Below are 56,520 nucleotides of genomic sequence, written 5' to 3' on the forward strand. Positions count from 1 at the left end.
GTCCGACCTCGTCAACCGGGGGGTATGAGAGGCCGGAACCAATATAATAATTGGCACTGACATTCATCGACACACTATTGAGTTCTCAAAGAACAGGCGCACACACATCCACTCCAGATTCTTACCGGGGCTTCTGTGAGGCAACTTTTCTAGCCTAGCCGGTCAGTGACTCAGAGTCAAACTCCGAGTGGACCGGCTTGTCAGGCGCTCCTCGTCCTACCTCGTTTCCCAGGCCCTGTGGGCTCCGGGTCGGTGTCCGTGTCGCTCTGACATGGAATAAGTTACGCGGCGGAGAACATCACGTCAAATCGCCACGTCAGCGAGATGTTTGCGCAGGTCAGAGGTTCGCCGTCGGCCTTGGAAACGGCCTGAATCACACGAATGTGACTCAGGCCACCAAGATCATTTTCCGCCGGCCCGCAGTACACCCGCGAAGTTGCGCTTTCCGCGGCGCAGCACCAGCCATCGTTCATGCAGGTAGTCCCCTGCTTTCGGGGTCCATTCGATATCGGTGACGCGCTCGTTGTTCACCGATGCACCGCCTTCATTCACCGCCCGACGGGCCGCACCACGGCTGTCGCACAGTCCGGTGGCCACCAGCAGATCGACAATCGTGTCCGGCTGACCGGGCTCTATCTCGGCGACTGTTCCGTCCACCGCGGTCTCGCGCAGCGCTGAACCGAGGGTCGACTCGTCGAGGTCACGCAAATCGGCGCGGCCGAAGAGGGCTTGGCTGGCGAGTTGGACGGCGCGGGTGTGCTCGGCGCCGTGCACCAGGTCGGTCATCTCCGCGGCGAGCCTGCGCTGGGCCTCCCTGGCGTGCGGACGTTCCGCGGTGGCCTGCTCCAGCTCGGCCAGCTCCTCGCGATCGAGGAAGGTGAACCAACGCAGGTAGCGGACGACGTCGGCGTCGGCGGTGTTCACGAAGTACTGGTACCAGGCGTAAGGGCTGGTCATCTCGGGGTCGAGCCACAAACTGCCGCCGCCGGTGGACTTGCCGAACTTCTTGCCGTCGGCCGAGGTCACCAGTGGAACGGTCATGGCGTGCACGTGTGCGCCGTCGACGCGCCGGTTCAGCTCGACGCCGGCGATGATGTTGCCCCACTGGTCGGAGCCACCGACCTGGAGCACGCATCCGTGGTTTCGGCGCAACTGCAGGTAGTCGTTGGCCTGCAACAGCATGTAGCTGAACTCGGTGTAGGAGATGCCGTCGCCGTCGAGGCGACGCTTGACGGTGTCGCGGGCGAGCATGACGTTGACCGAGAAGTGCTTGCCGATATCGCGCAGAAAGTCCACGGACGAGAGCTGACCGGTCCAGTCCATGTTGTTCACGATCATCGCGCCGGTCGGTGAATCGTCGATGTCGACGAAGCGCTCGAGCTGCGAACGGATCCGGCCGGCCCAGTCGGCGACGGTGTCGGCGGAGTTCATGGTGCGCTCGCCGACATCGCGCGGGTCTCCGATGAGTCCGGTGGCACCACCGGCCAGCACGATCGGGCGATGCCCCGCGCGCTGGAACCGCTTCAAAGCCAGCAGCGGCACCAGGTGACCGGCGTGCAGGCTCGCCGCGGTGGGGTCGAACCCGGCATAGAGGCTCTGCGGGCCCTCGGCCAGCGCGGCGCGCAGGGCGTCGAGGTCGGTGGACTGCGCGATCAAGCCGCGCCAGGTCAGTTCGTCGATGATGTGGCCGCTCACGCCGTCCCATCTTTCCGTACGCCGGTCCTGCGCCGATGCGCAGGTCCCGGCACGAATTGTGGGGACAGGCCGGAACCGCAAGACCGGTGATTTGCCCAGAGACGGCGACGGCCACCTGGTGCGACGCCCGGGGCTTCGCCCACCAGATGGCCGTCGGACCGATCACCGCCAACCCGACAGGTGATCGATCGCGAAACGCACGACGCGGCGATCGGTGGTTACCGATCGCCGGTCGTGCTCAGGGCTTGGTCATCGCGAGAGTGCGTTGCGCAGGTCCGCGATGGTGGAGCGGCGCTCGTAGGCGATCCAGACGAAGATCGCGGCCAGCACCAGCGGGAAGATCGCCATCTTGGGCGCATCGGCGATGAACGCCTGGGTGGCGGCGGCCAGCACCGTGAGGACGGCCAGGCCTGCGGCGGCAAGGGCGCTCACCTTCGACACCATCAGCCCGACACCGCCCGCGACCTCGACGAGACCGATGAAGATCAGCAGCCCGATCGGGATGGTGAGGTTCTCCGGTGCGTTGTCCATCAGCGATTGCGGGATCACCAGTTTCGGCCCACCGGAGGCGATGATGAAGAACAGCCCGAGCACGATCTGCACGGTCCACAGGACGCGGTTGCGGATGGAGCCGGGGCGGTAGGCGACGGTGGTGGCGGTGGCGGTGTTGGCGGTCATGTCGATTCCTTCGGGTCGTGCGCGCCGGGTTGGTAGCGCGTTCACCAGACAAGACGGAGCCGCCCCGGGGAATTCATCGCACCTGCCGAGAAATTCTTCGCCGCGACCGGCCCCGGCAATATGCGGACGCCACCGACGAGCCGAAAACCACAGGTGAGGACGGCTTCCCGAAGGTCGAACCACGTCGGCGGCGGTTCTTCATCGCAGCGCGTAGAAGGTGCAGTCGGTACGGCGGGCGTGAACTCAGGCGCTGCGCTCTACGCGTGGAGCTCGCGGACTACGCCGATAGGCCGAGACCGCCGGGGAATCCGGCAGCCACAACCGCCATGGACGATCGGCTGCCAGGCTGACACCGACCCGCGGGCCGACGGCGATCGCCGAGGGGTCCAGGACCGGGCCGAGCTCGAGCCGGATCGGCGATTCGGGGTCGAACAACCGAGTCCCGTAGTCGTCCAAGGTGATTCCGAGTGTGCTGCCGAGATTGCCCGGCCCACGCGCCAGGTCATGCCCGTTGCGGGCGGCGACGCGGCGGGCGCGGGCAACATCGTCGCCGGCGACGACCTCACCGGAGCGGATCAGCACGGCACTGGCCACACCGTCGGGGCCGCTGGTGACATTGACGCAGGTGTGCATGCCGTAGCTGAGGTAGACGTACAGCACGCCGGGCGGGCCGAACATCACGGCGTTACGCGGGGTCCGTCCACGCCCGGAGTGCGCGGCCGGATCGTGCCAGGGGCCGGCTGGATCTCCCCCGTAGGCCTCCACCTCGACGATCCGCACTCCCACCGGACCCGACCACAATGTCGCGCCGAGCACTCGGCGCGCGGCCGCCAGCGGTTCGACGGCAAGTTCCTCGGCACTCACGCCAGGCATTCTCCCAGCCGGGTGGAAGCGCAGGGCGGACGCCTCGGCACGATGTGCCGTTCGCTCGGCCGGGTGCGAAGGACCGGTTACCTTTGCGTGCCGGGCCCGTGCCGGTTCACGAGTTCGGCCAGACCGGACAGCTTGTCGGGATTGACCTGGAAGCGCACGTTCTGGATCCGGCCGTCGACCAGGTCGAAGGTGATGGCGCCGACGAGGAGATCGCCGAGCACACCGACGAGGCCGAGTTCGCCGTTGATGGTGGCCGCGTCGAGTTCGATGCCGGTGAGGATGGGTTTGGCGAGGACTCCGAGCAGCCACCGGGCGACGTGGTCGGGGCCGTGCAGCGGGCGACGTGCCGCGGTGATCTTGCCACCGCCGTCGTTCCACAACGTGACGTCGGGGGCGAGCAATTCCATCAGCACGTTCAGGTCGCCGCCTCGGCATGCGGCGAGAAATCGGTCGGTCACCGCTTCGCGTGCGGCCGCATCGGTGTCGAAGCGGGGCCGCCGGGACTGGACGTGGGAGCGGGCGCGATGCGCGATCTGGCGCACGCTCGTCTCGGGGCGGTCGAGGAACTCGCCGATCTCGGCGTGGGTGTAGCCGAACACTTCGCGCAGCACGAATACCGCACGTTCGACCGGGCCCAGCGTTTCTAGGACGACCAGCATGGCGGTCGAGACGGTGTCGGCCAATTCGGTCTCCTCCGCAGCGGCGGGCGTGGTCAGCAGGGGTTCGGGTAGCCACGGGCCGATATAGGTTTCGCGGGTGGCACGCGCCGAGGTGAGCCGGTTCAGCGCCAGATTGGTGACGATGCGTACCAGGTACGCCTTGGGGTGCGTGACGGTGTGCTGGTCGGTCGAATGCCATTTCAGCCAGGTGTCCTGGAGGACGTCTTCGGCATCGGTGACGCTGCCGAGCATCTGATAGGCGGTGCTGAACAGCAGTCGTCGATGTTCGGCGAACGGGTCGGCCTGCGTCGAAGGCGGCCTCTGCTCGGAGGCGGCAGAAGCGGATTCGAAGTGGTCGCGGGCCATGGTGTCATCCTTCCCAGCGGGGCCGGGATCGGTGACCGGATCACAGCATTCCGGTCACCGATCATGGAACCTCATGCGTGGACGCGGGTCGCGCGGCCGCCCTTGGACAGTGCCACCGACACCGTCATCCGCCTGCTCATCCGGAAGACCGGGACCGGGCTGCTGCTGACGGCGTCCTTGTACCAGACCGCGGCCCGTCCCTTCAGGTACCAGCGCCGCGGTGAATCGTCGGCGTGGGTGAACTGGATGACGGCATCACGGCGGCCGAGGCTGACCGGCTGGTGGAAGTAGCCGAACCGGAAGGGCTTCACCTGCTTGCCGCGCAGTCTGCGAGCGAGGGCGTCGGCCACGTAGGCAGCGGTGGGCATACCGCTCTGGCAGGTGCCGTGGACGCGGCCCCAGGCCTGTTCGACCGCGGCGGCATCGCCGACGGCGTGGATCTCTGGATGCGACAGCGAACGCAGGGTCGGGTCGACCAGGACCAGACCGCGGTCGTCGGTGGCGATGCCCGCCTCGGTCGCCAGCGGCGCGACCTGCACGCCTGCGGTCCACAGCGTCAGGTCCGCGGGAACCAGTTCGCCGTCGGCCAGTTCAACGGCATCGGGCAACACCTTGGACACGGGGGTACCGATGCGACGGGCGATCCCGAGCCGGTCCAGCGCACGGTTGAGGTAGGCGCGAGCACGCTCGCCCATCATCGCGCCGGGCTCGCCGTTGCTGATCAACGTCACGTGAACACCGGGGTGGCTTTCCGCGATCTCGGTGGCGGCCTCGATTCCGGTCAGGCCGCCGCCACAGACCGCGACGGTGCCGCCGCCCGCGGCGATGGTGGCGAGCTGTTCGGAGAACTCATGCGCGCGGCGCGGATCGTCGAGCGTCCACGCGTGCTCGACGACCCCGGGCACCCGGTGGGTGTCGGCTCGACTGCCGAGCGCGTAGATCAGTTCGTCGTAGGGCAGCGTGGTCGCACTGTCGACGGTGACTCGACGGGCCCGCGGGTCGATGGCGGTTGCTCGGCCCTGGACGAATTCGATGCCGGTGCCGTCGAGCAGGTCGGGGATCCGATGGTCGGCCAGCTCCTGGCCGGCGGCGATCTGATGCGAACGCAGCCGTTCGGTGAAGCGAACCGATGGGTTGATCAGGGTGATGCGGACGTCGCGGCCGCTGGTGCGGCGGGCCAGCCGGACAGCGGCGAGCATGCCGGTGTAGCCGGCGCCGACGATGACGACGCGGTGTGTGGTGGTCGCGGTGGTGGTCATGGCATTCGCTCCTCGGTCGAGTCACCCGGGGTTTCCTCGGCTGGTGACGACCATGGGACAAATGAGCTCGCCCAGACGTGACACTCGGCGATGTGAACTGGATCACAGGTTGTAGGTGGTCGCTTCAGGGTCGAACCAGGGCCCGATCAGGGCGAGTCCCCGATGTGTAAACGCCCTGGTAATCCCTAGCGTCGGAATATGTTTCGCAGGATTAGAGGTGCCACCGCGCGCAGGCTGATCGTCGTTGCCGCATCGACGACGCTGGTGGGCGCGCTCGCTGTGCTGGTCGGCGTGGTGGTCGTGTACCAGCGCGCCGACGTCACGACCGTCGGCGCGGTCGAATTCACCGACGAGCTACCGATCCCTCCGCTGGCCGATTCGCGGGTCGACGCCGACGGGACCCGCGTCTTCGACCTGCAGATGCGGGCAGGGCGCACAGAATTCCGGCCGGGGCAGTTCACCGAGACCTGGGGATTCAACGGCGACTATCTCGGCCCCACGCTGCGGGCATCGCGTGGGGAGAAGGTGCGGGTGCAGGTTCACAACGCGCTGCCGGAGGCGTCGACGGTGCACTGGCACGGTATGCATGTGCCTGCGGCGATGGACGGCGGACCGCATCAGATGGTCGAGCCGGGCTCCGACTGGGCGCCGCAGTGGACGATTGATCAGCCTGCGGCCACCCTCTGGTACCACCCGCATCCGCATGGTGCGACCGAATCTCATGTGCGGCGCGGGCTGGCCGGGGTGTTCCTGCTCGACGATCCGGCAGCCGACGCGCTCGCGTTGCCGCGAACCTACGGGGTGGACGATTTGCCGATCATCGTCCAGGACGTGAAATTCCGCGGCGATCAGCTCGACGGAGCCCACGCCATGTTCCGTGACGTGGGCTTTCTCGGTGATCAGACCATGGTCAACGGCGCACTCGCCCCCTTCCGCCCAGTGGACGACGAATTGGTGCGGCTGCGGCTGCTCAACGCTTCTACCGCGCGCACCTACACCTTCGGCTTCTCCGACGACCGCGCGTTCGCGCTCATCGGCACCGACGGCGGCCTGCTGGAACGGCCCGCCGAGCTGAATCGGATCCGGCTCTCGCCGGGCGAGCGCGCCGAGGTCGTCGTGCGATTCGAGCCGGGCGCAGCGACTACCCTGCGCAGCTATCCGCTCGACGCCGGACTCGATTTCTGGACCCAACGCTTCAGTGGCGGCGACGACACCTTCGACATCATGCAGTTCCGGCCCGCCGAAGTGTTGCGGCCGTCTCCAGCGCTGCCCGCCACCCTGGTGCGACCCGAGATCCCCGATGGGTCCGCAGCGACGGCCGAGCGCGAGTTCGACCTGAGCTTCGGCTCGATCAACGGTCAGCAGATGGCGATGGACCGGGTTGATTTCGCCGTCACGCGGGGCAGCACCGAGATCTGGACGGTCCGCAATGTCGACGGGATGCCGCACAACTTCCACGTCCACGACGTGCAGTTCCGGGTGCTCGAACGTGACGGATCGCCGCCGCCGCCGGAACTATCGGGGCCCAAGGACACCGTCTTCCTGCCGCGGGGCGGTTCGGTCCGGCTCGCCCTTCGGTTCGACGGGCCCGCCGACCCGCAGACGCCGTACATGTATCACTGCCATCTGCTCTGGCATGAGGACATGGGAATGATGGGCCAGTTCGTGGTCGTGGAACCCGGCGGCGCGGCGGGCAAGCCACCAGCCCATGGGCATTGACCAACTCTCTTCGCGCAGACCATTGCGCTCCCCTGACCTGCGGCGCTAAATTCATCACACAGTGAATTCACCACTCGATGAATTGAGGCGGCCATGTCACACACCCCGTCATCGCCGGCCGTGGAAGTGGACGGCCTCACCGTGCGCCGCGGTGGACGCGAAGTCCTGCACGGCGTATCACTGACCATTCCCCGAGGGTCGATCACCGGGCTGCTCGGCCCGTCCGGGTGCGGTAAAACCACGTTGATGCGCAGCATCGTCGGCACGCAGATCGTGGCGTCGGGCGAGATCAAGGCGCTGGGGATGCCTGCGGGGTCGGCGGCGCTGCGCCGGCGCATCGGCTATGTGACCCAGTCCCCCAGCATCTATGCCGATATCAGCGTGCGCGACAACGTCGCCTATTTCGCCGCGCTCTACGGCGCCGATCGCGGCGATATCGACGAAGCGCTCGGCGCCGTCGGCCTGCTGGACTATCAGCACCAGCGCGGCGACGAATTGTCGGGTGGACAGCTCACTCGCGCCTCACTGGCCTGCGCACTGGTGGCCGCGCCGGAACTGCTGATCCTCGACGAACCGACCGTCGGGCTCGATCCGGTGCTGCGGGTCGATCTGTGGAAACAGTTCCGAGAACTCGCCGCCACCGGCACCACGCTGCTGGTGTCCAGCCACGTCATGGACGAGGCCGACCACTGCGATCGGCTGCTGCTCATGCGCGATGGCAACCTCCTCGCCCAGCTCAGCCCGGACGAACTGCGAACCGAGACCGGCGAACAGAACCTCGAACAGGCCTTCTTGAGCCTCATCACGATGGGAAAGACGGCATGAGCACCCTCGTCGACCGCGCCCCCGCCCGCCAGGTATCGATGCGTCCGTACCTGGCGACCACCACGCGAATCCTGCGTCAGCTGCGCAACGACCACCGCACGGTGGCGATGATCCTGGTCGTACCCGCACTGCTGATGACATTGCTGTACTTCATCTACAAGGACACACCGAAAGCGCCGAACCAGACCACGACCCTGTTCGACCGGGTCGGCATCAGCATGCTCGGCATACTGCCGTTCATCGTGATGTTCCTGATCACCGCGATCGCCATGCAGCGCGAACGCACCTCGGGCACGCTGGAGCGGCTGCTCACCACGCCGCTGTCGAAGCTCGATCTGCTCGGCGGCTACGGCACCGCGTTCTCCTCGGCGGCCGCGGCGCAGGCGGTGACGGCGTGTCTGGTGTCGTTCGGACTGCTCGGGCTCAATGCCGCGGGCAACCCGGGGTGGGTTGTGCTCATTGCGGTGGTCGATGCGGTGCTCGGTGTCTCGCTCGGCCTGCTGGCCAGTGCGTTCGCCCGAACCGAGTTCCAGGCGGTGCAGTTCATGCCGGTGGTGGTGGCCCCGCAGATCTTCCTGTGCGGGCTGCTGGTGCCGCGCAATCAGCTGCCGGGCTGGTTGGAGGCGATCAGCAATGTGATGCCGTTGAGTTACGCCGTCGATGCGTTGCAGCAGGTGTCGGTGTATGCCGAGCCGACCGCGGTGATGTGGCGGGATCTTGCGGTGGTCGCCGGATTCGCGGTGGTGGCGTTGTGCCTCGGCGCGGCGACATTGCGGCGGCGGACCGCATGAGTGGAGCCGCCCCGGACAGCGGCGCCGAGAGGGGTCAGGGGGAGCGCGCGGCCGATGCGCGGGCGATCGCATCGAGCGCGGGCCCGATCAGGACCGGACGCAGGCCGGGCCGATCCGGCGCCAAGGAAGCGATCCTCGAGGCCGCCCGGGCTCGGTTCGCCGACGCCGGGTTCGACAAGACCTCGATCCGGGCGATCGCCGGCGACGCCGGCGTCGATCCCGCGCTGGTGCACCACTACTTCGGGACCAAACAGCAACTGTTCGCCGCAGTGGTCGAATTCCCGGTCGACCCGGAGATCATCTTGCGCGCGATGGACAGCGCACCGCTGGATCAGCTGGGCGAGATCCTTGTGCGAACCGCGGTGTCGATCTGGGATTCGCCCGAAGGGGCAGGCGTGATCGCGGTAGTGCGCAGCTTCCTCGGTGGCAGCGGGCCGGAGCTCACCCGGACATTTCTGATGGAGGTAGTCCTCGAGCGGATCCGCTCGCGGATCGCGACTGCCGACGACGATGGCAGGGTGCGCGCGAATCTCGCCGCCTCCCAGATGGTCGGGGTCCTGGTGGCACGCAAGATCGCCATGTTGGAACCGATGGCGTCGCTGCCGCTACCGCAGGTGGTGGCGCTGGTCGGCCCCACGGTGCAGCACTATCTCACCGGCGAACTCGGCACGGACCTCGCCGTACCGCTCGCGGTTCAGGACTCCGAGAACTGAGTGCTGAACTGCTCGTGCTCGGCGTCGTCGACATCGCGGGCCTCATCGATGAGCAGCACCGGGATGCCGTTGTCGATCGGGTAGGCGCGGCGCAGGCGCGGGTTGTAGAGCTCGCTCGCGCCGTCGCCCGTGCGCACCAGATGCAGCGGGCCCTTGTCCTGTGGGCAGGCGAGCAGGCTCAGCAGTGTGGCGTCGACGGTGGTTTCCTCCGGCATGATGGCTAACCTACCCGCCGCCGGAACGAGATATGACGGTGGCCGAAGAAGCTCACCACCGCAACGAATCCCATCACCACGATGGCGGCGGGCGTCCTCGGGAAATCGAGCACCGTCACGGCCAGCTCCAGCAGCACCACGTTCATCAGCAGCCCCCCGGAATTGACCGCGACGAACGCGAGGAAATCGCGCACCAGATGCCCGCGTACGCGGAAGACCAACGTCCGGTGCAGCACGAACGCGACGATCACGCTCAGGCAGTAGGCGGCGACCACGGCAACCGACGGCGGTACATCGTCGCCGAGCACTGCCAGCCAGGCCACGGTGAGCACGATGCCGAGCAGGGTGTTGAAGCCGCCGACGACGGCGAAGGCCAGCTCTTGGCGACGGACAACGCGCAACAGCGGGCCCGGGTCGGGAGCCGAATCGTCGGCCGAGCGGAAGGAGTCGCCATTCGTCACGTCCGAGGCTGCGGAGCCGGCCGCCGACCCGGTGGCCGCGGCCGCGTCGAGTCCCACTGCCCCGGCCTCGCCCATCCCGACGTGGCTCGGCATGTGGGCGCCCGCCCGGCCGTCCGGGTCTGCTGCACCGGTCATGGGCGGGCTTCTACCAGGTCGGGCTTGTCGTCGGGTTCTGGTGCTTCCGGTTCGGGTGACGGCTTCTCACCGGTGGCGTCGGTGGCGTCGGAATCGCGGCGACGCCCACGCAGATACGCCCATTCCATGATCACGAGCCCGAGCAGGCCGGCGACGATAGCCGCGCCCCCGATCTTCCACCCCGGCGGCCGCCAGCTCAGCACCAGTTCCGCCCCCTCGGTGCCGGGTGGGATATCCACGGCAACGAAGGTTTTCGCGACGACGCTGATCGGCACGTCGCGACCGTCGATGCTCGCGCGGTAGCCGGGCCAGCCGAGCCGGGCGAACACCACCTTCCCGCCGGTGCCGGAGTCGACGCGGACGCGGCTGGTCAGATCCGATTCGCCGAGCGAGGTGGCGGTGACGCCGTCGGTGTGGGCGATGCGGCCGTTGCGAGTCGAGAGGAGACCGTCCTCGCGTTCGAGGACCCAGATGTAGTCCTCGTGGCCGGGGTAGTCGACCCACTTCCAGCCGGGCGGGGTGGGCTGGGAACGTGCGTCGGGGAACAGTGCTCGCTGTAGGACGACGCGGTCGATCAGCATCAGGTCGACGATCGGGCGCCCGGTGGCCGGTTCCGTGGCGAAGGCGCGGCGGTAGGCGTCCGGGCAGACGCTGGTGTCCCACCGCATGCACAGGAGTTCACCGAAGTAGAAGTGCCCGTTCGGGGTGTATCCGCCGACGTAGGTCAGCTCCAGGTCCTTGGCGTAGTTGCCGAACACCAGCGAACCGTAGGCATCGTCGAGGTTGTTCTGCCCGGGCTGGATCAGGCCGCGCTCCCCCAGTTGCAGCGTGTTGCCGGGGAAATCCGGGAACGCCGCCTTCGCGTCGGCCCGGTTCGCGGGCAGATTCCAGCTCATCGGTGTCGGCTGCGCGGCCCGCACTTGTAGATAGGCGATGGGCGTCACCGCGGCGATGCTCAATGCGCAGGCCAGTGCCGTACCGCGGGTGCGGCCCAGCCACACCACGCCGGCGCCGAGCGCGGCCACCCCGAGCGCGGACACGATATGCCAGACGGCCTCTTTCGGTGCCGCCGCCAGGGAACGCAGCAGCAGCACACCGATCAGCAGCCCTGCGCCGATGCCGCGCCTACGCCAACCGGAGACAGTGCCGTAGCGGCCCAGCAGCACACACACCAGCAGCAACAGGCCGAGCGCCACCATCGGCAGCACCCGAGCCGGCCAGCGCAGCGGACCCATCGTGCCCGGCCCGGCGGTCCACAGCAGTGCCACGACGGTGAAGAGGCCGACGGCGCTGAGCTCGCGTACCGCACCCACCGCGCGACGCCAATCGATGAACGCCAGTGCTGGAATCAGGAACCAGGCGATATAGACCATCGGCAGCGGCTGAATGAATCCCCACCACGAGTTGAACGCGGGCAGGGTGCTCGGCAGGCTGGCGTTCAGCGATTCCGACCACGGCACCGTCAGGAACGGGTCGTTCTTGATCTCTTCGGCGCCACGCCAGGTGACGTCGGCGGTCAGCAGGCTGGGCAGATAGGTCGCAAGACCCGCCACCGCCGCGCATCCGGCGACGACCGCCAGTCGCAGCGACGGCGCCCAGCGACGCTGGTAGATCACCTCGCCGATGATCACCGCGGCGATCATCACGCCTGCCTCGACCGCCGGGAAGATGTACTGCACCGAGATCGCCAGATACAGGAAGACGAACACCGGGATCGGTCCGCTGCGGCCACGGGCATAACGCACACCCGACGCCCAGGCGTGCACCAGCCAGGCGGTCCCGGTGAACGCAGTCATCCAGCTCGCGGCGTCGAAGAACAGCAGGAACCCGGTGAACGGGAACGACACTCCCGCCACCGCGGACCACGCAGGTTTCGCACCGTAGGCCAGCGCGATCCGGTACACGCCGAGCCCGAGGATCACCGCGAAGATCAGCTTGACGACGGTCGCGTAGAGGGCGATGTTGTCCACCGACGGCGCGATCAGATCGATCAGCAGCTGCGGCGGATTCAGCAGGCCCGCTTCCTCGATCGTGTAATTGCCCGCGAGCCAATGCTCGGGCACCATCGCCGGGAACCGGCCCTCGCGCAGGTAGCGGCCGGTCATCACCCACAGCGGGGCGTACTGGGATTCGGTGTCGTCGGTGTAGAAATGCCGGACGTTGGCGGCGAGCACAGCGAGATATCCCGCGACCACGCCGATCGCGGTGATGATGCCCCACCTGAACACGTCCGACCGGATACCGGCTCGACTTTCCACCACGAGTTCCAGACCATACATGCCACCACATCCGCCGGTCGCGAACCTGATGACGCACCGGGGAATCGGGTCAGCAAACAGGCGCCGACCCCGTGTTATTGTTCACGGCGGCTCGGGCTCACCCATCCGTGACGAGTACCGGCACGCGCACCGTCATCGAAAGTCGATCTCGCCAATGCCGATTCCTCCCAGGCCAGCTTCTCCGGGGCCGACCACCGCACTTCCGGGTTCCGTCGTGTCGGCGCGGGATTCGTCGCATATCGACGGCGACGTGCGCTCGGTATCGGTAGTGGTCCCGGTGTATCGGGGCGAGCACACCATCGCCGCGCTGGTTCGCGAACTCGACCAGCTGTCGGGACCGACGCTCACCCCGGACGGCACCGCCTTCGTCATCGACGACATCGTGCTGGTCCACGATCACGGACCCGACCGCTCCGACGTCGTCCTCGAACAATTGCGCCGCGACTACCCGCAGGTGCGAGTGGTGTGGTTGAGCCGCAACTTCGGTCAGGACGCCGCGACCATCGCCGGTATGGCCGAAGCGCGCGGCGAATGGATCGTCACCATGGACGAGGACGGGCAGCACGATCCGGGCTGCATCGCCGCCTTCCTCGACGCCGCGCTCGCCGGCCGCGCCGACCTCGTCTACTCCAAGCCGACCAACACTCGCCCGCACGGTTTTCTGCGCAATACCACCTCGCGCGGCGCCAAGGTCGTGCTCGCGACCGTGTTCGCGTTTCCCGATTCGACCAGGTTCGAAAGCTTCCGGTTGATCCGCGGCGATATCGGTCGCCAGCTCGCCCAGGTCGCCGCCAACGGTGTGTACCTCGATGTGGCGCTCACCTGGGTGGTCGGCACGACGATATCGGTGCCGGTGGCGTTGCGCGCCGAGGGCCGCGAGGAATCCGGCTACAACTATCGGCGGTTGTTCTCGCTGTTCTGGAAGATGGTGCTGTGCACCGGCACCCGCGGGCTGCGGCTGGTGAGCCTGCTCGGGGTGACGCTGGCGCTTGCCGGCGGAATCCTCGCCGCGATCATCATCTACACGGCGTTGACCAGTGACAACGGCGATCCCGAAGGGTGGGCGTCGATCATCGTTGTGCTGCTGCTGTGTTCGGGCGCGGTGCTGTTCTCGTTGGGCTTGATCGCGGAGTACCTCGGTGTCGCGCTGCATATTCTGGTTGGCAAACCGCTGTACCTGACTGTCGAATCGCCGACCCCGCGACGCGGCGAGACCGCTTCCGCAGACACAGTGAAGGCGGCCGCCCGGTGAGCGAAGACCGGGTCATCTTCAGCAGGCCCTACCGCGCGTCAGCCGAGCTGGAAAATCTGCGTACGGTGCTCGACTCCGACCACAGCCATGGCGACGGCCGGTTCACCAAGTCGGCGACCGCCAAGATCAAAGCCCTCACCGGCAGCCCGCACGCGCTGCTGACCACCTCCTGCACCCACGCGCTCGAACTGGGGGCGCTGCTGCTGGAATTGGGTCCCGACGACGAGGTCATCGTCCCCAGCTTCGCCTTCACCTCCGCCGCCACCGCCGTGGCATTGCGCGGCGCGACCTGTGTGTTCGTCGATATCGATCCTGCGACCGGCAATATCGACCCGGCGTCGGTGGCCGACGCCGTCACCGACCGGACCAAAGCGGTGCTCGTCATGCACTACGGCGGTGTCGCCGCCGAGATGGCGCCACTGCTCGACATAGCCGCCGAGCACGGTCTTGCCCTCATCGAGGACAACGCGCACGGTCTCGGCGGCACCTGGCGCGGACGCGCGCTGGGCACCATCGGCACGGTCGGCACCCAGAGCTTCCACGACACCAAGAACCTGCACTGCGGTGAGGGCGGCGCGCTGCTGCTCTCGGATGAGATCCTGATGGGCCGCGCCGAGATCATCCGCGAGAAGGGCACCGACCGGGCCAGGTTCCTGCGTGGACAAGTCGACAAATACTCCTGGCAGGACATCGGATCCAGCTACCTGCCCAGCGAGCTCAACGCCGCCGTGCTCGATGCGCAACTGGCCGAATTCGATCACATCCAGGCGGGGCGTCACCGGGTGTGGGACGCCTACGTGGCGGCGCTCCCGGAGTGGGCGCGCCGCAATGATGTCCGGCTGATGCAAGTGCCGGGCGATCGGGAGCACACCGCGCACCTGTTCTATCTGCGACTGCCCACCGAAGACGCGCGCGACACCATGATCCGGCACCTGGCCGACCGCGGCATCGTCGCGCCGTTCCATTACGTGCCCCTGGATTCCAGCCCCGCCGGCCTGAAGTACGGCCGCACGCCCGTACCGTGCACGCGCAGCGCCGAATTCTCCGCGACCATCGTGCGGCTACCGCTGTGGCCGATGCTTGGTGATGAACAGATCGAGCGTGTGGTGGACGCGGTTACCGATTTCTCCGCCTGAGAGACTCACGCTGCTCCGGCACGCTGCCCGAGCAGGTCCGCTGCGGCCGTCGGCGGCAACGGTCGGGCGGGCCGGTACGAGGGGGCACGGGCCGGGCGGCGTACCGCCCGGACCGCACAATTCACCCGAGTAGTTCGCTTCCGGCGGATTCCGTCAGGACCTCGTAGGACTCGGTTTCCGCGTTGTAGCACCAGGTATCCGGCCCCGGCTGCGGACGCCCCGCCGCTTGCACGGCGCGAGTCGAGGGCCGGTACGACGCGCTACGCGCAATCTCGTCCACCACGCACACCAGATCGGGTCGCTGCCGCGGGTCGAGTGCGCGCATGGCTTCGCTGACGTCCTTGGGCTCCAGCTTGAAGCCGCCGCGTACACACACCGCCGCCACCGCCAGCGTCCGGTCGCCGACCGGCAGACCGTAGGCGACCTCCATATCGACCGCGGTGACGTCGTTGAGGGTGTCGACGATCGGCTGCGTGTACACCGGGCCGCGCGGCGTGTGGATGACGGTGTCGGTGCGATCGACCAGCCAGTAGTCACCGTCGGAGTCACGCCGGAACAGATTCTCGGTCGGCATCCACGAATCACCCGCGGTGAAGACCCCGCGCAAGCCGCCGCGAGAGAGGTCGACGCCCTCCGAGGCAGACCCGATCAACAGACCGACCTCGTTGTCGGCGCAGCGACGCGCGAATCCGGATTCGTCCACCTCGATCTGCTCGGTCACCGGGTCGTAGGCGACCAATTCGACACGCGCGGTGCCGGGGACCGGCCTGCCCTTGCAGCCGGGCTTGGTGCCCGACACATTGGCCAGCACCACATCGCCCTCGATCGAGGCGTAGAACTCGAGGACCCGGGCCGGCGCGAACTGCTCGGTGGTGCGGCGCCACAGTCCGGCAGGCATACCGGAGCCGATGAACAACCGGATCGGATGCTGATGGCCGACGGGGAAGACCTGGGCGTCGAGGATGTCGCGCAGCATCGTCCACGTGTAGGTCACCACGGTGACGCCGTAGCGGTGCACTTCCTCGGCGAAGCGCGCCGGATCCAGCGACCGGGCCAGAGCGATCCGGCTGCCACCCGCGACGGCACCGCCGAGACTGACCAGCAGTCCCGACGAATGATGCAGTGGCGCCAGGCAGTAGACGGTGTCGCGGCGGTCGAGGTCGGCGGCCGTGGCGGTGCCGAAGGCCGACAGCGCCCAGCGGTGATTGGTGATGTACTTGATCTCCAACCGGTTGCCCGTGCCGGTGACAAGCACGAATGCCAGTTCGCGAGCCCGGCCGGGGTTCGGGCGGTACCAGGCGGGCAGCCGCACCTTCGCTGGATCGATCTGCTCCAGATCGATGACGTCCTCGCCCTGTGGAATGTCGAGGCCGCGGGCGTCGCCACCGCCGAGCACCAGCACCCGCTGACCGGTCGCCGCCGCATGCCGCAGGTTCTCCGGATCCGAGATCAGGATCTTGGTGCCGGTCTGCTCGATTGCACTGCGCAGCTCGCTACCCGGTGCCAGCAGCACCGCGACGGCACCGAGCCGCGACAGCGCGGCCACGGTGACCAGGGCGCTCGGGCGCGTCTCCATGACGACGCCGACGCGGGTCGCGGGCCGGATCCCGACCGAGATCAGACCGCGCACCACATTGTCGATCCGGACGTCGACAGCTTCGTTGGTGTGCACCCGGTCGTCGAACAGGAAGCATTCCCGCAGCGGCGCCCGCTTGCACTGCTCGGCCATGAGCTTGCCGAGCGAGATGCGGGTGTGCGGCTGGATCATGCCGAGGCGGGTCAACCGGGGCAGTGCACGCGCGGCTTCGCCTGCCAGCTCCAGCGATCCGCGCACGGTGTTGCCCGCTATGCCTTCCAGCGCGCGACCCATCCCGGTGCCTGCCTCGGCCAGCGCGGCCGCGGTGTGCACGACACGGGTGGTCGCGGTGCGCGGACGGTTGCTGTCCACGTGCTCGGCCATCGGCGTGATCTGTTCCGGCAGCGCCGAGCTGCCGTCGACCCAGCCGATCCAATCGCGCACCATCGGCCAGGTGTGGTTCGTGGCAACGCTGCCCGCGACCAAACCGAAATGCCCGGCCAGCAGCGTCGCCTCGTACACCTCGGCGTTCGGTGCCGCTCGGACGATGCCGCGGACGGCGGCAGGCTGGCCGATGTCGTCGACCTCGCCGACAAAGGCCAGGATCGGGCATTTCAGCTCGGCGAGGGAGATCGGCTGATCGCGGATCACGAAACCGCCGAGCATCATCCGGTTGTGCGCGACGAACTGCTTGAGCAGATCCGCTGCCGCCGGACCCGCGTAGCCGACCCAGCCGTCATTGTTGAGGAAGCGGCGCTGACGTTCCTTCGGCAGCAGCGCCTCCCGGTCGTGCAGCTGACGCAGGAAGTCGATCCGCGATTTCGCCGTTTTCACCGGATCGAGCATCTGGAAGCCGATGCGCACCATCGAATCGGTGATCGGCAGCCTTGTCACCACATGGTCGGCCAGGAAATCGGCGACATCGGAGGCGATGCCGTAGGGCAGGCCGAACGGCATTCCCGCGACGATGTCGACCGGACTGCCGAAGGTCACGATGCTGGATACGCCCTTGCCGTAGCGGAAGGCGGTGGTCTGGTAGGCGAACATGCCGCCCTGCGAATAGCCCATCAGGTGCACGCCGGCACCGGTCGCCTCACAGACGGTGTCGATGGCGCTGTCGACGGCGAGGACATGGTCGGCCAGATCGCGCTCCCAGCCGCCCTCCTCGATCGCCGGTGAACCGAAATCGACCACCCAGCAGTCGATCCCGGCATTGTGCAGGATGCCGACCGCGCCGCCTTCGGCGTTGACATCCCAGATGTCGGCGTTGACCATGAGCGGCGGCACCAGCACCGCGACCGGGCGGCCAGGGGTGGTGTCGTCGGGGAAGTAATGTCGCAGCCGGTACATGCGGCGGCGCTCGACCACCTCGAACGGCGACGACTCGACGTCATGGCTCAGCCCGCCGAAACGGATCACCTCCAGACCGTTCTGCGCGGTCGCCATCAGCCGCTGCATCGATCCGGCCATCTCTCGCACACTCCACTTCACGATCCGCTCCCAGCCCTACCCTCTGAAACGTGACGCCCATCACACACCCCGATGTGTTCGAACGAGCTTCCCATATCGCGCCTCGATCATGTGTCAGCTGTGATGTGTTACATCATGGACCGCCGTGAGCAGGGACGGCGACAATGCCGCAGATATGGTGGGATTTGTGACCGATACCCTCGCCAACCCACAGATCGACCGCGAGACCCTCGACGTCGAGCTGGTCGACGACGAGGGCCGTGCGGTCGGCTCGTGCCAGGTGGCGCAGGCGCATCGAGCACCGGGGTTGCTCCATCGCGCGTTCTCGGTGCTGCTGTTCGACCGGTCCGGGCGGGTGCTGCTGCAACAGCGGGCCCTGATCAAGACTCGATTCCCGGGCCGCTGGTCCAACACATGCTGCGGTCATCCCGCGCCGGGAGGCTCGGTCATCGAAGCCGCCGGGGTGCGGCTGATCGAGGAAATGGGTGTGCGCGCCGCGCTGACCGAGGCCGGGGTCTTCCGCTATCACGCCGAGGACCCGGCTTCCGGACGGGTGGAGCACGAATGGGATCACGTGCTCATCGGCCGGCTCGACGACATCGACCCGCATCCGCATCCGGCCGAGGTAGCCGACTACGCATGGGTTGATCCCGTGGAGTTGCGCGCTGCGCTGGCGGACGACGCGGACAGCTACAGCCCATGGTTGGGTTCTGCGCTCGATATCGCCACGGCCGCAGTTCAGCCGTCCACCTGACATCGGCGGCGGCGCCGACTCGATCTCGATATAACGGAGGCGACCGTCGAGTGGTGCGATAGTCCACCTCTCGAACGGCCGCCTCACCGACGGCGAGTTCGCTCGGCCCGGCCTACTCCCCGCCGCCGTGGTTCGGGTTGGTGCAGATCGTGCCCTCACAGGGCACCTCACTGCCGTCACCGTTCGGGTTCGGCATCGACTGGCCGCCGTTTTCCTGAGGATCGGGCCCTGCGCCGTGGTTGGGGTTGGTGCAGATCGTGCCCTCGCACGGCACGACGCTGCCGTCACCATTCGGGTTCGGCATGGTCGAGCCGCCGTTTTCGTGCGGATTGGGGCCCGCGCCGTGGTTCGGGTTGGTGCAGATGGTGCCCTCGCACGGCACATACGAGCCGTCACCGTTGGGGTTCGGGATGGCGTTGGGGCCGACATAGCTACCTGCCGGGCAGCCCGGATCCTGGTTGCGTGCACAGTATTCAGGGGTGAGGTTGTTGCCGGTGGAGCCGTCGGCACCGCGCTGACCGGTGGTGGGGGCCGGGGCCGGATGCTGGGTGGGGGCAACGGTTGCACCCGCATTATTCGCTGCCTGGGTCGTCGTGACCGCGTGCGTGGTAGTCGTCGGTGAGTCGGTGGATTCGTCGTCACCGCAGGCGGTGATCAGCAATGGTGCGGCGATGACGGCAAGGGCGGCAGCAAATCGACGGTTCATGCGAACTTCCTATCTCCATCGGGGACAAGACAGTGCGAATCGGAGTCTATCCACATTCGATACCGCGGAAGCCTCGTCGGCTCACTCCCCGAAGTGGCCGCCCCGAATCCGGCGTGCGGTGCGGGCGGCGGCGAGTTGCACGGCGCCTGCGGCCGAGGCGGGGTCGAACCCGGTGAGTTCGTGGATGCGGGCGAGCCGATAGGTCACGGTGTTTCGGTGGACGTAGAGGGCGCGTGCGGTTCCGAGCTGGTTGAAGTCGGTGTCGAGGTAGAGGTCCAGCGTTTGCGCCAACTGTTGCTGATCATCGAGGGGGTTCAGCACCGCGGCCAGATCGGCGCAGGCCGCGCCGCTGCGGGCCAGGGTGTACTCCAAGGGCAACTCCCGGCGCAGGCATACCGGTTCGCTCCGTTCCAAGCAGCGGCCGAGTTCGGCCAGGACCCGGGCCTCCGCGAAAGCCGCGGGTATCTCGGCTCTGGTCGCCGCCCGCGCCACACCGGCCCACCATCCGCAATCGGTGCGGGCGGCGAACTTCGGCACGAGTTCGGCGAGCGAACCGGGCACCTCCTCGTCGACCGGCTCTGCCCACGGCAACAGTGCCGTCCAGCCGCGACGGTCCATCCGGACGAACGAACCGGGTGCCGCATCGATCGCGTTGCGCAGTTCGGTCAGCGCGGCCGGATCACCGTCACCTACCCGGAAGACCACCACATGGAACGCCGTACCGATGGGTGTCGGTGAACCCGGTAGCCACTCGCCCGGGTCGGTACCGCTGAGCAGTGCATCGGCGACCACGCGCAGACGTTCGCGCTGTTCCCAACCGGGCTCCTGGGCCCCTTCCGCGGCTGCTACCGCAATGCGCCCGGTGACCGTCAGCAGGTATTCGATCAGCGGCTCAGCGGTTTCCCGGAGGATCGCGGCGTCCTCGTCGGATCCCGACTCCGCCAGCTGCGAACGCACGACGTGCGCGCCGATCCGGTAGTTGTTCAGCACTTCCGCCAACGGCGCGCCATCGCGCACGCGCCCCGCCGCCAGATCCACGATCTCCCTGGTGTCGGATTCGTCCGGGAGCCGGCCCGTGCGTAGGTACGCGAAGAACAACTCCACGTTCAACCGCGACCCGTGCAGGAAATCGCCTTCGATCAACGACTGCGGCAGGCCCTCGTAGAGCGGCAGCTCGGCCGCGAACCGGTCGACGACCGCGATCGCCCGATCGTGCAGCATGGCCAGAGCCGTATCGGGGATCTGTGCCTGCATCGCGCGTCTCCTTCGCTCCGAATATCCGGGCGCCATGCTACGAGTGAGCCTGCGGATCCGGAGCGCATCGGCTCCTGGTCACTGCGATTTGCGCTCAACCCTGCCACTCCCTGGCGGTTTCGTGAGGTTGGTTGTTGCGGGTTCTGAACTGGAATCACACACACATAGCTTGATGCGCATATCTACGTAGCGCTATTGGTTTAGGCCTGGTAGCGGTCCAGATGGTATGAGTGCGCAGCGGAAGCCAGCAGCGGCAGGTAGGAGCCGCGCACATCGGTATCGCACCCAATAGTCGCCTCACGCGCCCGCGGTGTCATCCACCGAACCCATACGAGGGTCCAATGATCGCGAAAATCAGTGCGCCCCACCCAGTTCCAACGCCACGACGCCGAGAATCACCAACACGATCCCACCCACCTGCACCAAGGTGAGCCGCTCGTCCAGGAACAACGCCCCGATGACGGCCACCGCCGCCACCCCGACAGCCGACCAGATGCCGTAGGCGACCCCTACACCCATCCCCCGCTTCAATGCCTGCGACAGGAACAAGAACGCCGCCGCGTACCCGACGACCACCACGATCGACGGCACCAGCTTGGTGAAGCCCTCGGACAGCTTCAGCGATACCGTCGCCGAGATCTCCGAAACGATGGCCAACGCGAGGAACAGGAACGTCATGGGCGCAGACTAGCGGGCACGCCGCCGGGGGCACCCCGCTCCCCCGGCCACGAAACCGGCTCGCACGCAGCGAATTCAGTCGGCCAGAAAAGCTGTCAGCTGCTGATTCACCCGATCGGGGCAATCCAGCTGGGGTACGTGACCACAGCCGTCGAGGATCTCCACCCGCGCGTCGGGCATCAGATCCCCGAAGCGGTGCGCGCGTTCGACGGGCTGGACGGTGTCCTGCGCACCCCACAGCACCAAGGTCGGTGTGCGGGTCGACGGAAGCGCTCGTTCGGTGACGGACCAGTCGAGCCGGCGTTCCAGCAGGTAGGTGGCGCGGATGTTGTCGTGGAAGGTCATCGGCGCCCACCATTCGTCGATGAGCTGATCTGTCACGCGGTCGGAATTCACCATCATGCCGTCGGCGAGTCTGCGCACCGTCGCCTTGCCCGTGGAAAGTTTGGTCGCTATCTCCCCGATCACAGGGATTTTCAGCGCTTCCCACATCCAGGTGCCGCGCAGATCGAGGCCGGTCGCGTCGAGCAGCGCCAGCTTGCTGACGCGTTCGGGATGGCGTTGCGCGAACGCCAGCGCCCACCCTCCGCTCCAGGAATTACCGGCCAGCGCGGCCTCTTTCACACCGACAGCGTCGAGGAATGTCCCGATCGCGGCGGTCATCGCGTCCAGGTCGAATCGGAAATCGTCGTCCCGGAGTTCGGTATAGCCCTGGCCGGGAAGATCGACGACATAGACCTTGTGGTCGCGCGCCAGCACCTCGACCTGATCCTTCCAGCCGATCACCGAGGTCCCGCCGGGCGAGAGCAGCACGACCGGTGTGCCGGTGCCCGCGGTGAGGTAGTGGAAACGCGCCGTCGCAGTGTCGGCGTAGTGCGAGCCCATCTCGGCCAGATACGGCGAACGGAAGTCGCGACCGGATTCCGCGGGCTGCCAGACGTATGCGCCCAACAGCGCGACCGCTACCAGTACCGCGGTGACGGCCAACAGCCATCGCGGCCACCGACGACGTCTGCGCGCCTGTGCCTGTGGTGTCGAGCTCTCGGCGAGCTCACCGGCACCGGCTTGGTCTGTTTCTTGTGATCGATCCATGGCCGTCCCTACTCGTGAAGGTCCATACCTGCACTTCAAGGACGAGCGGGCAACGCTGTATGTGACGGGTCGAATGAGTTATCCGGGTCACGGCCCACACGCAGAACCGAGCCCGGCCCGAACTGGGCCGCGAGTTCGGAAGCCTCAGCCCAGCCAGGCGCGCGCGCCGGTTGCGGCGGCACGCACCTCGTCCAGCTGTTCGGCGACCCGGACGCCGGCGGTACCGCCCCGCGAGTTACGCGATGCGATCGATCCGGCGACGGTCAACACTTCACGGACCTGCGGGCCGAGCGCCGGATCGACGGCGGCGAACTCCTCGTCGGTCAGTTCGTCGAGCCCAACGCCGCGGGCTTCGGCCGCACGCACGCAACCACCGGCGGCTTCGTGCGCCACCCGGAACGGAACACCTTGGCGCACCAGCCATTCGGCGATGTCGGTGGCGAGGGTGAAACCGGCCGGGGCGAGTTCGGCCATACGGTCGGTGTGGAAGGTCAGGGTGGAGACCAGGCCGGCGATGGCGGGCAGCAGCAGCTCCAATTGGGCCACCGAATCGAACAGTGGCTCCTTGTCTTCCTGCAGATCCCGGTTGTAGGCCAGCGGCTGCGCCTTGAGAGTGGCCAGCAGGCCGGTGAGATTGCCGATCAGTCGGCCCGCTTTGCCGCGGGTGAGTTCGGAGACGTCCGGGTTCTTCTTCTGCGGCATGATCGACGAGCCGGTGGACCACGCGTCGGCGAGGGTGATGTAGCCGAATTCCGGTGTGCTCCAGATGATGACCTCTTCGGCCATCCGGCTCAGGTCCACTCCGATCATGGCCAGTACGAACGCGGCTTCGGCGGCGAAATCGCGTGCGGAGGTGGCGTCGATGCTGTTCGCCGCTGCGGCGTCGAAATCCAGGTCGGCGGCGATCTGCTCCGGATCCAGACCCAGCGAGGAACCCGCGAGCGCGCCCGAACCATAGGGTGAGACGGCTGCCCGCTTGTCGAAGTCACGCAGCCGGTCGATGTCACGCAACAGCGGATGCGCGTGCGCCAGCAGTTGGTGTGCCAGCAGCACGGGCTGTGCGGCCTGCAAGTGGGTCTTACCGGGCATGACGGCGTCCGGATGGGCCGCCGCCTGCGCGACGAGAGCGTCGACAACCTCGAGCAGCCCGGCCGCGACCCGGCGCACCGCATCGCGCAACCACATCCGGAACAACGTCGCCACCTGGTCGTTGCGGGAACGGCCTGCGCGCAGCCTGCCACCGAGCTCGGTGCCCGCGCGTTCGATGAGTCCGCGCTCGAGGGCGCCGTGTACGTCCTCATCGGATTCGGCCGGGCCGAACACGCCGGAGGCCACGTCGGCGGCGAGCTGGTCGAGCGCGGCCAGCATGGCGTCGCGATCACCGTCGGAGAGCAGACCCGCCTTGTGCAGCACCCTGGCGTGCGCCTTCGAGGCGCGGATGTCGTAGGGAGCCAGCGCCCAGTCGAAGTGGGTCGACTTGCTCAGCGCCGCCATCGCCTCGGCAGGCCCGGACGCGAATCGGCCGCCCCAGAGCGCACCTTCGTTGGTTCCGCCGCTCTGCGTCATGGTGTGGGTGTCTCCTCGGGTCTGATTGCTGATGTTCGGCTCGGCCGGGCACGTCGAGAACTACGGTAATCGGCCGGGCCGCGCGCACGCCTATGGCCGACATGGCGATGCCGGGCCGAAACTACAAGAGCCGGCCCGGCATCACAGGTCGAACTGGTTACTTCTGGTTGAGATCGCGGCGCGCGGCGACCTTCGACGACAGGCCGTGGATCTGGACGAAGCCCTTGGCCAGCGACTGGTCGAAGGTGTCGCCTTCGTCGTAGGTGGCGAGGTTGAAGTCGTAGAGCGACTGCTCGCTGCGGCGGCCGTTGACGACGACGTTGCCGCCGTGCAGCACCATCCGGATATCGCCGGAGACGTGCTCCTGGGTCTCGCCGACGAAGGCGTCCAGCGCGCGCTTGAGCGGGGAGAACCACAGGCCGTCGTAGACCAGCTCGCCCCAGCGCTGCTCGACCTGACGCTTGTAGCGGCCGAGCTCGCGCTCGATGGTGACCGCTTCCAGCTCCTGGTGGGCGGCGATCAGGGCGATGGCGCCGGGCGCCTCGTAGATCTCGCGGCTCTTGATGCCGACGAGACGGTCCTCGACCATGTCCAGACGGCCCACACCCTGGCGACCTGCGCGCGTGTTCAGCTCGACGATCGCTTCGAGCACGGAGACCTGGCGGCCGTCGATAGCGACCGGCACACCGCGTTCGAAGGTGACGATCAGTTCGTCGGGCGCCTCGAAGTTGACCGTCGGGTCGGAGGTGTAGTCGTAGACGTCCTTGGTGGGCGCGTTCCACAGATCCTCGAGGAAGCCGGTCTCGACGGCGCGGCCCCACACGTTCTGGTCGATGGAGAACGGCGACTTCTTGGTGACGTTGATCGGCAGCGCGTTCTCCTCGGCGAACGCGATGGCCTTCTCACGGGTCCAGGCGTAGTCGCGGACCGGCGCGATGACGTTCAGGTCGGGCGCGAGCGCGCCGATGCCGACCTCGAAACGCACCTGGTCGTTGCCCTTGCCGGTGCAGCCGTGCGCGACGGTGCTCGCGCCGTGGAACTTGGCCGCCTCGACGAGGTGCTTGACGATGAGCGGGCGGCTGATCGCCGACACCAGCGGGTAGCGGCCCATGTACATGGCGTTGGCCTGGATGGTGGGCAGGCAGTAGTCGTCGGCGAACTCGTCGCGGGCGTCGACCACGATGGCCTCGACGGCGCCGCAATCGAGGGCGCGCTGGCGCACCACGTTCATGTCCTCGCCGCCCTGACCCAGGTCGATGGCAACGGCAACGACCTCGGCGCCGGTCTCCTTGCCGATCCAGCTGATGGCCACGGAGGTGTCCAGCCCACCGGAGTAGGCGAGTACGACGCGATCGGACATGATCTGGTGCTCCTAAGTCTGTATGGGTCTGCGCGGCTGCGGTGAGCAGCTTGCTGGTCGCCGGTTGGGCTCGCGCCTGGAAATGATTATGCATGATGATGCAATCTCATTCACAGCCGGGGTTGCGATGGCCGCTGCCTGCGGCGATTGTGCCTGAAGCCTTGGCAGCGTACCCAGTGTGTGGGACTCTGGCGATACCCATCCGCACCGGATGCCGAAGGACCGACACCATGTTCACCAACATCATCGAACCACTGCGGGACCTGGCCGAACAGAACCGCGACGTCATCGGTTTCGTCGTCATCAACCTCGGCAACGCCGCCCTCGGCATTGCCAAACACGGACTAGACGTGGCGACGCCCCTGCTCCAGCAGTTCTTCTCCGAGTATCCGCCGGGGCGCAACTACTGATATCGCGCGCCTAACGGGTTCACGCCATGAGCGCGAGCCCGGGTGATGCGAGCCCACCCATATAGCGAGTCGACCCGCGTGGCACCGGCCTCGCGCGTCACTCGCCGATCCACCTGGCGATGACGCGACTTCCACGGCCACTGGGCCGGTCCCTCGCGCGGATGATGATCGACACCGGTAGCCGGGCCGATCGCGACAAGGGCAGCGCTGTCATTCGCAGCGGCGATTCGACCCTCACACGTGGGGGCAACGCACGGGACAATCGGCCGCCGCGAGTCCAGGGGCCGCGAGCATCAGCGCCGTGACGAACACCCGGAGCAGTCGTCCGCCCCCGAAGCCATCCCTATACGGCAGGCGGCGTGTAAGTGACCTCTCGCGCGACGGCTTGGTCGACCTGCTCGGGCGTCAGCAGTGCCACGGTGTGCGATATCGCGGCGCCAGACGCTGCGGTCCGGATGGCGAGCGCGGCGGCCGACACTTCGTCGGGAGCATCTCCGATCACGAACAGGTCGTCGTCGCCGAAGGCGAAATAGCAGGCGTCGACATGTCCGCCCACGCTCTCGACCATTTCCGTGATGGCCGCTCGGCGGACGCTGCCGCCCTGCGCGAGCAACCCGGATGCCCCCTCCTGGGTGTAGCTGACCCGCCACAAGTACTTCGGCATAACGCGACGCCTCCTTCTCGCAGGACGTTCTCGGCCAGTCACGACCCTAGGTCTCGACCATCGCCCCTGCAGGTCTGCGGCCACGCCGTCACACCACTGATGCGGCACTGTGACTCCGGTGATACGCGCGCTGGGCTAAGCAGCGAAGAGTGTCGGTGGCCCGGTGTAGCTTCCCCGCCATGGTCGAGTCCGGCTCCAACTCCCACGATGCCTACTTCCGGCACGTCATGGCCCGCCCCGACAACGCCGCGAGTGAGCTGCGAGCGGTTCTACCGAGCGAGATCGGCGCTCGGATCGACTGCCCCTCCCTCGAGCTGCAACCAGGAAGCTTCGTCACATCGCAACTGCGCTGCCGCTACAGCGACCTGCTCTACCGCACCCGGATCGACGACCACCCTGCCTTCATCTACCTACTCATCGAACATCAATCCCGCAGCGACAGACTCATGCCGTTCCGGATGCTCGAATACATCGTCGCCATCTGGCGCCGCCACCTCGAACAGAACCAACACAGCCGCAAACAACAGTCAACGACCTGATCGCGATCATCAAATACATCCTCACGGTCAGCAGACCCCGCCGACGTCCGCAGATGGACGGCACAGATACTGAGCGGCACACCCCCTGAAGAAATCTTCGCCTGATGACTGAGTCCCGGTGCGACGCCGAATCCTCCGGGACCTAGCCGAACAGCTCAGCTGAAGGGGCCGAGGCCGACTCGCCAGCACCGGACATTCTCAGCCTCCGCCGTCGATCCGAAACTTGCCGGGCTACCGGTTGGCAGAGTCAGGCTGCGGCAAACTCGCCGTCACGGGCGCCTGCGATGAAGGCTCCCCATTCGCCAGCGGTGTAGCGCAGGATGACGGCGGAGCCGGTGAGGGTGACCGAGCCGTCGGAGTGGCGAGTGATCGCCGGGGCACCGGCAATGATGTGCGGGGCGTTGACGCAGGCTGCGGCGAGCTCCAGGTATCCGATCCCCTGCGCCGCGTCGAAATCCAGCAGCGTGAATTCGTCATCCAGACCGTCATGGACCGCGACCCGAGTCGGCATGATTCGCAGTTCTACGTTTTTCACGTTGCGTGAGGTCGAGCAGCTGCCGAAGTTGACCCAGCATTACTCTCGGTCCGCCGACAGGTCGGTCGAGCACCGATTCCTCGATGACGGCCCGCATACATAAGGGGTGGTCATCGTCGGCCACACGCCGCCGCGCCATTCGACCTCGAACTACCTGCGGTGCGTCCATCAAGGAAGTTCGGGCCCTTGCCCGCCTCCATCACCGACCGAGTGCGGTCGGCGGACCCTGCCGCAGTCCGCCCGTTGGACTACCAAGGTGCTAACGGCAGCGTCCGCCGACGAGATGTTCGCCGGCTAGCAGCCGCGGTGCTGGGTGGTGATCTGAAAGCATCCGCGCCACCGCACAGCCGGATGAGGCCGAGCAGCACATGAGCCCCTGCGGGCATGCCCCGGTCAGCGAGCACCCGGCACCTGGTCATCGGCCAGGCAGGTGGGTGCCCGCCGCGATCCCGGTCACCGGCCGGGAAGGTGGCCGTACAGGAAGGTGTGCACACCGGTTTCGGCGTTGGCGTCGATCTGCTCGTGCGACGGCTCGGTGGTGCCGCCCGCGCCGCTGGTCCAGCGGTTGGTGATGAGCACGATGTAGTGCTGGGCGGCGATGGCCGGATCATCGATGCGCAGCAGGCGGCGTTCGCCGAGGCTAGCCAGCTGGCCGGCCAGGGCCCGCTGCACACGGGCAGGTCCGGATTCTCGCCATGCCGCGACGAGTTCGGGCGGAAGTTCTTTGCTCTCGGCGGGGATCCGGCCGACGAGTGCGGTGTGTTCGGCGATGGCCGCATCCGATCGCAGCCATTCCTTGGCCAGACCCACCAGCGCTTTTTCCAGGTCCGCGGCGGTGAGGTCATCGCGAAGATGCCGCTCGATGATCTCGATGTGGGTGGCTGCGACGTGCTCGGAACTCTCGCTCACCGTGGTGGCGAAGAGTTTTTCCTTGTTCGCGAAGTGGTTGTAGATCGTGCGGGTGGATACCTCGGCTTCGGCGGCGATCAGATCGATGCTCGCGCCCAGGTATCCCACGCGTCCGAACACGGTGCGCGCGGCGTCCACGATGGCCTGCCGCTTGTCGACAGAACCTTTACGCGGCCGCCCGAGCCGCTGAGACGTGCTGTTCATCAGTGCCTTCCTGATCGAATGACAACGACCACTTTACATTGTGCAATGCACGTTGTACTTTACTTCTTGTCGCGGCGCTGAGGACCAGGTCAGAACCCCCTCGCAGCACCTGCGCCCATCTACCAAGCTCTTGGAGGAATTGTGTTCATCGCATACATCGTGTTGGCGGTGCTGCTGTCGGTCGTGCTGGTGGTCTCCGGGCGCGCCAAGCTCATCAAGGACGACGAGGTCACCTCGACAATGGTCCGGCTCGGCGTGCCACTGAGCTGGTTCCCGGCACTCGCGGCGTTGGAGTTCGCCGGTGCCGCGGGTCTGCTGGCCGGAATCGTCTACCGGCCGCTGGGTATCGCGGCCGCCATCGGGGTGGTGCTGTACTTCCTCGGCGCGGCGGCGTCGCACCTGCGCGCAAAAGATCTCGGGGGAAGCCCGGTCCCGGCGGCCCTGATGCTGGTCGCGATCGCTCCGGCGGTCCTCGGAATCACTACGCTATGAGTCGCCGCAGTCGGTGGTCGAAGGATGGAAAGCATGTCGGCAGTAGAGATTTCGCAGTGGATTCGACAGAATGCGCGTCCGGTGGCCGACGGTGCCGCGATCGCCGACGCGGTCGGCGCTGCGCGGGTCATCGGACTAGGTGAATCCACGCGGTTCTCCAGGCAGACCTTCGGGATCCGAGGTCAGGTTTTCCAGGAGTTGGTGCGCCGGTATGGATTCCGCGCCCTGGCCATCCAGGACACGGCCGCCGCCGGGGAACGTCTCGACCACTTCCTCCGCACCGGCCAAGGCGACGCGCGTGCGCTGCTGGCGGAGGCGTGGCGTCCGTGGCGGACCGAGGAGATGGCCGAAACGCTCTACTGGATCGCCGAATTCAATCGGCACCACCCGGAGGACTCCGTGCGGATATTCGGCGTCGAGCCGACGCTGGCCGAGCCCGCCGACTACGACGCCGTGCTGGCGCATGTTCGCCGGGTTGCGCCGCACGCGGTAGCGCAGCTGCACACCCACTACTCGCCGATTCGCACCGCGCATACGGTCGACGAGCACGTGCAGCGCGCTCTGGGAACGCACCCGGGTCGGCCGTTCCTCGAGCACGCCCGCGATGCGTACACGCTGGTGGCGCAGCTCGCCGCACCGCAGACGGTCCTCGACCATGCCCGCCGGATCGTCGATTTCCACGCCAACAGCATTGCCGGCAAGGGCGGCTTCGCCTACGACGAACAGCCTTCGGCACGCCGGATACTCGACTGGCACGACCGCACCGGCGCGAAGATCGTGTACTGGGATGGCATCGCGCACACCGCCGCATCCGCGCCACGGGTCGGGCTGTCGCCGGACAGCGACTTCATCAGCGCGGGTAGCTATCTAGCGGCCGCACTGGGCGCGGACTACCTCTCGATCGCGATCGGGTTCCACCACGGCGATCTGGGCGTCGCCGTCGCTCCCGAGCCGGCGCCCGGATGGCTCGATGCCACACTCGGCGCGGCAGGGCTCACCGATCATTGGATCGACGTGCGCGGCAAGGCCGCCGGCGCCGTGCGCGATTGGCTGCGCGGACCAACGATCGCCCGCACCATCAGCGGTATGTACTCGCCCGACCGCGACGCGGACGAACATATCGCCGTCGAGTCACTGTCCGGAGCGTTCCACATTCTCGTCCATTTCCGAGAGACCTCGCCGGTGCGCAGGCTGCCGTCGGAGACGGTCGGTCCGCTGGAGCCCTGACCCCGCCGCATCGCATGGAACGGCGGCCATTCACGCCGGACGTGCGTTACGCCAACCGCTCGATCTCCGCGGCCAACTCCGCGCCGGTGAGTGGTTCACGCGCGATCACCGCGATGGTGTCATCACCTGCGATGGTGCCGACGATGTAGGGCAGGGCTGCGCGGTCGAGGGCGCTGGCGAGGAAGTGAGCGGCGCCGGGTGGGGTGCGCAGGACTGCGATGTTGCCGCTGGCGTCGGTGGAGACGAGGAGGTCGCCGAGCAACTTCGACAGGCGGCCGGTGCCGCCGGTGACGCCGCGGACGGGGCTGCCGTCCTCGGGGACGATATAGACACCGGCACCGCCGTCGGCGGCGCGCAGCTTCACCGCGCCGAGTTCGTCCAGGTCACGGGACAAGGTGGCCTGGGTCGTCTCGATGCCCTCGGACGCGAGCAGGGCCGCGAGTTCGGTTTGACTGCGTACTGAGTGGGCCGACAGCAGCGCCACGATGCGCGACTGTCGTCCGGCCCTGGTCGCGGCGGTGGCCGGACCCGGGACGCCGGTGTCGGAGGTGGGCACGCTCATCGTTGGCCGTTCTGTCTGTCCAGCAGCCACACCAGCAGTGCCTTCTGGGCGTGCAGGCGGTTCTCGGCCTCGTCCCATACCACGCTCTGCGGGCCGTCGAGCACCTCGTCGGTGATCTCCTCGCCGCGATGAGCGGGCAGGCAGTGCAGCACAACGGCGTTCGGCTGCGCCTTTGCCAGCAGACCGGTGTTGATCTGGAAGCGGCGGAACGGGCCGACCCGGTCGAGACCGTCGTTCTCCTGGCCCATCGAAGTCCAGGTATCGGTGACCAGGGCGTCGGCGCGCTCGGCGGCAATGCGCGGATCGTCGGTGAGGGTGACGCTTCCACCGGTTTCGCCAGCACGGGCCCGCGCGGCCTCGACGACCCCCGGCAGCGGCGCGAAACCCTCCGGCGCGGCGATGGTGACGTGCAGCCCGGCGGTGACGCCGCCGAGCAGCAACGAATGCGCCATATTGTTGGCGCCGTCGCCGAAGTAGGCGAGCTTGCGGCCCGTCAGCGGTCCCAGCTGCTCGGTGAGGGTGAGCAGATCGGCGAGCACCTGGCAGGGATGGAACTCGTCCGATAGCGCGTTCACCACGGGAACCGTTGCGGTCGCCGCCATTTCGTCGAGCCGGCTCTGCTCGAAGGTGCGCCAGACGATGGCGTCGACATAGCGCGAGAGCACCCGTCCGGTGTCGCCGAGAGTCTCCTCGCGGCCCAGTTGGGTGTCGCGGCCGTCGACGACCACGGCGTGCCCGCCGAGCTGGGCGATGCCGAGTTCGAACGAGAATCGGGTGCGGGTGGAGTTCTTCTCGAAGATCACCCCGACCCCGCGCGGGCCCTCCAGCGGACGACGCGCGAACGGCGCGCCCTTGAGTTCGGCGGCCAGCGCGAGCACCTCGGCCTGCTCGGACGGCGTGAGATCGTCATCGCGCAGAAAATGCCGCACGTTCGCGGCGGCGGGCGCGGAACCGTTCACCGGGGAGGAATCGGACAACGTCATGCGGAGGCTCCCTTCGCGTCGGCTGCGGCCAGATCGAGGATCTCCGGCAGATCGGCGACGAAGTTGTCGGATTGGGTTTCGGTGAGCACCAGCGGCGGCGCCAACCGGATGACGTTCGGCTTGGCCGGGTTCACCAGGTACCCGGCTTCCCGCGCCCGCACCTCGACCTGTGCGGCCACGTCCTCGGTGAGGACGATGCCGATCAGCAGTCCGGCACCGCGCACATGGTCGATCAGCGGATGTTCGAGCAGCGCGATACCGTCGCTGAGCCGTTTGCCCAGTGATTCGACGTGCTCGAGCAGGCCCTGCTCATCGATGGTGCGCAGCACCGCGAGTGCGGCCGCCGCGCAGACGGGATTACCGCCGAAGGTGGTGCCGTGCAGGCCGGGGGTGAGCAGCTCGGCCGCCTTGCCGGTGGCCAGCACCGCACCGATCGGCAGACCACCGCCGAGCCCCTTGGCCAGCGTGATGACGTCGGGCACGATGCCGACCGACTGGTGGGCGTAGAACTTGCCGGTACGCCCGATGCCGGTCTGCACCTCGTCCAGGATCAGCAGCGCACCGTGTTTCGCGGTGATCTCCCGTGCCCGCACCAGGTAGTCCAGCGGAGGCACCACGACACCACTCTCCCCCATCATCGGCTCGAGGAAGACCGCGGCGGTGTCGGAATCGACGACCTTCTCCAGCGCGGCGACGTCGCCGTAGGGCACGTGCACGACGCCGGGCGGCATCGGCTCGAACGGCGCCCGCTTGGACGGCTGCCCGGTGAGCGCGAGCGCACCCATGGTGCGCCCGTGGAAGGCCTCGTCGCAGGCGATGATCTTGCGCCGTCCGGTGAGCCGGGCGATCTTGAACGCGGCCTCGTTGGCCTCGGTGCCGGAGTTGCAGAAGAAGGCCTTGCTCTCACCGGTGCGGCCGTCTCCGAAGTGATCGAGCAGGCGTTCGGCCAGCTCGATCACCGGCTCGTTGCCGTAGATGTTGGACACGTGCCCGAGCGTGCCGAGCTGGTGGGTGACCGCTTCCAGAATCGCCGGATGGGCGTGGCCGAGGCTGTTGACGGCGATCCCGCCGAGGAAATCGACGTAGCGATTGCCGTCGGCGTCGTAGACCACCGCGCCCGCACCGCGTACCAGCACGATGTCGGGGGTCTTGTAGTTGTGCATCAGGGCGGCCGACCACCGCTGCTGCAATTGCTCTGTGCTCATGCTCCGGCTCCGTTTTCGCTCGTCCGCCCGGGCGACGCGGGGGTCACCATGGTCCCGATGCCCTCTCCGGTGAACAGCTCCAGCAGCACCGAATGCGGGACGCGTCCGTCGATGACGTGCGCGCTGGGCACCCCACCGCGGACCGCGCGCAGGCAGGCTTCCATCTTGGGCACCATGCCCGCATCCAGGCGCGGGAGCAACTCCGCCAGTGCGTTCGCGTCGATCGCGGAGGTCAGCGACGACCGGTCCGGCCAGTCGGTGTAGAGGCCCTCGACATCGGTGAGGACCACCAGTTTTTCCGCGCCGATGCCCTCGGCCAGTGCGGCCGCGGCGGTGTCGGCATTGATGTTGTGGACGACGCCGTCGGCGTCGGGGGCGATGGTGGACACCACCGGGATGCGGCCTGCACCGATGAGGTCGAGGACCGCGGCGGGGTTCACCTCGGTCACGTCGCCGACCAGGCCGATGTCGGTGGGTTCACCGTCCACGTCGACGGTACGGCGGGTCGCGGTGAACAGATGCGCGTCCTCGCCGGAGATACCGACCGCGTACGGACCGTGGGCGTTGATCAGCCCGACGAGTTCACGCCCGACCTGACCGAACAGCACCATCCGCACCACGTCCATGATCTCGGGCGTGGTGACCCGGAAACCACCGCGGAACTCACCGGTGAGACCGAGCCGCTTCAACATGGCGTTGATCTGCGGTCCGCCGCCGTGCACCACCACCGGGTGCACACCGACGGTGCGCAGGAACGCCATATCGGCGGCGAAATCGTGTTTGAGCCGATCGTCGATCATGGCGTTGCCGCCGTATTTCACCACGACGATCTTGTCGCGGAACTTTTGCAGCCAGGGCAGGGCATCGGCCAGAACGTGGGCTTTGTCCAGAGCCGACAGGCTGTGCAGGATATCGGCGGTCATGAGCTGTAGGCCGAGTTCTCTTCGACGTAGCCGTGCGAGAGGTCGGTGGTGCGGATGCTCGCGGTGCCCTCGCCGAGCCGCAGATCGATGAGCACCTCGATATCGGCGCCGGACAGGTCGACCTCGCGTGCGCCCGGTGCGCCCATGCCGTCGATGCAGACCGGATTGCCGTTGAACGACACCGAGATCACATTCGGGTCGAGGGTGATCGGTGCGATGCCGACAGCAGCCAGGACCCGGCCCCAGTTCGGGTCGGAGCCGAACAGCGCGGTCTTGACCAGGCTGTCGCGGGCCACGGCGCGAGCCGCGATCAGGGCCTCGTCCTCGTTCGCCGCGCCGGTGACGGTGACGACAACCCGCTTGGTGACGCCCTCCGCGTCGGCCATCAGCTGAGCGGCCAGATCGTCACAGACCGCGAGCACGGCGGCGTCGAGTTCGTCCTGGCTGGGGGTGACCTCGCTGGCACCGTTGGCCAGCAGCAGCACGGTGTCGTTGGTGGAGCACGATCCGTCTACATCGAGCCGGTCGAAAGTGAGCCGGGTGGCCTTGCGTAGCGCCTGATCCAGTTGTTCGGCGGTGGCGTGGGCATCGGTGGTGAGCACGACCAGCATGGTGGCCAGCGACGGCGCAAGCATGCCCGCGCCCTTGGCCATGCCGCCGACGTTCCACTTGTTCTTGTGGTGGAACGACGCCTCTTTCGGCACGGTGTCGGTGGTCATGATGGCGTAGGCGGCGTCGGTGCCGCCGGACATGCCGCCGCCCATCTCGTGCACGATCTCGGTGACGGCCGGGATGAGCTTGTCCATCGGCAGCCGGTCGCCGATCAGGCCGGTGGAGCAGACCGCGATCTCCCCCGCGCCGGTCTCGGTGCCCCAATTGCTCAGCGCGGTAGCCAATTCCTCGGCGGTGCGGTGGGTGTCCTGGAAACCGCCGGGACCGGTGCAGGCGTTGGCGCCCCCGGAATTGAGGATGACCGCGCGCAGCGCACCGGACTTCAGCACCTGCTGCGACCACTGCACCGGCGCGGCCTTGACCTTGTTGCTGGTGAACACACCTGCCGCCGCGTACTCCGGACCCTCGCTGAACACCAGCGCCAGATCGGGGTTGCCATTGGCCTTGATCCCGGCGGCGATACCCGCGGCGCGGAAACCGAGCGGCGCGGTCACACCCTGGGTGCGGATCAGTTTGCCGTCGGCGGTGTCGGATGTCGTCACGGTGCCACTCCTACGGTGGAAAGTCCTGCGGTCTCGTCGATTCCGAGGGCCAGATTCATCGATTGCACCGCGGCGCCCGCGGTGCCCTTGGTCAGGTTGTCGACCGCGCCGATCACCACGAGCAGGCCTGCGGCCTCATCGATGGCGACCTGGAGGGCGACGGCGTTGGAGCCGAGCACCGCACCGGTCTGCGGCAGTACACCTTCGGGCAGCAGGTGCACGAAAGGCTCGTCCGCGTATGCCTTTTCGTAGACGGCGCGGGCTTCGGCTACGTCTACCCGGATCGGCGCGGTGCAGGTGGCGAGGATGCCACGCGGCATCGGCGCGAGCACAGGGGTGAAGGAGACTTTCACGTCGGTGCCGCCTGCGGCGCTCAGGTTCTGCGCGATTTCCGGGGTGTGCCGGTGTGCGCCCGCGATGCTGTAGGCGCGTACCGAGCCCATGACCTCCGAGCCGAGCAGGCCGACGTCGAGTTTGCGGCCCGCGCCGGAGGTGCCGCTGACCGCGACGACGTTGACGTTCGGCTCGATGATGCCCGCGGCGATCGCAGGCGCCAGCGCCAGGCTGGCCACGGTCGGATAGCAGCCGGGGACGGCGATCCTGGTCGCGCCGCGCAGCCGGTCCCGGCCGCCGGGCAGCTCCGGCAGACCGTAGGGCCAGGTGCCCGCGTGCGGGGTGCCGTAGTACTTCTCCCAGGCCTGCGCGTCACTCAGCCGGAAGTCGGCACCGCAGTCGATGATGATCGTCGAGTCCGGGAGCTGCTCGGCGAGCGCGGCGGACTGCCCATGCGGGAGACCGAGGAAGACGACATCGTGGCCGGCCAGCTCCTCCACGGTGGTCGGCGCGAGCACCCGATCGGCCAGCGGCAGCAGATGCGGCTGCAACGCACCCAGCCGAGTACCTGCGTTCGTCCCCGCGGTGAGCGCCCCGATGACCAGGCGTCCGGATCGGTAGTCCGGATGACCGAGCAGCAGGCGGAGCACTTCGCCGCCCGCATACCCACTCGCACCAGCAACCGCGACGCGCACGACGGATCCGTCCGAGGAATCAACCATGTGATGATTATGCACGACCATGCAAGCTCATTCACGGGCGGATGGGGTTTCCCGATATCCTGGTCGGCGATGTGCGCGAGTTCTTCCGCGACTTGCGATGAGATCGGGCCAGTTCCGCGCCGGTGAGCGCACACAGCATCACGGCCTCACCAGCATTACCGAGCAAGGGCACGGCCACCGCCGCTCCGGATGCGGCGACAAGGATCAACGTGCCGAGCAAGGGGAATCGGAGACCTTCCCGGCGCCACAGCACGACACCGGCGACGATCAGCACCGCGGTGGCGGCGAGCGCTGGGACCGGCACCGCCGGAGTCTGCGACGCGTAGCGGAATGTATCGGCGAAGTGGCGGGGAACCAACCGCAGATGGACCACGTCCTCGACGATCCCCCACCCCAGCAGGACACCGGTGAGTACCAGCGCTGCCCACCGCCATCGCCGACCCGCGTCGATGCGGTCGACAGCCCAGAGCACAAGCAGCGGGGTCAGCAGCGCGTGACCGAGAAACCGGCCGACGCTCAGCGCATGCAACGGCTGCCCCTCCCCCAGCACCGCACCGAGGCCGAAAATCGCCGCGTCGTAAGCGAGACCGAGCCCTATCACGCCGAGCACCCAGAGACGGGCGATGCGGGCGGTGCGCGTCCACAACAGGTACACGCAGGTCAGTTGAATTCCCGCCAGCAGCAGCAGGGTGGCCGACACCATGACATCTCCCTTTCCGCCCTGCGCATCCGACGCAAAGGACGGCCGTGCCGGCAGGTACACCACCGGACTCGGTCGAGGTCACGCTAGCGGGGCCCGTAACGCGTCACCGGGCCGGGCATGGGCCTGCTGGTCGCGCGCAATGGCGGCCGATGACCGGCATGTTCTGGTGGAATTCGGCTTGCCCCTGACGCTACGTGAGGGCTTACCGTCGGGCCCGTGACGATCACGGTTCTCGACTCCTACTCGACCATGAAGCAGATCCTGCGGGCGCCGGTGGACGATCGCGGCGACATGCTGCGATCGATGCTCGACCCGATGGCCGGGATGTACCGGTACTTCCCAGGAGAGGTCGACCTGGTGACGATGCACCGGCAGTCGGCGGGGTTTCCGCTCGATCGCGACGAGCAACGTTGCCTGGATGCGATCGACACGCTTGCGGCGGCCGGGGCCTGGGAGCGCATGCAGCGGGCACTCGACGATGCCGCAGCCGTATTGCTCGCCGCGACACCAGGGTTCCAAGCCCCCGACATCACCGTGCTACTGCTCCTCGGCGACCCTGGCGACGCCAACTTCATGGGGCCCAGCCTGGGCGTCACCGGCTTCGGCGGCATCTCCGGTTACATCACGATCACGCTGTGGCCCTCCCCGCAGAACCTGGAGCGAGTCGAGAGCACCGCGGTGCACGAACTCCACCACAATCTGCGCTACAGCCCCGGCGGTGTGGTGTGGAATCCGATGACGGTCACCGTCGGCGAACAAGTGGTGAGCGAGGGGCTGGCCGACGCCTTCGCCCGGCAACTCTACGGCGAGGACCTCGGCTACACCCGTATCGGCGTGCCGAGCCTGCACGACGACGCGGTGTTCACGAAAGTTGTTTCCGGACTGGACATCACCGGCATGCAGAACTTCACCGCCTGGGTACACGGCGACACCATCGCCGAGCACATCGGTGCGACTCCCGTCGGGCTGCCGACCGGAGCGGGATATGCCGCAGGCAATCGACTGGTCGACGCCTACCTCGCGGCGACCGGCAAGACCGCGGCACAGGCCCTGCACACCGACAGCGCGGACATCATCGCCACGGCACTCGAGCACGCCCGCGGATAACAGGGGCAGTAGACGCCGTGTGGGCCATAGGGCCCAGACCCCGGCCGGTTCCCGCGGCGAGCGTGGATCAGCTCGCCGCGGGAACCTTCGCGCCCCGAGTACCGACCCAGCGCGCCAGCAGCGGGAACAGCAGTACCGTCGTCGCACCGGCAGCGACCATCGTGGAGGCGAGCTGCTGTTCCATCAGCCCGGTGCTGGTCGCGACCTGGGTGACGGCGACGATGATCGGCAGGCCGGTCGCGGCATAAAGGGCCAGCTGCACCCGCTCATGCGGTTCGGTGAGGTTGGCACCGTGCTGGACGAACCGCTCGCTGAACCACACCGGCACCCCGCGGGCCACCGCGATCGACACGACGAACAACACCCAGGTCACCGGTTCCGCGGCCACCGCGGCCACATCGATACCCATGCCGGAGACGACGAAGAAGATCGGGATGAGCACGCCGAAACCGATGGTCTCGAGCGACTCCCCGATCTCCGGTCGTTCCGTGCCCACCAGTCTGCGCAGGATGATGCCCGCGGCGAATGCGCCGAGGACGACATCGAGCCCGAATTCATCGGCCAGCGTCATCAACACCAGCAGCAGCAGGAACACCACCCGGACCGGCAATTGTGCGGTACCGGCGGACAGTTCGGTCAGCAATCGGCCGACGGCGGGCACCCGATCCAGGATGCGCTGATGCACGAGGCCGATCATTGCGGCGGCGATCGCGAACAGCACAAGCACCACGATCGCGGCGCCCACATTGCGGCTGGTCAGCAAGACCGACATGGCGACGACCGGGCCGAGTTCACCGACCGCGCCGTGCGCGAGAACCGCGCGACCGAGCTGGGTATCGAGAATGCCGAGCCCTTTGACGATCGGCAGCAGCGTGCCGAGCGCGGTCGAGGTCATCGCGATCGCGACCGCGGCGATCGCGGTGAACTTCGCATCGTGAGCGACGAGGGTGACGAACAGCATCGCCAGGAGCAGGCAGGCGAACCAGGTGAACCAGGCGGTGCGGCCGGGCTTTCCACCGAGTAGGCGCGGATCGAGTTCATAGCCGGCCAGCAGGAACAACATGCCCAACCCGAGTTCACTGAGCAGATCCACACCGCCACCGGAATCGGCCAGGCCGAGCGCGTGCGGGCCGAGCACCACACCGAACAACAGCAGGATCACCACATCCGGCACATACCCGCGCAGCAGCCGCGCGATGAGCGGCGCCGAGACGCCCGCAGCGGCGATCCAGAACAGCGACACGATCGGTGACGCGCTCGCGCTGTCGGCGGCCTCGGCCAGGATCATCCGGTCATCGTGACACGGCGACGCGGCCGGTCCCGGTTTCGACATCCCGCGATATCGACCTCGCTCCGCCCGCGGAAACGTCGGGAAATCTCGTCTCCACATTGTCGAATCCGGCATCGGCCGTTCGTGGACATGGTGAGACCGGGCACCAGCCGGTCACGGAAGGAGCCGACAATGAGCAATATCATCGCGGTCGTGAGCGTGACACTCGATGGAGTCATGCAGGCACCGGGCCGCGCGAACGAAGACCCGCGCGACGGATTCGCACACGGGGGCTGGGCATACCGCTTCACCGACGAAGTACAGGCGCGAGTCATGGCCGAACACATCGCAGACCACCACGGCGCACTGCTGCTCGGGCGCCGCACCTACCTGGATTTCGCCGGGTACTGGCCGCAGCAGACCGGAAATCCGTTCACCGACGTGCTGAACAAGACCGACAAGTACGTCGCGTCCACCACGTTGACCGACCCGCTGCCGTGGCAGAACTCGATCCTGCTCGACGGTGATGCGGTGACTGCCGTACGCCGGGTGCGGCAGCAGCGCCCCGACCTGGATTTGGTGGTGCTCGGCAGCGGGAATCTACTGCAATCGCTGATGGCGCACGGATTGGTCGACGAATATCTGTTGCAGATCCATCCGCTGGTGGTCGGGGCAGGGCGGCGGCTGTTCGACGGTCGCACCGAACTCGGCGACCTGCGGCTGGTCGACTGTGTACCCACCACGACCGGCGTGTTGATCGCGACCTACCGCACCACCGACAGGAGCTGACGATGCCGCAGTATCTGCTCGGGATCTACCAACCCGATACCGACGAGGTTCCCGGCAATCTCGACGAGATCATGCGCGAGCTCGAGGCGCTCAACGACGAGATCCGCGCGGCCGGAGCGTGGGTGTTCGCGGCGGGGCTGCATCCACCGAGCGCATCGACGGTCGTGCGGACCGACGGCGCCGGCACCCTGATCACCGATGGGCCCTATATCGAGTCGAAGGAGCACATCGGCGGGTTCACCGTCATCGAGGTGGCCGATTTGGACGAGGCACTGCGGTGGGCGCGCAGGTTGGCAGCGGTGGTGACGTTGCCGATCGAAGTGCGGCCCTTCGCCGAGTAGTTGTGGATTCCGACGGTCCCAGCCGGGTACGCCGGAACCCGCGATCACGCTCCTACGTGCTTGCGCAGAAACGCGGCCAGCGGCGTGAGAACTGCCTGCGGATCGTCGACGAACGGCCAGTGCCCCAGACCCTCGAGGATGTGGATCTCCGCCTCCGGGAAGAAGGTTCGCTGCTGCGCGGCAAAACTCACCGGAATGTAGGGGTCGCCGTCGCCCCAGATCACGCACACCGGAAGACCCTCGGCCGACAGGCCCGAGTCCTTCTCCGGGAACGCGCTGCTCGGATCACGCGAATTGCGGTAGAGCCGTAGCACGGCCCGCTTGTGTGCCCAGTCCGAGTAGCGGTTGACGCGGTCGACGTAGGCACGTGGAATGGGCCGTGGGTTCTCGCGACTGAGCGCGATCTGCATGGCGCGCGGGCTCGTCATGCTCATGAGCTGGAACAGTTCGCCGAGAACGGGTGTCTGCCAGATCTTCGCGTATCGGTGCCAGCGGTAGCCGTCGAGTACGCCGGTGTTGATGACGGTGAGGCTGGCCAGCCGCTCGGGGTGATCCAGCATCCATCGCATGCCCCACGGTCCGCCGAAGTCGTGCAGCACCAGATGCGCCCGCTCGACACCCAGCTGGTCGAGCAGCACAGCGAGGAAGCGCGCGTGCCCGGCCACGCTGTGATCGAAGGATCTCGGCCGCTCCGACTGTCCGAAACCCGGCATGTCCATGGCGATCACCCGCGCGAACTGCGCGATCGCGGGCGCCAGCTCCGCCCAATCATCCATGGGGCCGGGATTGCCGTGGACGAACACCACCGCTTCCGCGCGGTCGGCGGGGCCGCTGTCGTATACCGCGCAGCGCACCCCGTCGACGGTGTGTTCGGTGATCTCCAGTACCGACGTGGTTTCAGTCATTCGGCAGCATCCTTGAATCGTCGCCCAGCCCCCGCCAGCTCCGATTCCACTGGCTATGCCACGGATCGTACCGCCGGAGGGCATGTTCGGACCCGGCTTCGGTCGATCGCCATCGACCGAAGCAGGCGACGCGACAACGCAAGTGCCGCTCACCGCTTGGTGACGACGCGCTCCCCTTCACCCGGCTTCCAGATGGTGATCTCGAGGGTGTCGTCGCCGACCTCGACCGAGGACGCCGAGGTGAGATCGGCGACGAAGAAGTGGTCGAATTCTTGGCCGCGGATATCGAAACCACTGTCGTCGAACAGCTTTTGCGCGAAACGCTCGTGCACGGCGCGATCGGCGAGATCGGTGACCCGGCCGAAGAGCTTGGCATCGCCGTCGGAGACATTGGTGTCGACGGTGGCGGTGTGCAGGCAGAAGCGGGGATCGCGGGCCAAATCCTTGAACTTGGTGGTGTTCGGCATGCCCGCGATCACCAGCTGGTCCTCGAAGATGATCGGCTCGACCGGGCTGATCCTCGGGAAGCCATCGGAGCGGAGCGTGCCGAGCATGCAGAGATTGCCGGTGGCCTTGTGCCGCCGCAGAAAGATCGTGGAGATCCTGGTCGCTTCTTCGGTGAACTGGCTCCATGTGGTCATACCCTGACGGTACGAGCTATTGCTGACACCTTCTGTCAAGGTTTCCGGATAGTCTTCGGATATGCGCGCGAGTCGGTTGGTGCAGCTGTTGTTGTTGTTGCAGACGCGGGGCCGGTCCACGGCGCCACAGTTGGCCCGCGAGCTGGAAGTGTCGGTCCGCACGGTCTACCGCGATATCGAGGCGCTGTCCGCGGCGGGTGTGCCGGTTTATACCGAACCGGGACGGGCGGGCGGCGTCGAGTTGGTCGACGGCTATCGGACCCGGCTCACCGGCCTGACCAGCGACGAAGCCGACGCGGTGCTGCTGGCCGGGCTGCCGGGCGCCGCCGCCGACCTCGGCTTGGGCACCGTGCTGGCGACCGCGCAGCTCAAGGTCCTCGCGGCCCTGCCCCCAGAACTGCGCGGCCGGGCCACCCGCATCGCCGACCGCGTCCACATCGACGCGCCCGGCTGGTTCCACCGCCCCGAGGAGACCCCGACGCTGGCCACCGTCGCCGACGCGCTCTGGCACGACCGCAGGCTGGCGGTCCGCTACGCGCGCAAGGACCGCACGGTCGAGCGCGTACTGGATCCGCTCGGCCTCGTATCGAAGGCGGGCACCTGGTATCTGGTGGCAGGCGAGGGCAGCGCGGTGCGGTCCTATCGCGTCGGCCGCATTGTCTCGGCAACGCCGAACGGCGAAACCTTCCACCGCCCAGAAGATTTCGATCTGGGCACGCATTGGTCCGATTCTGCGGACGAGTTCGCGCGGTCGATGCTGCGGGTCCGCGCTCGCTGCCGTATCGCGCGCACCCATCTGGGCCTGCTGCGGTTGATGAACGATCCGGCGGCGGTCACCGAGGCGTTGGCCTCGGTGACCGCACCTGACGACGCCGGCTGGGTAGAGCTGACGGTCCCGTCCGAATCCTGGGACGTGCTGGTTACCGGGCTGCTCCCGCTGGGCGAATTCGCCGAGGTCCTCGACCCGCCCGAGTTGCGAGCCCGATTCGCCGCCACCGCCGCCGGGATGCACGCGATATACCGCGAAGCTGCCACGGCGCCACCGCCCCAGGATGCCAAGCCCTCCGGATAGGCTCCAGCATTCCGGGGCACGCCCCTCCTGGTCAGACCCAACCTTCCTGGTCAGGCCCAGCCCTCCTGGCCAGACCCAGCCCTCCTGGTCAGGTCCAGCCGTCCGGGTCAGGTCCTACCTTCCTGGTGGGCGCGGCGGCAGGCGGTCCGCGCGGCGATCTGCTACCCGGAGGTGTCCCGGCGGTCCGTCACTGCTCCACGCACACAAACGCCGGGGCCGACGACCCGTCACCGCAGCGTGCGGAAGAACTCGCGCACGTCCTCGGCGAGCAGGTCCGGTGCCTCCATCGCCGCGAAATGTCCGCCGCGATCGAATTCGGTCCAGCGCACGATATTGTGCTGCTCTTCGGCGATCGCCCGGATGGACAGATCGCCGGGGAAGATCGCCGCAGCCGTCGGCACGCCGGAGTTCGGGAGCGCGCCGCCCCATGCCTCACCTTCGCCGTAGAGCCGGATCGACGACGCGAAGGTGCGGGTGAACCAGTACAAGCTGACGTTGGTCAGCAGTGCGTCTCGACCCACCGCGTCATCGGGCGATTCGATCGCCGGATTCGTCCACCGCTGGAACATGTCCGCGATCCACGACAGCAGGCCGACCGGCGAATCGTGCAGGGCGATGGCCAGTGTTTGCGGGCGGCCCGCCTGCACCATCGCGTAGCCGAAGCGGGTGAAGCTTTCCTCGCCGGTGAGTTTCGCCAGTTTCGCTTGGTCTTCGGGGCTGAATTCGGTCGCGCCGGAACCCCAGGACACAGCTTCGCCGACGGCGTCGTGCGCGGCGGTCTGCTGATCGTCGTGCGCGGCCGTCTGCTGATCGCCGCCACCGGCCTCGCCCGACCACTCGCTGTCACCGCCCTCACCCGACCACTCACCGTCGCCCTCCCACGACGGCATCGTGATCGGTCCGTTCACATGGATGCCCACCACATGGTCGGTGGCAATCCGGCCCAGTTCGGTGGATACGAAAAAGCCCGCGTCACCGCCCTGCGCCCCGTACCGGTCGTAGCCGAGCCGATCCATCAACTGCGCCACCACCTTCGCGTAGTGCTCGGTCGCACCGTCGCCGTCCTTCGGGCCCACGCCGGAGAAGGCGAACCCCGGCAGCGAGGGCACCACCACGTGGAAAGCGTCGGCCGGATCGCCGCCGTGGGATCTCGGATCGCTCAGCGGCCCGATGACATCCAGGAATTCGGTGAAGGTCCCCGGCCAGCCGTGGCTGAGCACCAGCGGCAACGCACCCGGTTCGGGTGAGCGGACGTGGACGAAATGCACCTGCTGACCGTCGATCTCGGTGACGAACTGTGGCAGCTCGTTGAGCCGGGCCTCGTGCGCGCGCCAGTCGTATTCCGTCCGCCAGTATTCGGCGAGCGGGCGCAGGTACGACACCGGCATGCCCTTGTCCCAGCCGACGCCGGGACGATCGTCGGGCCACAGGATGTCGGCCAGCCGGGCATGCAGCTGGTCGATGCGCTGCTGCGGGATCTCGATGCGGAACGGGTGGATGTCGTGTTCGCTCATGACACCGACGGTAGGAATCGCTTAGGACAGAATCGTTCCTAAGTATCTGGCATTCTCGAATTCATGCTCGACACTTCGGCTCGACTGCTGAAATTGCTGGCCCTGTTGCAGACCCACCGCGACTGGACCGGCACCGAACTGGCCGAGCGACTGCGGGTCACCAGCCGCACGGTCCGGCGAGATGTGGACCGGCTGCGCGAACTCGGCTATCCGGTGCACGCCACCCAGGGCGCGGGCGGCTATCGCCTCGGCGCCGGTGCCGCCCTACCGCCGTTGCTGCTCGACGATGAAGAGGCGGTCGCCGTGGCGGTGGGACTGCGCAGCGCGGCCGACGGCACGGTCGCCGGCATCGAAGAGGCGTCGCTGCGCGCGTTGATCAAGCTCGAGCAGGTATTGCCGCCGCGTCTTCGCCATAGCGTGCGGACACTGCGGGCGGCCACGGTCCGCATCGGCGCACCCGCCACCACCGTCGCGCCGGACACGCTGATGGCCATCGCCGAGGCCTGCCGTCGCCATGAGCAGCTGCGGTTCGACTATCGCGCGCACGACGGCACCACAAGCATCCGCCGCACCGAACCGCACAGCCTGGTCAACACCGGACGCCGCTGGTATCTGGTGGCCTGGGACATCGACCGCGTGGACTGGCGCACCTTCCGCGTCGACCGACTCACCCCACGTACGCCGACCGGTCCCCGTTTCGCACCACGCGAACCACCCGACGGTGATGTGGCGGCCTACGTCTCGATGGGCCTGTCATCACGGACGTGGAGCAATCGCGCCACCGTCCTGCTGCACGCATCGGCAGCGATCGCGTCGGCGCGGGTCTGGCCCGGTATGGGCGTGGTCGAGGACGTCGACGGCCGGACCTGCCACCTGCACGTCGGCGCCGACACCCCGGAGGACCTGGTGTGGATGATCACCGCCATCGATCTGGATTTCACGCTGGTCGACGGATCGGATGACTTGGTCACCGCACTTCGCGCGCAAGCCGCCCGTTGCCTCGGCGCGGTGCGAGATCGGTAGCGACCCCCGCACTGCTGCGTCGTGCTCCCCGACCACCCGCCGGACGATCTCGATCACACGGCCGGATACGTCACGCAGGCGCCTGCCAGTCGAGTACAGGTGCGTCACGCAAGCGGCTGCCAGGTGAGGGCGGGTGCGTCACGCAAGCGGCTGCCAGGTGAGGGCGGGCGCGAACGAGCGCAGCATGGCGCGGCCGGGCGTCAACCGCAGCAGCGCATCACGTAGCAGGACAACGGGCGCCGACGACACGTGCGCGGCGACGCCGATGCGGTGTGACCGGCGGGCGATGTCTTGTGTGCGGGGGCGGCGCACGAGGTCGTATTCGGCCAATGCCGTAGGCACCGACTCGATGCGGTCGAGGAGTGCTGCGAGGGTGACGGCATCCTCGAGACCTTGATTGGCGCCCTGACCCATATTCGGCGTCATGGCGTGTGCCGCGTCACCGAGGAGGGCGATGCGTCCGAGAACGTAGCTCGACAGCGGGGGCAGCTCGTAGATGTCGTGGCGCAGGACGGCGGCCGGGTCGACGGCGTCCAGCAGCGCCGGGATCGGGTCGTGCCAGGTGCCGAAACGTCTTCGTAGCTCGGCGTATTCGCCGTCCGGTCCGCGCAGCCGCGGCGCGGAATTGGCGACGCCGAACATGTAGACCCTGTCATCGGGCAGGGCGATGATGCCGAAACGTTCACCGTGGCCCCAGGTTTGACCGCCGTCGTGCAATTCCGGCACCGGGTGTGCGGTGATCGTGCGCCACGCCGTGTAGCCCGCGTAGCGCGGTTCGGGCGCGCCCGGAAACACCGCTTTCCTGACCGCACTGTGGATCCCGTCGGCGCCTACGACGAGGTCGGCACAGGACACGCCACCGCTATGGGTTACCTCGACGCGGTCGCCCCGATGCTCGACACCGGTGACGGCGCAGCCGAGCCGCACCGCGTCGGGAGGCAAGGCACGGCGCATGATGTCGAACAGGTCGTACCGATGGATCATCACCACTTCGCCGTAGCGGCGCGCCATTTCGGCAGTGTCGGTGCGGGTCAGCCATCGGCCCACGGGGTTGCGGATGCCCGCATCGGTTTCGGCCATCGCCTGCTCGCGCACCTGTGCGCCGAGGCCGATCCGGTCAAGGGCACGTAAGCCGTTGGCCCACAGCGTCAATCCCGAACCCGCCTCCCCCACCTCGGCCGCGCGTTCGAGGATCTCGACCTGCCAGCCGCATTGCGCCAGGGCGGTTGCGGTCGCGAGACCACCGATCCCGGCGCCCACGATGATCGCGCGCCGGCTGCCGTCTCGGTTCGTCGCCATATCCAGCCTCCACTACATTTGTAGTAACAGTTACTACAAATGTAGTATCGATCGGGTGGACGAGAGGCATCAGGTGACCGGGAACACACCGGACGGCAGTGAACCGCCCGCCCCGACCAAACGCGAACTCGTGCTCGATGCCGCGATCGATGTGCTGGGCTCGCGCGGCCCACGGGCCCTGACCCACCGTGCGGTGGATGAGACCGCCGCCATCCCCACCGGAACCACCTCCAACTACTTCCGCACCCGGGAAGCTCTGCTCACCGGAGTCACCGAACGACTGGAGCAGCGCGATTACGCCGACTGGCCGGCCCTGACCGCCGCACCGATGCCGGAATCCCTCGACGGGCTCGCCGCAGGCCTGGCGGAGTTCGTAGTGCACGCAGTCACCACCGACCGCACCCGCACGCTCGCCCGATACGCCCTGTTCCTCGAGGCGCAGACGGCGCCGGCCTTGCTGGAGTCGCTGCGGCGCGGGCACGGCCGTCTATCCGAGTGGGCGGGCACGATGCTGCGCGCCATAGGCGTAGGTGAATGGGCGACGACGCCGGTGGTGGACTACCTGGAGGGCGTCATCATGCACCGCGTGGCATCACCGGACGCGGGCAGCGACCCGGCGCCGCAGATGCGCCGGATGCTGCGCGCGCTGATCAGCGAACCGCACGACGTCACACCCGACTCGCAGTAGCCGAACACCCACATGACGGTCTCGGCGGCCCGGTCCAGTTCCCGGACAGGTACCGACTTCGACCAAGGCTCCAGCATGGCTCGAGCCTCCTGGTAGTCGGCGCGCAGTCGCGGGCTGGTGTTGACCCGCGCCACATCGAGTGCCTGGGTCGCCGCCGCGCACGCATGTTCGATATCGCTCGGCGCTGAGTCAACGTGTTATTCCTGCCGCCACAATGGAGGAACTGCCGACGGCAAGCGGATCAGCCGGAGTTGCGCAACGCGGTCGCCAGCCCGTTCATGGTGAGCAGAATGCCGCGCTTGACCAGCTCCGAATCGTCCCCACCGCGCAGCCTGCGCAACAACTGCACCTGCATCTGATTGAGCGGCTCCAGATACGGGAAGCGGTTGTGAATGGATTCGGCCAGTGACGAGTTGTCCGAGAGCAACTGATCGTTGCCGGTGATGGCGGCGTGCATGCGGATCGTGCGGGCGTGCTCGTCGCGGATCATGCCGAAGATCTGCGCACGCAACGCCTCGTCCTCGACGAGTTCGGCGTAGCGGGCAGCGATGTCGAGGTCGCTTTTGGCCATTACCTGCGCCAGATTCGACAGCACCGTGCGGAAGAACGGCCAGCGCCGGTACAGATCGGACAGGGTGGCCAGCTGTTGCGGGTCGCCATCGATCCATTCCTCGAGTGCACTGCCTGTGCCGTACCAGCCGGGCAGCATCACCCGGGCCTGGCTCCACGCCATCACCCACGGAATGGCGCGCAGATCGGCGACGGAATTCGTGGGTTTGCGCGAGGCGGGCCTGCTGCCGATATTCAGGTCGCCGACCTCGGCGACCGGGGTGGATTCGCGGAAGTATTCGACGAAACCCGGAGTGTCGTGCACCAGCCGGGCGTAGGCGGCGCGGGCGCGGGCGGCCAGATCGTCCATCAGCTGGTAGGACGGTTCGGCGTCGTCGCCGAGGCCTTCCACATCCAGCAGTGTCGACTCCAACGTCCCCGCGATCAGCGACTCCAGATTGCGGTGCGCCGCACCGGATTCGGCGTACTTTGCGGCGATCACCTCACCCTGTTCGGTGAGCCGCAACGACCCGTGCACCGCCCCCGCGGGCTGGGCCAGGATCGCGTCGTAGCTGCGGCCACCGCCGCGGCCGACGGTTCCGCCGCGGCCGTGGAACAGCCGCAACCGGATCCCGGTCTTGCGCGCGACCTCCACCAGGTCGAGTTCGGCCCGGTACAGCGCCCAGTTCGCGGCCAGATAGCCGCCGTCCTTGTTCGAATCGGAGTAGCCGAGCATCACTTCCTGACGCATTCCCTTGGCCGCCACCAGCTCCCGGTACACCGGAACCTCCAGCACCGCCGACAGCGTCGCGGCGCCCGCACCCAGATCCTCGATCGTCTCGAACAGCGGCACGATCCCGGCCGCGCACTTGGGCGGACTGTCCGACGCGCCCGGATCCAGCAGTCCGCCCTCCTTCAGCAACAGCGCCGCCTCGAGCATGTCACTGACCGAGGTGCACATGCTGATGATGTAGTTCGGGATCGCGGGCTCACCGAAGGTGGCGACCACCTCGGCGGCGGCCCGGATGATGCCCAGTTCCTTGGTGGCGAGCTCGCTCAACCGTGCGTGCGGACCGAGCAGCGGGCGACGAGTGTTCAACTCCGCCGACAGGATCCGCACCCGTTCCTGCTCCGGCAGGCTCGCGTAGTCCGGGTGCACACCTGCCCACGCCAGAATTTCGGCGACGACCTGTTCGTGTACCTCGGAGTTCTGGCGCATGTCCAGGCCCTGGAGGTGGAAGCCGAAGGTTTCGATGGCGTGCCGGAGTGCGGCCAGGCGATCGTCGGCGAGCAGGCCGTCGCCGGACGCGCGTAGGGAGGCGTCGATCGCGTCGAGATCGTCGAGCAGGGATTGGGGGTCGGAGTACGCAGGAGCGCTGCCGATGGGCGATGTCTGTGCGCCGGCTTCCTGTCCGGCTGCTGATCCCACTGCTACGGGCCCGCCGCCTGCACCAGCGGCCGAGGTCGGCGGGATCAGCGCGGTCCCGACTGCGCCTGCTGATACGGGGACATCGGCCGACCGGGCCGGCACACCGAGTGCCCGTCCGGCGGTGGTGGTCAGTCGCTCCCGGATACGGTGCAGGGCACGGCGATACGGTTCATCGGCATGTGCGGTCGGATCCGCGTAACCCGCGGTGGCCAGTTCGGCGACGGCGTCGCTGACCTCGACCAGCCGTCCCGACTGCGAGAGCGTCTTCTCCAGCTCGACCAGCTCACGCAGGTACCGCCCGAACCCCACACCGGCAGCCTGCCCGGCCGCGGTGCGCACCACCTCGGCGGTGACGAACGGGTTGCCGTCGCGGTCGCCGCCGATCCACGAACCCGGCCGCAGGATGGGCCGCCGCAGCAGGTCGGCGTCGGGCCAGCGGGACCGCAGCGCCGCGCGCACCTCGGCGTTGATCGCCGGGATCACGTCGAAGAGAGTGAGCTCGTAGTAGCGCAGCCCCACCGCGATCTCGTCCTGGATCCGCAACCGCGCCAACCGGATCAGCGCGGTGCGCCACAGCGTCAGCACCTGACGGCGGATCTCCAGCTCCAGGCCCGCGCGCTCCCGCTCCGGATAGTGCTGGCGCTGCCGCATCAGTTCGGTGATGCGGGTCTGCACGTCGAAGACCGTGCGCCGCCTGGTCTCGGTGGGATGGGCGGTGATCACCGGCGACACCAGCGCGTCGGTGAGTAGATCGGCGACCGCCGGGCCCGGCAGCGCCGCCGCGTCGAGCTTGCGGTAGGTGGCCGCCAGCGACGAATCCTGTGGCGCCTCCCCCGCCGCTTCATGCGCGGCGCGCCTGCGGTCGCGTTGGATGTCTTCGGCCAGATTCGCCAGCAAGACGAAATAGCTGAAGGCCCGGATCAGCGGCAGTGCCACCGCGATGTCGACCTCGTCGAGCATCTCGGCGACGGCGCTGCGCCCAACCTCTTCCCTGCGCACCCGGAACGCTTCGATACGAACCCGTTCGATGAGGTCGAACACCTCCGGACCCTCGTGATCACGGATGGTGTCGCCGAGTACGCCACCGAGGAACCGGATGTCCTCGCGCAGCGGCCGGGTCGCGTCCTGCTCGATCTCGATCCGCGGTTCGGTCATGTCCCGACACTACTGCCGAAGTCGCCGAGCATCTGCTCGGTCAGAGCTCCCGAATGACTCGCGCCGGGTTACCCGCCGCGAACACCTTGTCCGGCAGATCCCGAGTGACGACGCTGCCCGCGCCGACCACCGTGTCGTTGCCGACGGTCACGCCGGGGCACACGATCACCCCGCCGCCGAACCACACGTTGTCACCGATGACGATGGGCGCTGCCGACTCCCACCGCTGCCTGCGCCGCTCGTGGTCCTCCATCGGGTGCAGCGCCGTCAGCAGCTGGCAGCGCGGGCCGATCGAGACGTCGTCACCGATGGTGATGGGCGCGCAGTCCAGCAGGATCGCGTCGTAGTTGAGGAAACTGTTGGCGCCGATCTCGATGAGGTAGCCGTAGTCGCATTGGAACCTTGGCATGATCCAGGAGCCCTCGCCCAGCTTGCCGAGCAGCTGCCGTAGCACCGCGTCGCGGCGTTCGGTGTCCTCGGGGCCGGTGCGGTTGAACTCCTCGCAGAGCGCCTGAGCCCGCTGCCGCTCGGCCACCAGTTCGGGATCGTTGTCCCGGTAGAGCTCCCCTGCCAGCATTCGTTGCTTGTGCTCACCCATTCGCCCCACGGTAGCCGGTGGGTGAGCGGGTCGATCGGTACCGGAAGGTCGGACGGGCCAGGACGCAATGCGCATCCGGTGACCTCCGCACCGGCTTCCGATATCCTGCTGCACGTCGGCTGCGGGCAGAGGTGGCCTGGCACGCATCGGGAGGGCGACATGGTGGACGGGGTGGCATTCGGTCGCTACCGCTTGGGTCGAATCATCGGCGAAGGCGGGATGGGGCGGGTCTACGAGGCATTCGACACGCTGACCGATCGGACGGTCGCGCTGAAAGTGCTGCCGGAAGGCACGGCGAACAACCACGAGTTCCGCGAGCGGTTCCGGCGCGAGGCGCATGCCGCGGCCCGCCTGAGCGAACCGCATATCGTGCCGATCCACGACTTCGGCGAGATCGACGGGCACCTGTTCCTCGACATGCGGTTGATCGGTGGAGTCGATCTGAACGCCGTCCTCACCCGCGAGGGGCCGATGCCGCCCGTGCGAGCGGTGCACATCATCGAGCAGGTCGCCGCGGCACTCGACGCCGCGCACGTCGCGGGGCTGGTACACCGCGACGTCAAACCCTCCAACATTTTGCTGGGCGACCGCGACTTCGGCTACCTGATCGACTTCGGTATAGCCCGCAATGACGCCGATACCGCCATGACGAGCGTCGGCACCACCCTCGGCACCTTCGCCTATATGGCGCCGGAACGATTCACTCCCGGCCAACCGTCCGATGCTCGCGCCGACGTGTATTCGCTGGCTTGCGTGCTCTATGAATGCCTCACCGGCACCCGGCCCTTTCCCGGTACCAGTGCACCTGAGCAGATCGCCGCGCACCTCACCAGTCCACCGCCACGCCCGAGCCTCGGACAGGACGGATCTGCCACCGCATTCGACGACGTGATCGCCCGTGGCATGGCCAAGCGACCCGACGAGCGATACTCCCGCGCCGGTGAATTCGCTGCCGCCGCCCGGCGCGCACTCGACACTCCACAGCACGATCCGGGCGGCGGGTACCCACACAGCGCGAATACCGCCACGGTGACTGCACCGGCCCCGTCGTCTGCTCCGGCTGTCTCACCGGCGCCGACTTGGTCGTCGGCTCCGCCTACCGTCCTGGCATCGCACGAATCGGCGGCACCGGAGCAAGATCGGGACCAGGGGATCGGCGGGCTCGCTGCCGCCTGTCTCGCGGCGGTCTGCGGTATTGCCCTGCTGCGGCTGATCGCGGCCGCTTCCAGCTACGACGACCAGCACGCGACCACATTCGCCGAATACTGGCTGCCGGTCCTGTCACTGGTGTCGGCCGCTGCGCTGGCGCTCGGTGCACTGGTTCTGCGTCGACGTTCGCTGGTGATCGCGTACGCGTGCGTGCTGTTGGTGGCGTGGCTTCCGATGTCTCTCGGTGACTGGGAATCCGATGTCATCGCGGGAATTGAAAGGTTCGGCGTCACTCGCACACTGGGCCTGATGATCGTTTTCGTGATCCTGGCGGTGCTGATGGTCGTCGGTGTCGCCACTCACGGCCCTCGCAGGCGCGCTGTGGCGGGACCCGGTGGTCTCGCCGACGGCTCGACGCAGTTCGCGTCATGGGGTGCACGCTTCGGGGCGGCGCTGTTGGACGGCCTGCCCGCGGGAATGCTCGCGGGTCTCGGCATCGTCATCTTGCAGGCGACGAGCACGACGCCCACGGCAAGCAATCCCTCCGGCGGAAGTTCCGGCAGCGGTAGCGCGGTAATGGCGCTGTGTTACGCCGTGGCACTGGCCTACCTGGTCTGGAATGTCGGGTTCCGCCAAGGCACTACCGGCCAGACGTGGGGGAAGAAGGTCGTCGGCATCTCGGTGATCGGGATACAGACCGGCCTGCCGCTCGGAGTGGGGACCTCGATCGCGAGGCAGCTGGCGCACATCGTCGACGCCCTGCCGTGCTACCTCGGTTTCCTGTTCCCGCTCTGGGATGCCAAGGCGCAGACCATCGCCGACAAGATGATCGGCTCGGTCGTGGTCCGGGGCGCGATCGACCCACATCGGGCTGCCACCAGCTCTTCTCCGCATCGTGCTGCCCCTGACCCACGACTCGCCGTCACCGACCTTGCCGAGACCCGACCGTCGGCGCCAGGTTCCGGGAACTCCCCCACGAACCAGAACCGCACCGAGATGGTGGTCGGCGGTGTGGTCCTTGCCGTGGTGGCGGTCGTGGGCGTGGCTGTGGCCGTCACGCAGGCCGAGTCGCGATCCGGCGAGGCTCGCGTACCCACTATCACCGACACCATCGAGGTGCCCTCGGGAGCACACGATATCGCCGTGGATCCGATCAACCACACGGCCTACGTCACCGGCCGTGCGGGCGAACCGGTCTCGGTGATCGACACCGAGACGAACACGATCGTCGGGACGATCCCCGCTGGGCCGAAACCCGGGGGCGTAACGATCGATCCGGGTCGGAACACGCTGTACGTGACCGACCGTGAAGAGCGGACCGTGATGCTGATCGACATCGGAACGCACAACGCCGTCGCCACGATCCCGGTCGGCTACAACCCGGAGTCGGTGATCATCGACCCCGACTCTCCGACGATCTATGTGATCGGCGGCGCCGACGTGTCGGTCATCGATACCGGCACCCGCACGGTGACCGCCACGATTCCGGTCGATTACTCGACGGGGAAAGCAGCCCTCGATCCAGGCGCCGACACCCTCTATGTCAGTGCGGACCGGGATGTGATGATGATCGACACCAGGAACAACACTGTGATCGGCGGACTGCCCATCACCACCCACGAATCCCCGAACCCGCTCGACCTGGCGGTCGATCCGGCCACCCACACCGTCTATGTGACGGCATATGGCGCAGACGACACCGAGGGCCGGACGCTCTCGATCATCGACCCGAGCACACGCGCGGTCATCGACGCCCTCATTGCCGACGGCAATGCCCTCGATATCGTCATCGATCCGAGCGACCACACCATATACATCGCCAACTACCACGACGTTCAGGTGATCGATACCCAAGCGCGAACCCAGATCGGCTCGATCGACTTCGTCGGCAGCGCCGATGAGATCGCGGTGGACCCCACCACGCACACCGTCTACGTGGCCAACGAAACTGAAGTGTTGGTGATGAGCCGCTGACCTACGCCGCGAATCTGGTGCGGTACTGCCGCGGTGAAATCCCGACCTCCTGTGTGAACGCCGCGCGGAAGGTGACCGGAGATCCGAAGCCGACCTCGAAGGCGATCCGCTCGACCGGGTGATCGGTCGTCTCGAGCAACTCCCGCGCCGCCGCGATCCGTTCGCTCGCCACCCACCGCATCGGAGTGGTGCCGACATCTCGCTCGAACCGGCGAGCCAGCGTGCGCGGTGAAACATTGGCTGCCATGCCGAGTTCGGCGAGGGTGATCGGCCGACGCAGCTGGCCACGCAGCCAGGAACGGAGTTCGTCGAGCCAGGAGGCGGCGTCCTCGAGCGGTTCCGCGTACACGTACTGTGCCTGGTCACCATCGCGATGAGCGGCGACAACGAGGTTGCGGGCGATCGTGTTCGCGGCCCGCTCGCCGTGATCCCGGCGGATCAGGTGCAGGCACAGGTCGAGCCCGGCCGCCGACCCTGCGCTGGTGAACACCCCATCGTCCTCGAGGTAGATGGCGCGAGCGTCCACCTCTACTGCCGGGTACATCCGCTGGAGCAACTGCGCGTGCCGCCAATGCGTGGTGGCGCGGCGGCCGTTCAGCAGTCCGGCCTCGGCAAGTGCGAAGCTGCCGGTGCACAGGGAGGCGATGCGAGCGCCCCGCGCCGCCGCCCGGCGCAGCTCCCGCACCAACGGCGCACCGACCGAACGCCCCGGCGGAACGGCCGGAACCAGCACGGTGTCACCGGTCGACAGCGCGCGCAAGGGCCGCTGCGGGTGCAGCCGGGCGCCGGTGTGGGTGCGGACGCCGCGCAGGTCACCGCACAGCGTCACGTCGTAGAGCGGTGGTGCGCCCGGATCCCAGTCGTAGCCGAGTGCCTCCAGCGGCATACCGATCTCGAACAACGTCATTCCGTCGACGAGCGGGACCGTGATGGAGGGTTGATCCGGAGAAGTGGCAGGCTGACCCATGGTGGCAAAATCCAATCACTTTCTGTCGATTCTGCCACTCCTCTCAGCGGCCGTCGACTGCGATCGTTGAGCCATGTCCACCACCACATCGCATCCGAACTCCACCAGAATCCGCCGGGTCGGTATCTCCCTCGGTGCGTTCGTCCGACAGGTTGCCGGGGGCGTGGACGCGTCCTCGCGTATCTGGCACGGCGTGCCGGTACCACCCGGCCATCCCGCCCGCGACGGTCGGTCGTACTCGCCTAGATGAGGATTTCCGCCAGTTGGTCGGTCACATCGATCAACCACGGTTCGTCCCCGTTCCGCCGCCCCCACAGCGTGGATTTCACCGCACGGACCTGCGCCCAACGTCTGCCCCGATCACGATCGATACCCGCGGCGTCGCAGAAGAGATCGAGCCCACGCAAAACCTCGGCGGCTGCGTCGGGTGAGAACAAGAGGTGCGCGAAGCGGAGGCTGCGGATCACCGTGAACGTGTCGTAGGCGGGGTCACCGACGTAGCCCTTCGGATCGATGGCGAGCCAGGGTTCGCGCTCCCCGATCAGCACGTTCGAGTCGTGCAGGTCGCCGTGAACGAGGGTGCCGGGCTGGCTCGGGCCGAGTTCACGCAAGGTCGCGAGCGCGGCTTCGAGCACATGTGGCGGCAGCGGGTTGTCGAATTCCGCAGCGGCGTAGGTTATTTCGTCGATCCACTCGGCGGTGATATCCGCAAGCCGCGGAAGACCGGCCGGCGCCGTGACCGCCAACCTGCGCGAAACGTGCCCGAGTGCGGCCACCGCGACGTCGAAGTCCTCGATGGTGGCCAGAGTGCCGGATCCGGTGCGTTCCAACAGCATGGCGAACCGCTCGTCGTCACGCTCGAACAGCCGCACCGCACCGCGCCCGCCCCACGCGGCATAGGCGTCGGGCTCGA

The 56,520-nt window shown here is 67.5% G+C and carries 52 protein-coding genes and 1 pseudogene (1 of these 53 only partly in view); 18 read left to right on the forward strand and 35 right to left on the reverse strand.

Translation table 11 applies throughout. The annotated features are described in order from the left end of the window. Nucleotides 1–402 precede the first annotated feature (402 nt). From tyrS to ACFXNW_RS28285, 5 genes are all read right to left on the reverse strand, one after another. Nucleotides 403–1,695, reverse strand: a complete 1,293-nt coding sequence (tyrS, locus tag ACFXNW_RS28265) for a tyrosine--tRNA ligase (protein WP_379420852.1) — start codon at nt 1,693–1,695, stop codon at nt 403–405. 249 nt (nt 1,696–1,944) lie between these two features. Continuing rightward, nucleotides 1,945–2,373: a DoxX family protein gene (locus ACFXNW_RS28270; protein ID WP_379420853.1), complete on the reverse strand. Its 429-nt coding sequence runs from the start codon at nt 2,371–2,373 to the stop codon at nt 1,945–1,947. A gap of 243 nt (nt 2,374–2,616) precedes the next feature. Next, nucleotides 2,617–3,246 (reverse strand): DNA-3-methyladenine glycosylase, encoded by a 630-nt coding sequence (locus ACFXNW_RS28275; protein ID WP_379420854.1) that lies wholly within the window; start codon nt 3,244–3,246, stop codon nt 2,617–2,619. A 77-nt stretch (nt 3,247–3,323) separates the two neighbouring features. Then, complete coding sequence (locus ACFXNW_RS28280; protein ID WP_379420855.1) at nt 3,324–4,271, reverse strand: RNA polymerase sigma-70 factor; 948 nt, start codon at nt 4,269–4,271, stop codon at nt 3,324–3,326. 71 nt (nt 4,272–4,342) lie between these two features. Continuing rightward, nucleotides 4,343–5,530: an NAD(P)/FAD-dependent oxidoreductase gene (locus tag ACFXNW_RS28285; RefSeq protein WP_379420856.1), complete on the reverse strand. Its 1,188-nt coding sequence runs from the start codon at nt 5,528–5,530 to the stop codon at nt 4,343–4,345. Between the two features lie 198 nt (nt 5,531–5,728). On the opposite strand from ACFXNW_RS28285, the gene ACFXNW_RS28290 reads away from it, so the two are divergent. The 4 genes from ACFXNW_RS28290 to ACFXNW_RS28305 all read left to right on the forward strand — a co-directional run bounded on the left by ACFXNW_RS28290 (nt 5,729) and on the right by ACFXNW_RS28305 (nt 9,578). Then, nucleotides 5,729–7,249 (forward strand): multicopper oxidase family protein, encoded by a 1,521-nt coding sequence (locus ACFXNW_RS28290; protein ID WP_379420857.1) that lies wholly within the window; start codon nt 5,729–5,731, stop codon nt 7,247–7,249. Between the two features lie 93 nt (nt 7,250–7,342). Next, nucleotides 7,343–8,074 carry an ABC transporter ATP-binding protein gene (locus tag ACFXNW_RS28295; RefSeq protein ID WP_379420858.1) on the forward strand — a complete coding sequence of 244 codons (732 nt, stop codon included), beginning with the start codon at nt 7,343–7,345 and terminating at the stop codon, nt 8,072–8,074. Beyond that, nucleotides 8,071–8,865, forward strand: coding sequence for an ABC transporter permease (locus ACFXNW_RS28300; RefSeq protein ID WP_379420859.1), 795 nt, complete (start codon nt 8,071–8,073; stop codon nt 8,863–8,865). Before ACFXNW_RS28295 ends, ACFXNW_RS28300 begins: the two co-directional genes overlap by 4 nt. Beyond that, entirely contained in the window at nt 8,862–9,578 is a 717-nt protein-coding gene (locus ACFXNW_RS28305; protein ID WP_379420860.1) for a TetR family transcriptional regulator, read from the forward strand. Before ACFXNW_RS28300 ends, ACFXNW_RS28305 begins: the two co-directional genes overlap by 4 nt. Here the strand turns inward: ACFXNW_RS28305 and ACFXNW_RS28310 are convergent. Genes ACFXNW_RS28310 through ACFXNW_RS28320 form a run of 3 tightly spaced genes read right to left on the reverse strand, consistent with a single transcriptional unit; the run spans nt 9,560 to nt 12,668 of the window. Beyond that, complete coding sequence (locus tag ACFXNW_RS28310) at nt 9,560–9,793, reverse strand: Trm112 family protein (RefSeq protein ID WP_379420861.1); 234 nt, start codon at nt 9,791–9,793, stop codon at nt 9,560–9,562. The two genes, ACFXNW_RS28305 and ACFXNW_RS28310, sit on opposite strands and share 19 nt — an antisense overlap. 5 nt (nt 9,794–9,798) lie before the next feature. After that, on the reverse strand, nt 9,799–10,389 hold the full coding sequence (locus ACFXNW_RS28315; protein WP_379420862.1) for a GtrA family protein: 591 nt from the start codon (nt 10,387–10,389) through the stop codon (nt 9,799–9,801). Next, entirely contained in the window at nt 10,386–12,668 is a 2,283-nt protein-coding gene (locus ACFXNW_RS28320) for a hypothetical protein (protein ID WP_379420863.1), read from the reverse strand. The genes ACFXNW_RS28315 and ACFXNW_RS28320 overlap by 4 nt, the downstream gene beginning before the upstream one ends. A gap of 250 nt (nt 12,669–12,918) precedes the next feature. On the opposite strand from ACFXNW_RS28320, the gene ACFXNW_RS28325 reads away from it, so the two are divergent. Next, entirely contained in the window at nt 12,919–13,920 is a 1,002-nt protein-coding gene (locus ACFXNW_RS28325; protein ID WP_379421025.1) for a glycosyltransferase, read from the forward strand. Then, complete coding sequence (rffA, locus tag ACFXNW_RS28330; RefSeq protein ID WP_379420864.1) at nt 13,917–15,056, forward strand: dTDP-4-amino-4,6-dideoxygalactose transaminase; 1,140 nt, start codon at nt 13,917–13,919, stop codon at nt 15,054–15,056. The genes ACFXNW_RS28325 and rffA overlap by 4 nt, the downstream gene beginning before the upstream one ends. Before the next feature lie 121 nt (nt 15,057–15,177). On the opposite strand, the gene ACFXNW_RS28335 is transcribed toward rffA, so the two are convergent. Beyond that, a complete protein-coding gene (locus ACFXNW_RS28335; RefSeq protein ID WP_379421026.1) occupies nt 15,178–18,102 on the reverse strand; it encodes an acyl-CoA synthetase in 2,925 nt (974 codons plus the stop codon). A gap of 187 nt (nt 18,103–18,289) precedes the next feature. On the opposite strand from ACFXNW_RS28335, the gene idi reads away from it, so the two are divergent. Continuing rightward, nucleotides 18,290–18,856, forward strand: a complete 567-nt coding sequence (gene idi, locus ACFXNW_RS28340; RefSeq protein WP_379420865.1) for an isopentenyl-diphosphate Delta-isomerase — start codon at nt 18,290–18,292, stop codon at nt 18,854–18,856. A 112-nt stretch (nt 18,857–18,968) separates the two neighbouring features. Here the strand turns inward: idi and ACFXNW_RS28345 are convergent, their stop codons facing one another. The 6 genes from ACFXNW_RS28345 to ACFXNW_RS28370 form a co-directional block, all read right to left on the reverse strand. Next, complete coding sequence (locus ACFXNW_RS28345; RefSeq protein WP_379420866.1) at nt 18,969–19,562, reverse strand: hypothetical protein; 594 nt, start codon at nt 19,560–19,562, stop codon at nt 18,969–18,971. An 81-nt stretch (nt 19,563–19,643) separates the two neighbouring features. Beyond that, a complete protein-coding gene (locus ACFXNW_RS28350; RefSeq protein ID WP_379420867.1) occupies nt 19,644–20,816 on the reverse strand; it encodes a PucR family transcriptional regulator in 1,173 nt (390 codons plus the stop codon). A 354-nt stretch (nt 20,817–21,170) separates the two neighbouring features. Then, a complete protein-coding gene (locus ACFXNW_RS28355; protein ID WP_379420868.1) occupies nt 21,171–21,494 on the reverse strand; it encodes a DMT family transporter in 324 nt (107 codons plus the stop codon). A gap of 75 nt (nt 21,495–21,569) precedes the next feature. Then, nucleotides 21,570–22,586, reverse strand: coding sequence for an alpha/beta fold hydrolase (locus tag ACFXNW_RS28360; protein ID WP_379420869.1), 1,017 nt, complete (start codon nt 22,584–22,586; stop codon nt 21,570–21,572). 144 nt (nt 22,587–22,730) lie between these two features. Then, complete coding sequence (gene argH / locus ACFXNW_RS28365; RefSeq protein WP_379420870.1) at nt 22,731–24,152, reverse strand: argininosuccinate lyase; 1,422 nt, start codon at nt 24,150–24,152, stop codon at nt 22,731–22,733. 157 nt (nt 24,153–24,309) lie between these two features. Beyond that, nucleotides 24,310–25,512 (reverse strand): argininosuccinate synthase, encoded by a 1,203-nt coding sequence (locus ACFXNW_RS28370; RefSeq protein WP_379420871.1) that lies wholly within the window; start codon nt 25,510–25,512, stop codon nt 24,310–24,312. 230 nt (nt 25,513–25,742) lie between these two features. Here ACFXNW_RS28370 and ACFXNW_RS28375 point away from each other — a divergent pair, with 230 nt between their 5' ends. Continuing rightward, nucleotides 25,743–25,922, forward strand: coding sequence for a hypothetical protein (locus ACFXNW_RS28375; protein ID WP_163825681.1), 180 nt, complete (start codon nt 25,743–25,745; stop codon nt 25,920–25,922). 343 nt (nt 25,923–26,265) lie between these two features. On the opposite strand, the gene ACFXNW_RS28380 is transcribed toward ACFXNW_RS28375, so the two are convergent. Beyond that, nucleotides 26,266–26,586 (reverse strand): GYD domain-containing protein, encoded by a 321-nt coding sequence (locus ACFXNW_RS28380; protein ID WP_379420872.1) that lies wholly within the window; start codon nt 26,584–26,586, stop codon nt 26,266–26,268. Between the two features lie 179 nt (nt 26,587–26,765). Between ACFXNW_RS28380 and ACFXNW_RS28385 the strand changes: the two genes are divergently transcribed. Continuing rightward, the gene (locus ACFXNW_RS28385) at nt 26,766–27,125 is read left to right on the forward strand and encodes an Rpn family recombination-promoting nuclease/putative transposase (RefSeq protein WP_379420873.1); all 360 of its coding nucleotides are present in this window, start codon (nt 26,766–26,768) and stop codon (nt 27,123–27,125) included. A gap of 247 nt (nt 27,126–27,372) precedes the next feature. Here the strand turns inward: ACFXNW_RS28385 and ACFXNW_RS28390 are convergent, their stop codons facing one another. The 3 genes and pseudogenes from ACFXNW_RS28390 to ACFXNW_RS28400 all read right to left on the reverse strand — a co-directional run bounded on the left by ACFXNW_RS28390 (nt 27,373) and on the right by ACFXNW_RS28400 (nt 28,773). Continuing rightward, on the reverse strand, nt 27,373–27,660 hold the full coding sequence (locus tag ACFXNW_RS28390; RefSeq protein ID WP_379420874.1) for a Scr1 family TA system antitoxin-like transcriptional regulator: 288 nt from the start codon (nt 27,658–27,660) through the stop codon (nt 27,373–27,375). Beyond that, a pseudogene (locus ACFXNW_RS28395) lies at nt 27,611–27,835 on the reverse strand (Scr1 family TA system antitoxin-like transcriptional regulator); the annotation flags it as partial. The gene ACFXNW_RS28390 and the pseudogene ACFXNW_RS28395, both read right to left, overlap by 50 nt. Before the next feature lie 278 nt (nt 27,836–28,113). Beyond that, the gene (locus tag ACFXNW_RS28400; RefSeq protein WP_379420875.1) at nt 28,114–28,773 is read right to left on the reverse strand and encodes a TetR/AcrR family transcriptional regulator; all 660 of its coding nucleotides are present in this window, start codon (nt 28,771–28,773) and stop codon (nt 28,114–28,116) included. A 141-nt stretch (nt 28,774–28,914) separates the two neighbouring features. Here ACFXNW_RS28400 and ACFXNW_RS28405 point away from each other — a divergent pair, with 141 nt between their 5' ends. Together ACFXNW_RS28405 and ACFXNW_RS28410 are read left to right on the forward strand one after the other, a co-directional pair. Further along, on the forward strand, nt 28,915–29,265 hold the full coding sequence (locus ACFXNW_RS28405) for a DoxX family protein (protein WP_379420876.1): 351 nt from the start codon (nt 28,915–28,917) through the stop codon (nt 29,263–29,265). Between the two features lie 33 nt (nt 29,266–29,298). Next, nucleotides 29,299–30,492 (forward strand): erythromycin esterase family protein, encoded by a 1,194-nt coding sequence (locus tag ACFXNW_RS28410; RefSeq protein WP_379420877.1) that lies wholly within the window; start codon nt 29,299–29,301, stop codon nt 30,490–30,492. Nucleotides 30,493–30,538: 46 nt separating this feature from the next. Here ACFXNW_RS28410 and ACFXNW_RS28415 read toward each other — a convergent pair whose 3' ends face one another. Genes ACFXNW_RS28415 through ACFXNW_RS28445 form a run of 7 tightly spaced genes read right to left on the reverse strand, consistent with a single transcriptional unit; the run spans nt 30,539 to nt 37,137 of the window. Continuing rightward, nucleotides 30,539–31,054: an arginine repressor gene (locus tag ACFXNW_RS28415; protein WP_379420878.1), complete on the reverse strand. Its 516-nt coding sequence runs from the start codon at nt 31,052–31,054 to the stop codon at nt 30,539–30,541. Beyond that, complete coding sequence (gene argF / locus ACFXNW_RS28420; RefSeq protein WP_379420879.1) at nt 31,051–32,037, reverse strand: ornithine carbamoyltransferase; 987 nt, start codon at nt 32,035–32,037, stop codon at nt 31,051–31,053. The genes ACFXNW_RS28415 and argF overlap by 4 nt, the downstream gene beginning before the upstream one ends. Beyond that, the gene (locus ACFXNW_RS28425) at nt 32,034–33,242 is read right to left on the reverse strand and encodes an acetylornithine transaminase (protein ID WP_379420880.1); all 1,209 of its coding nucleotides are present in this window, start codon (nt 33,240–33,242) and stop codon (nt 32,034–32,036) included. Before ACFXNW_RS28425 ends, argF begins: the two co-directional genes overlap by 4 nt. After that, nucleotides 33,239–34,165 carry an acetylglutamate kinase gene (gene argB, locus ACFXNW_RS28430; protein WP_379420881.1) on the reverse strand — a complete coding sequence of 309 codons (927 nt, stop codon included), beginning with the start codon at nt 34,163–34,165 and terminating at the stop codon, nt 33,239–33,241. Before argB ends, ACFXNW_RS28425 begins: the two co-directional genes overlap by 4 nt. Further along, a complete protein-coding gene (gene argJ / locus ACFXNW_RS28435; RefSeq protein WP_379420882.1) occupies nt 34,162–35,379 on the reverse strand; it encodes a bifunctional glutamate N-acetyltransferase/amino-acid acetyltransferase ArgJ in 1,218 nt (405 codons plus the stop codon). Before argJ ends, argB begins: the two co-directional genes overlap by 4 nt. Beyond that, a complete protein-coding gene (gene argC / locus ACFXNW_RS28440) occupies nt 35,376–36,434 on the reverse strand; it encodes an N-acetyl-gamma-glutamyl-phosphate reductase (protein ID WP_379420883.1) in 1,059 nt (352 codons plus the stop codon). The genes argJ and argC overlap by 4 nt, the downstream gene beginning before the upstream one ends. Before the next feature lie 31 nt (nt 36,435–36,465). Continuing rightward, nucleotides 36,466–37,137 carry a hypothetical protein gene (locus ACFXNW_RS28445; protein WP_379420884.1) on the reverse strand — a complete coding sequence of 224 codons (672 nt, stop codon included), beginning with the start codon at nt 37,135–37,137 and terminating at the stop codon, nt 36,466–36,468. A gap of 216 nt (nt 37,138–37,353) precedes the next feature. Between ACFXNW_RS28445 and ACFXNW_RS28450 the strand changes: the two genes are divergently transcribed. Continuing rightward, nucleotides 37,354–38,244, forward strand: a complete 891-nt coding sequence (locus ACFXNW_RS28450; protein WP_379420885.1) for a DUF2268 domain-containing protein — start codon at nt 37,354–37,356, stop codon at nt 38,242–38,244. Between the two features lie 67 nt (nt 38,245–38,311). On the opposite strand, the gene ACFXNW_RS28455 is transcribed toward ACFXNW_RS28450, so the two are convergent. Further along, nucleotides 38,312–39,532 carry a cation:proton antiporter gene (locus ACFXNW_RS28455; RefSeq protein ID WP_379420886.1) on the reverse strand — a complete coding sequence of 407 codons (1,221 nt, stop codon included), beginning with the start codon at nt 39,530–39,532 and terminating at the stop codon, nt 38,312–38,314. 174 nt (nt 39,533–39,706) lie between these two features. Here ACFXNW_RS28455 and ACFXNW_RS28460 point away from each other — a divergent pair, with 174 nt between their 5' ends. After that, nucleotides 39,707–40,303 (forward strand): dihydrofolate reductase family protein, encoded by a 597-nt coding sequence (locus ACFXNW_RS28460; RefSeq protein ID WP_379420887.1) that lies wholly within the window; start codon nt 39,707–39,709, stop codon nt 40,301–40,303. 2 nt (nt 40,304–40,305) lie between these two features. After that, nucleotides 40,306–40,644 carry a YciI family protein gene (locus ACFXNW_RS28465; RefSeq protein WP_379420888.1) on the forward strand — a complete coding sequence of 113 codons (339 nt, stop codon included), beginning with the start codon at nt 40,306–40,308 and terminating at the stop codon, nt 40,642–40,644. Between the two features lie 44 nt (nt 40,645–40,688). On the opposite strand, the gene ACFXNW_RS28470 is transcribed toward ACFXNW_RS28465, so the two are convergent. Together ACFXNW_RS28470 and ACFXNW_RS28475 are read right to left on the reverse strand one after the other, a co-directional pair. Then, the gene (locus tag ACFXNW_RS28470) at nt 40,689–41,549 is read right to left on the reverse strand and encodes an alpha/beta fold hydrolase (protein ID WP_379420889.1); all 861 of its coding nucleotides are present in this window, start codon (nt 41,547–41,549) and stop codon (nt 40,689–40,691) included. 149 nt (nt 41,550–41,698) lie between these two features. Then, nucleotides 41,699–42,190, reverse strand: coding sequence for a pyridoxamine 5'-phosphate oxidase family protein (locus tag ACFXNW_RS28475; protein ID WP_379420890.1), 492 nt, complete (start codon nt 42,188–42,190; stop codon nt 41,699–41,701). 61 nt (nt 42,191–42,251) lie between these two features. On the opposite strand from ACFXNW_RS28475, the gene ACFXNW_RS28480 reads away from it, so the two are divergent. Then, a complete protein-coding gene (locus ACFXNW_RS28480; protein WP_379420891.1) occupies nt 42,252–43,262 on the forward strand; it encodes a helix-turn-helix transcriptional regulator in 1,011 nt (336 codons plus the stop codon). A gap of 227 nt (nt 43,263–43,489) precedes the next feature. Here the strand turns inward: ACFXNW_RS28480 and ACFXNW_RS28485 are convergent, their stop codons facing one another. Then, a complete protein-coding gene (locus ACFXNW_RS28485) occupies nt 43,490–44,776 on the reverse strand; it encodes an epoxide hydrolase family protein (protein ID WP_379420892.1) in 1,287 nt (428 codons plus the stop codon). Nucleotides 44,777–44,839: 63 nt separating this feature from the next. Between ACFXNW_RS28485 and ACFXNW_RS28490 the strand changes: the two genes are divergently transcribed. Then, entirely contained in the window at nt 44,840–45,799 is a 960-nt protein-coding gene (locus tag ACFXNW_RS28490; RefSeq protein WP_379420893.1) for a helix-turn-helix transcriptional regulator, read from the forward strand. Between the two features lie 138 nt (nt 45,800–45,937). Here the strand turns inward: ACFXNW_RS28490 and ACFXNW_RS28495 are convergent, their stop codons facing one another. Then, nucleotides 45,938–47,098, reverse strand: a complete 1,161-nt coding sequence (locus ACFXNW_RS28495) for an FAD-dependent monooxygenase (RefSeq protein ID WP_379420894.1) — start codon at nt 47,096–47,098, stop codon at nt 45,938–45,940. Between the two features lie 55 nt (nt 47,099–47,153). Here ACFXNW_RS28495 and ACFXNW_RS28500 point away from each other — a divergent pair, with 55 nt between their 5' ends. After that, the gene (locus ACFXNW_RS28500; RefSeq protein WP_379420895.1) at nt 47,154–47,786 is read left to right on the forward strand and encodes a TetR/AcrR family transcriptional regulator; all 633 of its coding nucleotides are present in this window, start codon (nt 47,154–47,156) and stop codon (nt 47,784–47,786) included. A gap of 241 nt (nt 47,787–48,027) precedes the next feature. Here the strand turns inward: ACFXNW_RS28500 and ppc are convergent, their stop codons facing one another. Beyond that, the gene (gene ppc, locus ACFXNW_RS28505; protein ID WP_379420896.1) at nt 48,028–50,919 is read right to left on the reverse strand and encodes a phosphoenolpyruvate carboxylase; all 2,892 of its coding nucleotides are present in this window, start codon (nt 50,917–50,919) and stop codon (nt 48,028–48,030) included. Nucleotides 50,920–50,959: 40 nt separating this feature from the next. After that, nucleotides 50,960–51,517 carry a sugar O-acetyltransferase gene (locus ACFXNW_RS28510; protein ID WP_379420897.1) on the reverse strand — a complete coding sequence of 186 codons (558 nt, stop codon included), beginning with the start codon at nt 51,515–51,517 and terminating at the stop codon, nt 50,960–50,962. Between the two features lie 159 nt (nt 51,518–51,676). Between ACFXNW_RS28510 and ACFXNW_RS28515 the strand changes: the two genes are divergently transcribed. Beyond that, nucleotides 51,677–54,640: a protein kinase gene (locus ACFXNW_RS28515; protein ID WP_379420898.1), complete on the forward strand. Its 2,964-nt coding sequence runs from the start codon at nt 51,677–51,679 to the stop codon at nt 54,638–54,640. Between the two features lies 1 nt (nt 54,641). On the opposite strand, the gene ACFXNW_RS28520 is transcribed toward ACFXNW_RS28515, so the two are convergent. Together ACFXNW_RS28520 and ACFXNW_RS28525 are read right to left on the reverse strand one after the other, a co-directional pair. Further along, nucleotides 54,642–55,607 carry a GlxA family transcriptional regulator gene (locus ACFXNW_RS28520; RefSeq protein WP_379420899.1) on the reverse strand — a complete coding sequence of 322 codons (966 nt, stop codon included), beginning with the start codon at nt 55,605–55,607 and terminating at the stop codon, nt 54,642–54,644. A gap of 242 nt (nt 55,608–55,849) precedes the next feature. After that, nucleotides 55,850–56,520 carry the 3' portion of an aminoglycoside phosphotransferase family protein gene (locus ACFXNW_RS28525; protein WP_379420900.1) on the reverse strand. 232 nt of this gene lie beyond the right edge of the window, so the window shows 671 of its 903 coding nt (coding positions 233–903); its start codon lies off the right edge, out of view; its stop codon occupies nt 55,850–55,852.

It is taken from the genome of Nocardia sp. NPDC059180, from assembly GCF_042754945.1.
Classification (GTDB): domain Bacteria; phylum Actinomycetota; class Actinomycetes; order Mycobacteriales; family Mycobacteriaceae; genus Nocardia.

Bases quoted from the DNA above. Each gene is read 5' to 3' on its own strand.
- ACFXNW_RS28310 (WP_379420861.1), bottom strand. From the start codon at position 9,793: ATGCCGGAGGAAACCACCGTCGACGCCACACTGCTGAGCCTGCTCGCC.
- ACFXNW_RS28425 (WP_379420880.1), bottom strand. From the start codon at position 33,242: ATGAGCACAGAGCAATTGCAGCAGCGGTGGTCGGCCGCCCTGATGCAC.
- ACFXNW_RS28300 (WP_379420859.1), top strand. From the start codon at position 8,071: ATGAGCACCCTCGTCGACCGCGCCCCCGCCCGCCAGGTATCGATGCGT.
- ACFXNW_RS28480 (WP_379420891.1), top strand. From the start codon at position 42,252: ATGCGCGCGAGTCGGTTGGTGCAGCTGTTGTTGTTGTTGCAGACGCGG.
- ACFXNW_RS28290 (WP_379420857.1), top strand. From the start codon at position 5,729: ATGTTTCGCAGGATTAGAGGTGCCACCGCGCGCAGGCTGATCGTCGTT.
- ACFXNW_RS28485 (WP_379420892.1), bottom strand. From the start codon at position 44,776: ATGAGCGAACACGACATCCACCCGTTCCGCATCGAGATCCCGCAGCAG.
- ACFXNW_RS28335 (WP_379421026.1), bottom strand. From the start codon at position 18,102: ATGGCCGGATCGATGCAGCGGCTGATGGCGACCGCGCAGAACGGTCTG.
- ACFXNW_RS28445 (WP_379420884.1), bottom strand. From the start codon at position 37,137: ATGGTGTCGGCCACCCTGCTGCTGCTGGCGGGAATTCAACTGACCTGC.
- ACFXNW_RS28375 (WP_163825681.1), top strand. From the start codon at position 25,743: ATGTTCACCAACATCATCGAACCACTGCGGGACCTGGCCGAACAGAAC.
- ACFXNW_RS28370 (WP_379420871.1), bottom strand. From the start codon at position 25,512: ATGTCCGATCGCGTCGTACTCGCCTACTCCGGTGGGCTGGACACCTCC.
- argB (WP_379420881.1), bottom strand. From the start codon at position 34,165: ATGACCGCCGATATCCTGCACAGCCTGTCGGCTCTGGACAAAGCCCAC.
- ACFXNW_RS28410 (WP_379420877.1), top strand. From the start codon at position 29,299: ATGTCGGCAGTAGAGATTTCGCAGTGGATTCGACAGAATGCGCGTCCG.
- ACFXNW_RS28350 (WP_379420867.1), bottom strand. From the start codon at position 20,816: ATGCAGGCACAGATCCCCGATACGGCTCTGGCCATGCTGCACGATCGG.
- ACFXNW_RS28520 (WP_379420899.1), bottom strand. From the start codon at position 55,607: ATGGGTCAGCCTGCCACTTCTCCGGATCAACCCTCCATCACGGTCCCG.
- ACFXNW_RS28495 (WP_379420894.1), bottom strand. From the start codon at position 47,098: ATGGCGACGAACCGAGACGGCAGCCGGCGCGCGATCATCGTGGGCGCC.
- ACFXNW_RS28455 (WP_379420886.1), bottom strand. From the start codon at position 39,532: ATGATCCTGGCCGAGGCCGCCGACAGCGCGAGCGCGTCACCGATCGTG.
- ACFXNW_RS28470 (WP_379420889.1), bottom strand. From the start codon at position 41,549: ATGACTGAAACCACGTCGGTACTGGAGATCACCGAACACACCGTCGAC.
- ACFXNW_RS28285 (WP_379420856.1), bottom strand. From the start codon at position 5,530: ATGACCACCACCGCGACCACCACACACCGCGTCGTCATCGTCGGCGCC.
- argH (WP_379420870.1), bottom strand. From the start codon at position 24,152: ATGACGCAGAGCGGCGGAACCAACGAAGGTGCGCTCTGGGGCGGCCGA.
- argF (WP_379420879.1), bottom strand. From the start codon at position 32,037: ATGACGTTGTCCGATTCCTCCCCGGTGAACGGTTCCGCGCCCGCCGCC.
- ACFXNW_RS28280 (WP_379420855.1), bottom strand. From the start codon at position 4,271: ATGGCCCGCGACCACTTCGAATCCGCTTCTGCCGCCTCCGAGCAGAGG.
- ACFXNW_RS28305 (WP_379420860.1), top strand. From the start codon at position 8,862: ATGAGTGGAGCCGCCCCGGACAGCGGCGCCGAGAGGGGTCAGGGGGAG.
- ACFXNW_RS28345 (WP_379420866.1), bottom strand. From the start codon at position 19,562: ATGAACCGTCGATTTGCTGCCGCCCTTGCCGTCATCGCCGCACCATTG.
- ACFXNW_RS28295 (WP_379420858.1), top strand. From the start codon at position 7,343: ATGTCACACACCCCGTCATCGCCGGCCGTGGAAGTGGACGGCCTCACC.
- ACFXNW_RS28385 (WP_379420873.1), top strand. From the start codon at position 26,766: ATGGTCGAGTCCGGCTCCAACTCCCACGATGCCTACTTCCGGCACGTC.
- ACFXNW_RS28275 (WP_379420854.1), bottom strand. From the start codon at position 3,246: ATGCCTGGCGTGAGTGCCGAGGAACTTGCCGTCGAACCGCTGGCGGCC.
- argC (WP_379420883.1), bottom strand. From the start codon at position 36,434: ATGGTTGATTCCTCGGACGGATCCGTCGTGCGCGTCGCGGTTGCTGGT.
- ACFXNW_RS28465 (WP_379420888.1), top strand. From the start codon at position 40,306: ATGCCGCAGTATCTGCTCGGGATCTACCAACCCGATACCGACGAGGTT.
- ppc (WP_379420896.1), bottom strand. From the start codon at position 50,919: ATGACCGAACCGCGGATCGAGATCGAGCAGGACGCGACCCGGCCGCTG.
- ACFXNW_RS28415 (WP_379420878.1), bottom strand. From the start codon at position 31,054: ATGAGCGTGCCCACCTCCGACACCGGCGTCCCGGGTCCGGCCACCGCC.
- ACFXNW_RS28380 (WP_379420872.1), bottom strand. From the start codon at position 26,586: ATGCCGAAGTACTTGTGGCGGGTCAGCTACACCCAGGAGGGGGCATCC.
- ACFXNW_RS28355 (WP_379420868.1), bottom strand. From the start codon at position 21,494: ATGACGTTCCTGTTCCTCGCGTTGGCCATCGTTTCGGAGATCTCGGCG.
- ACFXNW_RS28510 (WP_379420897.1), bottom strand. From the start codon at position 51,517: ATGGGTGAGCACAAGCAACGAATGCTGGCAGGGGAGCTCTACCGGGAC.
- ACFXNW_RS28490 (WP_379420893.1), top strand. From the start codon at position 44,840: ATGCTCGACACTTCGGCTCGACTGCTGAAATTGCTGGCCCTGTTGCAG.
- ACFXNW_RS28360 (WP_379420869.1), bottom strand. From the start codon at position 22,586: ATGGATCGATCACAAGAAACAGACCAAGCCGGTGCCGGTGAGCTCGCC.
- ACFXNW_RS28475 (WP_379420890.1), bottom strand. From the start codon at position 42,190: ATGACCACATGGAGCCAGTTCACCGAAGAAGCGACCAGGATCTCCACG.
- ACFXNW_RS28270 (WP_379420853.1), bottom strand. From the start codon at position 2,373: ATGACCGCCAACACCGCCACCGCCACCACCGTCGCCTACCGCCCCGGC.
- ACFXNW_RS28320 (WP_379420863.1), bottom strand. From the start codon at position 12,668: ATGTATGGTCTGGAACTCGTGGTGGAAAGTCGAGCCGGTATCCGGTCG.
- ACFXNW_RS28515 (WP_379420898.1), top strand. From the start codon at position 51,677: ATGGTGGACGGGGTGGCATTCGGTCGCTACCGCTTGGGTCGAATCATC.
- ACFXNW_RS28400 (WP_379420875.1), bottom strand. From the start codon at position 28,773: ATGAACAGCACGTCTCAGCGGCTCGGGCGGCCGCGTAAAGGTTCTGTC.
- ACFXNW_RS28460 (WP_379420887.1), top strand. From the start codon at position 39,707: ATGAGCAATATCATCGCGGTCGTGAGCGTGACACTCGATGGAGTCATG.
- ACFXNW_RS28315 (WP_379420862.1), bottom strand. From the start codon at position 10,389: ATGACCGGTGCAGCAGACCCGGACGGCCGGGCGGGCGCCCACATGCCG.